The 57039-nt window shown below is 35.7% G+C and carries 75 protein-coding genes; 44 read left to right on the top strand and 31 right to left on the bottom strand.

The window, feature by feature from the left end; genetic code table 11:
- The first annotated feature begins 694 nt into the window (after nt 1–694).
- From Q0649_RS18445 to Q0649_RS18660, 44 genes are all read left to right on the top strand, one after another.
- Entirely contained in the window at nt 695–1093 is a 399-nt protein-coding gene (locus Q0649_RS18445) for a hypothetical protein (protein WP_298845459.1), read from the top strand.
- A gap of 63 nt (nt 1094–1156) precedes the next feature.
- Entirely contained in the window at nt 1157–1381 is a 225-nt protein-coding gene (locus tag Q0649_RS18450; RefSeq protein ID WP_298845460.1) for a hypothetical protein, read from the top strand.
- Nucleotides 1382–1540: 159 nt separating this feature from the next.
- Nucleotides 1541–1888: a hypothetical protein gene (locus Q0649_RS18455; protein WP_298845461.1), complete on the top strand. Its 348-nt coding sequence runs from the start codon at nt 1541–1543 to the stop codon at nt 1886–1888.
- 3 nt (nt 1889–1891) lie between these two features.
- On the top strand, nt 1892–2128 hold the full coding sequence (locus tag Q0649_RS18460; protein WP_298845462.1) for a hypothetical protein: 237 nt from the start codon (nt 1892–1894) through the stop codon (nt 2126–2128).
- A gap of 20 nt (nt 2129–2148) precedes the next feature.
- Nucleotides 2149–2592 carry a hypothetical protein gene (locus Q0649_RS18465; protein ID WP_298845463.1) on the top strand — a complete coding sequence of 148 codons (444 nt, stop codon included), beginning with the start codon at nt 2149–2151 and terminating at the stop codon, nt 2590–2592.
- Between the two features lie 2 nt (nt 2593–2594).
- Nucleotides 2595–3140, top strand: coding sequence for an HNH endonuclease (locus Q0649_RS18470; protein WP_298845464.1), 546 nt, complete (start codon nt 2595–2597; stop codon nt 3138–3140).
- 94 nt (nt 3141–3234) lie between these two features.
- Nucleotides 3235–3627 carry a hypothetical protein gene (locus Q0649_RS18475; protein ID WP_298845465.1) on the top strand — a complete coding sequence of 131 codons (393 nt, stop codon included), beginning with the start codon at nt 3235–3237 and terminating at the stop codon, nt 3625–3627.
- Between the two features lie 28 nt (nt 3628–3655).
- Nucleotides 3656–3865, top strand: coding sequence for a hypothetical protein (locus tag Q0649_RS18480; protein ID WP_298845466.1), 210 nt, complete (start codon nt 3656–3658; stop codon nt 3863–3865).
- Nucleotides 3866–3884: 19 nt separating this feature from the next.
- Nucleotides 3885–4463, top strand: a complete 579-nt coding sequence (locus tag Q0649_RS18485) for a hypothetical protein (RefSeq protein ID WP_298845468.1) — start codon at nt 3885–3887, stop codon at nt 4461–4463.
- A 121-nt stretch (nt 4464–4584) separates the two neighbouring features.
- Nucleotides 4585–4962 (top strand): hypothetical protein, encoded by a 378-nt coding sequence (locus tag Q0649_RS18490; RefSeq protein WP_298845469.1) that lies wholly within the window; start codon nt 4585–4587, stop codon nt 4960–4962.
- A 146-nt stretch (nt 4963–5108) separates the two neighbouring features.
- Nucleotides 5109–5429, top strand: a complete 321-nt coding sequence (locus Q0649_RS18495) for a helix-turn-helix domain-containing protein (protein ID WP_298845471.1) — start codon at nt 5109–5111, stop codon at nt 5427–5429.
- Nucleotides 5430–5505: 76 nt separating this feature from the next.
- On the top strand, nt 5506–6228 hold the full coding sequence (locus Q0649_RS18500) for a hypothetical protein (RefSeq protein ID WP_298845472.1): 723 nt from the start codon (nt 5506–5508) through the stop codon (nt 6226–6228).
- Nucleotides 6229–6271: 43 nt separating this feature from the next.
- Entirely contained in the window at nt 6272–6481 is a 210-nt protein-coding gene (locus Q0649_RS18505) for a hypothetical protein (protein ID WP_298845473.1), read from the top strand.
- Nucleotides 6474–7457 carry a hypothetical protein gene (locus tag Q0649_RS18510; protein ID WP_298845474.1) on the top strand — a complete coding sequence of 328 codons (984 nt, stop codon included), beginning with the start codon at nt 6474–6476 and terminating at the stop codon, nt 7455–7457. Before Q0649_RS18505 ends, Q0649_RS18510 begins: the two co-directional genes overlap by 8 nt.
- Before the next feature lie 2 nt (nt 7458–7459).
- Nucleotides 7460–7861, top strand: coding sequence for a hypothetical protein (locus Q0649_RS18515; RefSeq protein ID WP_298845475.1), 402 nt, complete (start codon nt 7460–7462; stop codon nt 7859–7861).
- Complete coding sequence (locus Q0649_RS18520; protein ID WP_298845477.1) at nt 7851–8225, top strand: hypothetical protein; 375 nt, start codon at nt 7851–7853, stop codon at nt 8223–8225. Before Q0649_RS18515 ends, Q0649_RS18520 begins: the two co-directional genes overlap by 11 nt.
- A 2-nt stretch (nt 8226–8227) precedes the next feature.
- The gene (locus Q0649_RS18525) at nt 8228–9013 is read left to right on the top strand and encodes a hypothetical protein (RefSeq protein WP_298845480.1); all 786 of its coding nucleotides are present in this window, start codon (nt 8228–8230) and stop codon (nt 9011–9013) included.
- Between the two features lie 44 nt (nt 9014–9057).
- Complete coding sequence (locus tag Q0649_RS18530) at nt 9058–9873, top strand: hypothetical protein (RefSeq protein WP_298845481.1); 816 nt, start codon at nt 9058–9060, stop codon at nt 9871–9873.
- 4 nt (nt 9874–9877) lie between these two features.
- Nucleotides 9878–10102 carry a hypothetical protein gene (locus Q0649_RS18535; RefSeq protein ID WP_298845482.1) on the top strand — a complete coding sequence of 75 codons (225 nt, stop codon included), beginning with the start codon at nt 9878–9880 and terminating at the stop codon, nt 10100–10102.
- Nucleotides 10102–10551, top strand: coding sequence for a hypothetical protein (locus Q0649_RS18540; protein WP_298845483.1), 450 nt, complete (start codon nt 10102–10104; stop codon nt 10549–10551). Before Q0649_RS18535 ends, Q0649_RS18540 begins: the two co-directional genes overlap by 1 nt.
- Nucleotides 10541–12637: a hypothetical protein gene (locus Q0649_RS18545; protein ID WP_298845484.1), complete on the top strand. Its 2097-nt coding sequence runs from the start codon at nt 10541–10543 to the stop codon at nt 12635–12637. Before Q0649_RS18540 ends, Q0649_RS18545 begins: the two co-directional genes overlap by 11 nt.
- A gap of 50 nt (nt 12638–12687) precedes the next feature.
- Entirely contained in the window at nt 12688–15105 is a 2418-nt protein-coding gene (locus Q0649_RS18550) for a hypothetical protein (RefSeq protein ID WP_298845485.1), read from the top strand.
- Nucleotides 15106–15125: 20 nt separating this feature from the next.
- Entirely contained in the window at nt 15126–16217 is a 1092-nt protein-coding gene (locus Q0649_RS18555; RefSeq protein WP_298845486.1) for a hypothetical protein, read from the top strand.
- Nucleotides 16218–16247: 30 nt separating this feature from the next.
- Nucleotides 16248–17636, top strand: coding sequence for a hypothetical protein (locus tag Q0649_RS18560; protein ID WP_298845487.1), 1389 nt, complete (start codon nt 16248–16250; stop codon nt 17634–17636).
- A 53-nt stretch (nt 17637–17689) separates the two neighbouring features.
- Nucleotides 17690–18619: a hypothetical protein gene (locus tag Q0649_RS18565; protein ID WP_298845489.1), complete on the top strand. Its 930-nt coding sequence runs from the start codon at nt 17690–17692 to the stop codon at nt 18617–18619.
- An 88-nt stretch (nt 18620–18707) separates the two neighbouring features.
- Entirely contained in the window at nt 18708–19376 is a 669-nt protein-coding gene (locus tag Q0649_RS18570) for a hypothetical protein (protein ID WP_298845491.1), read from the top strand.
- Nucleotides 19377–19498: 122 nt separating this feature from the next.
- The gene (locus Q0649_RS18575; protein WP_298845493.1) at nt 19499–20029 is read left to right on the top strand and encodes a hypothetical protein; all 531 of its coding nucleotides are present in this window, start codon (nt 19499–19501) and stop codon (nt 20027–20029) included.
- Nucleotides 20029–20760 (top strand): hypothetical protein, encoded by a 732-nt coding sequence (locus Q0649_RS18580; protein WP_298845495.1) that lies wholly within the window; start codon nt 20029–20031, stop codon nt 20758–20760. Before Q0649_RS18575 ends, Q0649_RS18580 begins: the two co-directional genes overlap by 1 nt.
- Nucleotides 20761–20770: 10 nt before the next feature.
- Nucleotides 20771–25204 (top strand): DUF5977 domain-containing protein, encoded by a 4434-nt coding sequence (locus tag Q0649_RS18585; protein ID WP_298845497.1) that lies wholly within the window; start codon nt 20771–20773, stop codon nt 25202–25204.
- 10 nt (nt 25205–25214) lie between these two features.
- Nucleotides 25215–26141, top strand: coding sequence for a hypothetical protein (locus Q0649_RS18590; protein WP_298845498.1), 927 nt, complete (start codon nt 25215–25217; stop codon nt 26139–26141).
- Between the two features lie 37 nt (nt 26142–26178).
- On the top strand, nt 26179–26817 hold the full coding sequence (locus tag Q0649_RS18595; protein ID WP_298845500.1) for a hypothetical protein: 639 nt from the start codon (nt 26179–26181) through the stop codon (nt 26815–26817).
- Between the two features lie 2 nt (nt 26818–26819).
- The gene (locus tag Q0649_RS18600) at nt 26820–28187 is read left to right on the top strand and encodes a hypothetical protein (RefSeq protein WP_298845502.1); all 1368 of its coding nucleotides are present in this window, start codon (nt 26820–26822) and stop codon (nt 28185–28187) included.
- Nucleotides 28188–28189: 2 nt separating this feature from the next.
- Nucleotides 28190–28450 carry a hypothetical protein gene (locus Q0649_RS18605; protein ID WP_298845504.1) on the top strand — a complete coding sequence of 87 codons (261 nt, stop codon included), beginning with the start codon at nt 28190–28192 and terminating at the stop codon, nt 28448–28450.
- Nucleotides 28389–34775, top strand: coding sequence for a hypothetical protein (locus Q0649_RS18610; protein ID WP_298845506.1), 6387 nt, complete (start codon nt 28389–28391; stop codon nt 34773–34775). The genes Q0649_RS18605 and Q0649_RS18610 overlap by 62 nt, the downstream gene beginning before the upstream one ends.
- 20 nt (nt 34776–34795) lie before the next feature.
- On the top strand, nt 34796–35473 hold the full coding sequence (locus tag Q0649_RS18615; RefSeq protein WP_298845507.1) for a head fiber protein: 678 nt from the start codon (nt 34796–34798) through the stop codon (nt 35471–35473).
- Between the two features lie 72 nt (nt 35474–35545).
- On the top strand, nt 35546–35794 hold the full coding sequence (locus Q0649_RS18620; protein WP_298845509.1) for a hypothetical protein: 249 nt from the start codon (nt 35546–35548) through the stop codon (nt 35792–35794).
- A gap of 20 nt (nt 35795–35814) precedes the next feature.
- Nucleotides 35815–36585 carry a PKD domain-containing protein gene (locus Q0649_RS18625; protein WP_298845511.1) on the top strand — a complete coding sequence of 257 codons (771 nt, stop codon included), beginning with the start codon at nt 35815–35817 and terminating at the stop codon, nt 36583–36585.
- A 3-nt stretch (nt 36586–36588) separates the two neighbouring features.
- Nucleotides 36589–40428 carry a hypothetical protein gene (locus Q0649_RS18630; protein WP_298845512.1) on the top strand — a complete coding sequence of 1280 codons (3840 nt, stop codon included), beginning with the start codon at nt 36589–36591 and terminating at the stop codon, nt 40426–40428.
- 131 nt (nt 40429–40559) lie between these two features.
- On the top strand, nt 40560–40928 hold the full coding sequence (locus Q0649_RS18635) for a hypothetical protein (protein WP_298845514.1): 369 nt from the start codon (nt 40560–40562) through the stop codon (nt 40926–40928).
- Nucleotides 40929–40969: 41 nt separating this feature from the next.
- A complete protein-coding gene (locus Q0649_RS18640) occupies nt 40970–41485 on the top strand; it encodes a hypothetical protein (protein WP_298845516.1) in 516 nt (171 codons plus the stop codon).
- A gap of 13 nt (nt 41486–41498) precedes the next feature.
- On the top strand, nt 41499–41801 hold the full coding sequence (locus Q0649_RS18645; protein WP_298845517.1) for a hypothetical protein: 303 nt from the start codon (nt 41499–41501) through the stop codon (nt 41799–41801).
- Nucleotides 41802–41895: 94 nt separating this feature from the next.
- Nucleotides 41896–42495, top strand: coding sequence for a glycoside hydrolase family 108 protein (locus Q0649_RS18650; RefSeq protein ID WP_298845519.1), 600 nt, complete (start codon nt 41896–41898; stop codon nt 42493–42495).
- 40 nt (nt 42496–42535) lie between these two features.
- Complete coding sequence (locus Q0649_RS18655; protein ID WP_298845521.1) at nt 42536–43054, top strand: hypothetical protein; 519 nt, start codon at nt 42536–42538, stop codon at nt 43052–43054.
- A 205-nt stretch (nt 43055–43259) separates the two neighbouring features.
- A complete protein-coding gene (locus tag Q0649_RS18660; protein WP_298845522.1) occupies nt 43260–43847 on the top strand; it encodes a hypothetical protein in 588 nt (195 codons plus the stop codon).
- Nucleotides 43848–43888: 41 nt separating this feature from the next.
- Here the strand turns inward: Q0649_RS18660 and Q0649_RS18665 are convergent, their stop codons facing one another.
- The 31 genes from Q0649_RS18665 to Q0649_RS18815 all read right to left on the bottom strand — a co-directional run bounded on the left by Q0649_RS18665 (nt 43889) and on the right by Q0649_RS18815 (nt 56822).
- Nucleotides 43889–44089, bottom strand: a complete 201-nt coding sequence (locus Q0649_RS18665) for a hypothetical protein (RefSeq protein WP_298845524.1) — start codon at nt 44087–44089, stop codon at nt 43889–43891.
- The gene (locus Q0649_RS18670; protein WP_298845526.1) at nt 44089–44265 is read right to left on the bottom strand and encodes a hypothetical protein; all 177 of its coding nucleotides are present in this window, start codon (nt 44263–44265) and stop codon (nt 44089–44091) included. The genes Q0649_RS18665 and Q0649_RS18670 overlap by 1 nt, the downstream gene beginning before the upstream one ends.
- Entirely contained in the window at nt 44262–44540 is a 279-nt protein-coding gene (locus Q0649_RS18675; protein WP_298845528.1) for a hypothetical protein, read from the bottom strand. Before Q0649_RS18675 ends, Q0649_RS18670 begins: the two co-directional genes overlap by 4 nt.
- A complete protein-coding gene (locus Q0649_RS18680) occupies nt 44519–44710 on the bottom strand; it encodes a hypothetical protein (protein ID WP_298845530.1) in 192 nt (63 codons plus the stop codon). The genes Q0649_RS18675 and Q0649_RS18680 overlap by 22 nt, the downstream gene beginning before the upstream one ends.
- A gap of 201 nt (nt 44711–44911) precedes the next feature.
- A complete protein-coding gene (locus Q0649_RS18685; RefSeq protein WP_298845531.1) occupies nt 44912–45109 on the bottom strand; it encodes a MazG nucleotide pyrophosphohydrolase domain-containing protein in 198 nt (65 codons plus the stop codon).
- A gap of 76 nt (nt 45110–45185) precedes the next feature.
- Nucleotides 45186–45440, bottom strand: a complete 255-nt coding sequence (locus tag Q0649_RS18690) for a hypothetical protein (RefSeq protein WP_298845533.1) — start codon at nt 45438–45440, stop codon at nt 45186–45188.
- A gap of 59 nt (nt 45441–45499) precedes the next feature.
- Nucleotides 45500–45862 (bottom strand): hypothetical protein, encoded by a 363-nt coding sequence (locus Q0649_RS18695; RefSeq protein ID WP_298845535.1) that lies wholly within the window; start codon nt 45860–45862, stop codon nt 45500–45502.
- Nucleotides 45863–45872: 10 nt separating this feature from the next.
- Complete coding sequence (locus Q0649_RS18700; RefSeq protein WP_298845536.1) at nt 45873–46235, bottom strand: hypothetical protein; 363 nt, start codon at nt 46233–46235, stop codon at nt 45873–45875.
- Entirely contained in the window at nt 46216–46506 is a 291-nt protein-coding gene (locus Q0649_RS18705) for a hypothetical protein (RefSeq protein WP_298845537.1), read from the bottom strand. The genes Q0649_RS18700 and Q0649_RS18705 overlap by 20 nt, the downstream gene beginning before the upstream one ends.
- 1 nt (nt 46507) lies before the next feature.
- Nucleotides 46508–47086: a recombination protein NinG gene (locus Q0649_RS18710; RefSeq protein WP_298845539.1), complete on the bottom strand. Its 579-nt coding sequence runs from the start codon at nt 47084–47086 to the stop codon at nt 46508–46510.
- On the bottom strand, nt 47073–47390 hold the full coding sequence (locus Q0649_RS18715; RefSeq protein WP_298845541.1) for a hypothetical protein: 318 nt from the start codon (nt 47388–47390) through the stop codon (nt 47073–47075). The genes Q0649_RS18710 and Q0649_RS18715 overlap by 14 nt, the downstream gene beginning before the upstream one ends.
- 202 nt (nt 47391–47592) lie before the next feature.
- Nucleotides 47593–47763: a hypothetical protein gene (locus tag Q0649_RS18720; protein ID WP_298845542.1), complete on the bottom strand. Its 171-nt coding sequence runs from the start codon at nt 47761–47763 to the stop codon at nt 47593–47595.
- Between the two features lie 48 nt (nt 47764–47811).
- Nucleotides 47812–48030: a hypothetical protein gene (locus Q0649_RS18725; RefSeq protein ID WP_298845544.1), complete on the bottom strand. Its 219-nt coding sequence runs from the start codon at nt 48028–48030 to the stop codon at nt 47812–47814.
- Between the two features lie 163 nt (nt 48031–48193).
- On the bottom strand, nt 48194–48388 hold the full coding sequence (locus Q0649_RS18730) for a hypothetical protein (RefSeq protein ID WP_298845546.1): 195 nt from the start codon (nt 48386–48388) through the stop codon (nt 48194–48196).
- Nucleotides 48385–49038, bottom strand: coding sequence for a hypothetical protein (locus tag Q0649_RS18735; protein ID WP_298845548.1), 654 nt, complete (start codon nt 49036–49038; stop codon nt 48385–48387). The genes Q0649_RS18730 and Q0649_RS18735 overlap by 4 nt, the downstream gene beginning before the upstream one ends.
- Before the next feature lies 1 nt (nt 49039).
- Nucleotides 49040–50320 (bottom strand): hypothetical protein, encoded by a 1281-nt coding sequence (locus Q0649_RS18740; RefSeq protein WP_298845549.1) that lies wholly within the window; start codon nt 50318–50320, stop codon nt 49040–49042.
- A gap of 353 nt (nt 50321–50673) precedes the next feature.
- The gene (locus tag Q0649_RS18745) at nt 50674–50847 is read right to left on the bottom strand and encodes a hypothetical protein (protein ID WP_298845551.1); all 174 of its coding nucleotides are present in this window, start codon (nt 50845–50847) and stop codon (nt 50674–50676) included.
- Nucleotides 50844–51344: a 3'-5' exonuclease gene (locus Q0649_RS18750; protein ID WP_298845553.1), complete on the bottom strand. Its 501-nt coding sequence runs from the start codon at nt 51342–51344 to the stop codon at nt 50844–50846. The genes Q0649_RS18745 and Q0649_RS18750 overlap by 4 nt, the downstream gene beginning before the upstream one ends.
- 64 nt (nt 51345–51408) lie before the next feature.
- On the bottom strand, nt 51409–51645 hold the full coding sequence (locus tag Q0649_RS18755) for a hypothetical protein (RefSeq protein WP_298845555.1): 237 nt from the start codon (nt 51643–51645) through the stop codon (nt 51409–51411).
- A 214-nt stretch (nt 51646–51859) separates the two neighbouring features.
- Complete coding sequence (locus tag Q0649_RS18760; protein WP_298845557.1) at nt 51860–53200, bottom strand: hypothetical protein; 1341 nt, start codon at nt 53198–53200, stop codon at nt 51860–51862.
- Complete coding sequence (locus tag Q0649_RS18765) at nt 53200–53388, bottom strand: hypothetical protein (RefSeq protein ID WP_298845559.1); 189 nt, start codon at nt 53386–53388, stop codon at nt 53200–53202. The genes Q0649_RS18760 and Q0649_RS18765 overlap by 1 nt, the downstream gene beginning before the upstream one ends.
- 1 nt (nt 53389) lies before the next feature.
- On the bottom strand, nt 53390–53629 hold the full coding sequence (locus tag Q0649_RS18770) for a hypothetical protein (RefSeq protein ID WP_298845561.1): 240 nt from the start codon (nt 53627–53629) through the stop codon (nt 53390–53392).
- Nucleotides 53622–54371 (bottom strand): lambda exonuclease family protein, encoded by a 750-nt coding sequence (locus Q0649_RS18775; RefSeq protein ID WP_298845563.1) that lies wholly within the window; start codon nt 54369–54371, stop codon nt 53622–53624. The genes Q0649_RS18770 and Q0649_RS18775 overlap by 8 nt, the downstream gene beginning before the upstream one ends.
- Nucleotides 54349–55200, bottom strand: coding sequence for a hypothetical protein (locus tag Q0649_RS18780; RefSeq protein ID WP_298845565.1), 852 nt, complete (start codon nt 55198–55200; stop codon nt 54349–54351). Before Q0649_RS18780 ends, Q0649_RS18775 begins: the two co-directional genes overlap by 23 nt.
- 7 nt (nt 55201–55207) lie before the next feature.
- A complete protein-coding gene (locus Q0649_RS18785) occupies nt 55208–55432 on the bottom strand; it encodes a hypothetical protein (RefSeq protein ID WP_298845567.1) in 225 nt (74 codons plus the stop codon).
- 2 nt (nt 55433–55434) lie between these two features.
- Nucleotides 55435–55587 carry a hypothetical protein gene (locus tag Q0649_RS18790; protein ID WP_298845569.1) on the bottom strand — a complete coding sequence of 51 codons (153 nt, stop codon included), beginning with the start codon at nt 55585–55587 and terminating at the stop codon, nt 55435–55437.
- Nucleotides 55588–55709: 122 nt separating this feature from the next.
- Nucleotides 55710–56069: a hypothetical protein gene (locus tag Q0649_RS18795; protein ID WP_298845571.1), complete on the bottom strand. Its 360-nt coding sequence runs from the start codon at nt 56067–56069 to the stop codon at nt 55710–55712.
- Between the two features lies 1 nt (nt 56070).
- Nucleotides 56071–56310, bottom strand: a complete 240-nt coding sequence (locus Q0649_RS18800; RefSeq protein WP_298845572.1) for a hypothetical protein — start codon at nt 56308–56310, stop codon at nt 56071–56073.
- A complete protein-coding gene (locus Q0649_RS18805) occupies nt 56303–56434 on the bottom strand; it encodes a hypothetical protein (protein ID WP_298845574.1) in 132 nt (43 codons plus the stop codon). Before Q0649_RS18805 ends, Q0649_RS18800 begins: the two co-directional genes overlap by 8 nt.
- Nucleotides 56434–56637 carry a hypothetical protein gene (locus Q0649_RS18810; RefSeq protein ID WP_298845576.1) on the bottom strand — a complete coding sequence of 68 codons (204 nt, stop codon included), beginning with the start codon at nt 56635–56637 and terminating at the stop codon, nt 56434–56436. The genes Q0649_RS18805 and Q0649_RS18810 overlap by 1 nt, the downstream gene beginning before the upstream one ends.
- 2 nt (nt 56638–56639) lie before the next feature.
- Entirely contained in the window at nt 56640–56822 is a 183-nt protein-coding gene (locus tag Q0649_RS18815; protein WP_298845578.1) for a hypothetical protein, read from the bottom strand.
- Nucleotides 56823–57039 lie beyond the last annotated feature (217 nt).

The raw sequence follows: 57039 nt of genomic DNA on the forward strand, positions 1-57039 counted from the left end.
GCTCTTCCGATCTACCATTTCTTTCAACCCCTCATACGAGTTGGTTGTGATTGGTTTGTTTATGCTGTTTACGCATGCGCTACGCCACAATTTGTGGTTATTGCGTGTTATGTATTTTGGGTTTCCCTTTCAAGTGTGTTAATTGGTTCGCCTTCCAACACACATCAATGATCCTTCCGATATTGCTAAAGCGCGTTATAGGTCAATCGCGTTTCGCAAACTATAGCACATCAACACAAGCCACCACAAAATAAAATCCCAAAGTTGGAAGGGGTACGGGTTCAAGGGTGGGGGTCTTCCCCAAACGAATCAGCATGGCCTATGGGTGGGGGATAGTCCCAAACGCGTGTATGTTTAAATTTTTAAAATATTTTTTTGGTGTGGGTTAGTAGGTATCTTTAGATGCCGGTTCTAATCACAGTTAGTTATATATACTATTAGTATAATATACATGTTACGAGAATGTTTGAAATAGTTGTTATAATCGGCCTAAATGACTTGATTGACCGGGAAAACACTTCGTATATGTAAAGTCAGGCTATTGACAATAAAAATTGTTAAAAATCAAAATATTGACTCAAAAACACTATCAATGTATTGACGATATGATAATAATATGTATATTTGGTTTATGATTAAACGAAGTAAGAAACCAGAAGAATTTGAGGTAGTCGATTTGGGATTGAATCCTTTATTGATAGGCCTGTGTATTAAGGTTGGTAGTAAGATTAGGAAGCGTAATAAGGATGAGCCTGATGTGGATATTAAGATAGAGGCTAGTCCGTACTTGAAGTTATTTGAGATTGCTGGTGCTAAGGCAAAGATGAATGATTTAAGTCCTAGGGGTAAGGAGTTGTTGTTACATGTGATGTATAGTTTGAGGTCTGGTGAGGATTTCATGTGGTTGAATCGATCAGAGTACATGAAGAGTATGGGTATGAGTTCTGTGAACACTTTTAAGGATGCTGTGAAGGATTTATCTGCTTCAGGCTATATAATGCCACACGAACGCTTAAAGGATGTTATATGGATCAATCCTCAGTACTTCTTCAAGGGGAATAGAATTAATAAGTATCCGAACAATTTAAAATAGCTCATGATAAAATTAATAGAATCAAACAGAAAAAGAGTAAAACCAAATATACTTTCTATTGCTATGGGCTTAGGATTTGAAATATGTGAAGACGATATTTTGAACTGGTTATTGAAATGTTATCGTGTAAATAGGAAGTTATCTGAAACAAGTGGTGGATGGAGATTTGAATGGTTCATTTCTCCAAGAAAGTCTACTACTAATTATAGCGGATACATGACCAAAGAAAAGTGTATGGATGCATCTATTGAATTCATATTTAAAATGATAGATAATGGCCACAGATAAGGAATATTGGCAGGTATACTTGCATACGTACGGTATAGGCTCATTGTTGATGCAGTTGGCGCATTATGAGTCGGTAAAGAATTATGAGGAGTGTGAGGTGATAAAGAGTGTGATAGACGATCACAATTTGGTAGCAACGGTTAAACTAAAGACAAAACTATGAGACTAACAAAGAAAAAAGTACCGATCTATTTTGGTAGACTAGATATCGTAATATCCAAAGATTTCAAAAAGTCAGCTGACACACTTGGCATGAAGTGGGATCAGTTTGATGTTTCATTGTATGATGCATTTACTTATCAAAGGAGGAGTAAAAAGGGTTATTCAAGATATGTAGTATTTCTGAAGCCAAACTGTACTGCTAAAGTTGTAGCACATGAGGCTACTCATATTGTGAATTATATTTTCAATGATGTGCATGTTAAAGCTGATAGCCATAATGATGAGCCATTTGCTTATCTGTTGGGCTGGGTAGTAGGAGAGATACATAAATCACTTAAAAAATAGACTATGACAACATTAGACAAACTTGAATCTGTAGCACAGGGGCTGTTACAATTTGAAGGCCATAAAATGGTTACTATTACTCTTGATAAGAATGAACTTCCTCAATTGTTTAAAGATGTACAGGATGAATACGGTTATGGTTTTATGGCTAGGTGTGGGGAAGGATGTGGTGACGGAAGCGGTAATATTTTTGCTACTGGAATACTCCATGGTATACATTTTAATATTCAGGGTGTATGAAAAAGACATCCATAGCAGACTTGGACTTGTCGGATCCAAACAACCCTAAAGTTGTTCATCTCAATATGGGCCTTGTGAAGCAGTTTTTTCAGGACTTTGGTAAGTCAGTTCGTATAACGGTAACCTATGAGACGTACAGGCGTAAAAGGACGGTGGAGCAGAATTCATTGTTCCATGTGTATTGTCTTGAAATAGCAGATGATACTGGTCAAGACTTCGATGATGTCAAATCTACATTGAAGATGTTGTATGCTAGGAAGCCATTGCTGGATAAAGATGGTAATGAGCAATTCAACGAGAAAACAGGAGAATTATTAGAATATGTTCAGGATACCTCAAAGATGGATACAGTTGAAATGGGTAAGTTGATTGATAATACAGTAATGTTTGCATTAGACTTCTTCGGTATAGTATTAGCACCGGCTGGTGAATCAAAAGAATTAAAATTCAAAAATATAAAGTAATCATGGAAGAATATAGAACTATAATTGGATTTGAAAATTATGAGGTTAGTAATTTAGGTAATGTTAGGTCAAAAGGATTTGACTATATGGGTGAAAATAATATTAGATGTGTTATTTATCCCAGAATACTTAAATTTAATAAAGTATATGGCTATAACGCTGTTGGTATTAAAAAGGATAAGATAAATCATACTATAAGAGTTCATAGGTTGGTTGGATTTGCATTTATACCCAATCCTGAGAATAAACCTCAAATAAACCATAAGAATGGTATAAGGGACGACAACCGGGTAGAGAACTTAGAGTGGAATACTGCAAAAGAGAATATAAATCACTCTTTTAAAGTTTTGAAAAGAATACCAAATATGAAAAATGTCCATAATGGATATCAATCTAAAGTTGTTTTTAAAAAATCGATCGATGGAGAAATTATATCACAGTATGTATCCGTTGCAGAAGCCGGTAGACAAAACAATATAAATCGAAGAAGTATTTATAGTTCAATTTCAAAAAACACAATGACTCATGGATATTATTGGTGTCATTAAATAGAGCGGAAAAGATCCGTTTATGGTGTAATGAGTTTCTTCATTTTGAGTTACCGTTACCAGATGCACAGAAAAGTATAAAATTTAAATAAAAATGATTCAAATAAAAGGAGGATGCACGAGGCATGTGGTTTTGATTGGCAAGTATGCAGTCAAAATACCTCGTTTAAATTATGGGTGGCAGTTGTTTTTGAAAGGGTTGCTGGGGAATATGCAAGAAGTAAAATTCAGTTCTATGAAGGATGATCGTATGTGTCCTGTACTTTTTAGTGTACCGGGTGGGTTCATGGTCGTAATGGCAAGATGTAATAGTCTTAGTGAAGATCAGTTCGCCCTTATGGATATAGATTATTTTTGGCAACAAGATTTCAACAAGATAGGTGATCATATTGTTTACTTTGGAGACTGTAAAGTACCCGTTGAACATAAGATAGACAGCTTTGGAGTCTATAAAGGAAATATAGTCGCTATTGACTATGGGAGTTAAAATTAAATAACAACTTAAATAAAACAAAATGGAAAAATCACCAATTATGATAGAAATAGACTTAAATGAGTATATTAGTTTAATGGATAAAAAACTTAAACTTAAAGCTTTTAAGATGGCACTTCAATTAAAACCAGAACCTTCATATAACCCTATGGGAAGTAAACTTCCAAGTAGTTATTCTTGTTCAGATTTTATAAAAAATGCAGAAGCTATTTTTAAATCATTAAATTCGTAAACAATTAAAAAGCAATTATATGATGAACTACAAAAAAATCGAAGTAACAGTAAAATCTAAAAAACAGTTTGTTAAAGTGGACTTTTCTAAAGTTGAAACTAATAAAGACAAGCAGTATTTCAACACAGAATGGTCAAAGAAGAGTGACCAGCCGATCAATAAAGATCTCAGCAATGCGTTTGACAAATTAATTCCTCACTTGATGTTTGGGACTACACTTGCAGACAAGAGCATTGATCTGGATGAGAATATGGATTATCAAAAATGGTTTGACGAGCATCACTATGCAGATGACGAGCGTTTTGATGGTGTGGTGGTAACTAAGGTTCACTTCTTCGGGAATAACAATGTAGAGAGTGTTAAATTATTCGGACATAAGTTGATTGAAGAGTTTGGAAAACCTTTCAAAGTTAAAATTGAGACTCCGGTATTGGCCTTGGATCGTCATGCAGAGAATAAGTACCCATTAGTGGTAGAATTAGAGGCTGTAGCGAACGATATTCAAGTTTTGACTAAGAAATGGCTTGAGAATGGTGCTACGCTTAGTAAGGCTGAGGTAGAGGCCAAGCATGAAGAGGAAGAAGGTATTCCGGCATAAATAAGATAGAGGTCAGCAGTAGCGACAATTGATATCTTGAGCCTATCAGAAATGTTAGGCTTTTTTATTTAACTTTGTTATAGCCATAAAGCAATTCCGCTTATGAGCCATACAAAACAACATGGAAAGTAAAATAACAATTCAAATCGGAGAAGATCACAAGCCTTACATTAAATTGGTGTATAAAGCCTCTGAAGATCTTAAAGATGAAGCAGTAGCTGGTATAGTTAAACAATTAAATGGGACATCTAATACATTCTGTACACCAGCATTAATTAAAATGGAAGACGGTACGGGGTATATTTTGCCTATCCTACCAATAGGAGATGAACTTACTTATTTTGGGAACATCATTGAGAAGAAGTTATTGACTAAACCTGAACTTAAAGAAGGATTGATTCATTTGGCTAATAAAATATTGTTAGCTCTTGATCTAAAAGTAGAAACAAATCCAACACTTGCACATGAGTACGTTTCGACATCAACAGCGACAGAATAAAATTAAGATATGTTAAATAGTCTGATCCCGTTGTCGTGATGATATCGGGATTTTTTTTGTTTAAAATTTAAAATAATTACAAACTTTAATTGTTCTAACAGAAATAATATATATATTTGTTTATAATTAAAAACAATATATACATTATGAATTTAGGAAAATCAATCAGAACATTAAGGAAGTCATTAACTCCAAAGGTCACTCAAGCCGAATATGCTGAAAGCATTGGTATTACACAATCTTATCTATCCTGCATAGAAAATGGAGAAAAAGAACCTAGCACAGCACTTCTAAAAACAATTGGAGAGAAACACGATACTCCTATGCCTGTATTACTTTGGATTAGCATGGATGAAAGTGATGTGCATGATAACAAAAAAGAATCGTTTAGGATATTGAAACCTGCTATGGATGCTTTATTAAATGACTTATTTTTCACTAAGATACAGGAGGTGAAAAATGGCTAGTTTAAAATTCACTAATATTCAGCATGAATTCCGCAAGAAGCACAAGTTAAGTTGTAATGAATATGTACTTGCAGATATGATTTTCTTTCTATCTAACAACATAGAATCTAAAATTAAAGGATGGTGTTATAAATCCAGACCTTCTTTAGCAGAGGATTTAGGAGTTACAAAACAGTCAATTTTGAATTTGCTCAATACTTTGGAGCAAAAAGGCTTTATACATAGAGATCCAGAGACTATGTTCATACAATCAACTCTTAAATGGAATTCAGTCTACTTTACCGGAGGTAAAGATTCTTTACCCCTTGTAGACGGTATAGAATCTTTACTACATGGGGGTAAAGAAAGTTTACCCAATAATAATACTTTAGATAATAATAATATTCTTAATATCAATGAAGAATTTAAAAATTCTTCTGATAAATCTAAAATGTCTTCTTCAGTAGAAGCAGATCTTAAAACAAAAGAAGACTCCGCGCACCACCGGATCATTTCGAAGTTCTTTGAAGAGATGCACCCGGAATTTATTTTCAGTCCGGTACATGCTAAATCTGTGAGTCTTCTTCGGAAGAATATAGAAGCAACGTTTAAAAAGAATTCCAGAGTTGCAGATGATAAGTCAGTGGGAGACTTTGGTATTCTCCTTTTGGAAAATCTTCCAAGCTATTATTTGGATAAGGATCTTGCGGTGATTAATAGTAAATTCAATGAAATCATGTTACAAATAAAATCAGGACAAAATGGACAACAAAAATTTACAACTAAAAGGGAATCAACAGCAGCTAAGTACGGTTCTTAATGAAAAGGAGACTGAGATCGCTAAAGCTGTATGGAGATTGGATATGGTTAAGGCATTCCCGTTCGATGTAAGCGAGTTAGAGAACTGGTCTAGGCATATCTATCGTTTGTGTCCTTATGTTACTCAGGAGAGGCTGTATGAGATCGTAGACAAGTATTTAACTGGTGAGTGGATCTTCGATAAGGATCAGGGAATAGCAAACATCATTTGGCATATAAATAATCCGTCAGGAGGGGTTTGGAACAATGGGTAAAGAATCCGATTCAATAAAGATAATTCAGTATAATGATATTTTTAATGACATGGATGATTATTTGGCAAAAGACGGTCATCCCGGATTGCCAACGTGTTTCAAGTGTTTGAATGATCATTATACTCATAAGCAGGGTGGAGTAACAGATTGGACAGGATGGCCAGCTTCAGGTAAGACTTATTTCGCCTTGGAGAATTTGATGAGTCAGGCGAGTAGATATGATAAAAGATATGGGTTATTCCTTCCAGACCTTGGTTCTGATAAAGAGGCAATTCAGAAAGTTGTTAAAATGCATACTGGTAAAGATTTCAATGATAGATATCAGAACAAAATTACTTCTCGTGAATTGGCAAGTTCAATGAACTGGATATTTGATCGTTTTGTGTTTTTCAAAAGAAAAGATATGAAAGCAGGAATTACCCCTCTTGCATTTTGGGAAATGATTTGTGAATATAAAGACGATGTTGGAAAACTGGACGGTGGACTTAGTGATAGTTGGAAGAATTTTGAGCATGTTTATTCTGGTAGAGAGGATTTATATTTGGATAAGGAATTGAGCATTAGGAATGCAATGGCAGAAGACTATCAGGTTCATTTGCATACTATCGCGCATGCTGTTAAGCCAACTACAACCGAAGTACTGAATAAAAATGGTCAGTCTGGTAAGAGGAAGATTCCAACAGCGAATGAGATTAAAGGTGGAGCAGCTTGGGATTCTAATGGTAAGACTATCATAACCGTTGATAGGCCAAGTAAAAACAAGACAGAGGTTGACATTTACATAAATAAAGTTAAGCCTGAAGATGTTGGTAGGCCGGGAGCTATCATTGGAAAAATAAAATTAGATCCAAGGAAAGGAAGATATTATGAGACAATTGGTACTAAAACATGTTTTGCATATGAATGGCAAGATATACCAGTTCAGGAAGAAATAGAGTTTACTAGTGATACAGGAGCATCAGAATTACCTTTTTAATTATGGGATACGATCAAGACAAATGGAGAAAAGAAAAGATGAGTCCAATTGAACTTCATTATTTGGGTTTGTCTGAGGTTTATTTGACAGAATATGAAGATCACATGTTGCCATACTCTAAAATTATGATTGCTAAAGGGATAATTACCGAAATACAGAGCGATATGGTATTTTTTCTTCAGAAGAATAAACCAAGTGATAAATCTAATCAGCAACAAGAAAGGATAGCTATATTATCTGGGGTATTAAATTATTTTGAAAAAGTTTCGTCACACAACCAGCAAATGAGATGGACTATAAGATCAAATAATGTAGAAATCATGAAACTAAAAGAGCAAATCAAGTTTTTAGAAAATGATAATAAAACAATGACGGACGTAATCAAACTATCTGATGAGTCATAGCCTGTCAAAATATGAGATAGAGATGTTTGGTAAACTTCTTACTCTGGAATACAATCATTATTATACCATTAGAAAAGACAGGCCGGATTACGATGACTTCATTGTCATGTTGAAGAAGCGAATTGATATGTATCAAGATTTCATGTTTACTAGGGATTATTCTCAGTTTACAAGGATAATTACTGTTGAAGAAATGGAAAGAGATTTTGATGTTGAATTTGAGAATGGTATAAAAATAAAGTATCATTTCTTTCAGGGCGAAAAAAGGCAAGAAATTATGGATAAGGTGGAATACAACTTACCAGATCCACAATTTAAATCGTATAATAAAAAACAATTTGATCAAGCATTAGGAAGAAAATAATTATGGAATCAACACTGAAGAACACAGAAGGTAACGGACAGCGAAAACCTTATTTAAAAATAGCTGATGAATTGATCTTAAGATCTGGTATTTACAGACACCTATGTCGTAAAATTTTTCTTATATCAATGAAGAACGGCATAAATACTCATCATAAGAACAGGTTTAAGGATATGAATGCTGAACTTACTAAAGAGTTTAAGATTTTTGAGAAGGATGCAAATAGGATCTTAAAGTATCAAGACATTCAACTGAAGAAGAAAGATGCAGAAATAGCTAGGTTAAGAGCCTCAGTCGCTCGTCAGTTAAATACTATTAAAGATAAAAAGACTTTTAATAGAAAAATTTCTATGAAAAATCAAGTAATAACAAAACAACTCTCTAAGGTGAAATCAGTAGAAGCATTTCTAACTAAGAAATTCAGGTGGATGAGAAGTAATTCAGATGCGGTTAGAGCAGAGATGTTGTTAAGGGCTATTATTGGGTATGAAGAGCTTGTAAGAAGTGGAAAGACAACATTTCATGAATTAGTTTATTTGTCTGTAGGATACCAATTAGATGCATTTTCTAGGGCAGAAGTGACGAAAAGATTCGGGGAAGAAATAACAAGACATTTTATTAGTCAAATCAAAATTTTAGTAGAGAAGGGATATATTCGTAGATTTGATAAAAGATTATACTATTTCCTTACGCCAGAAGGGGAGAAGAGGTTTGAAGATCTTCTTAAAATACCTTATGGATATCAGTATGGTCTTTACTGGAATCGCATATTCACTAACGAAGAATAACTATGTTTAAAACAATCACGGAGAACTACATTTTATCACCTATTTTGGATCACAAAGAAAAGATTGATTTAGGTGGTCAAGAAATTTTTATAGCTAAAGACTGGGAAAATAATCTCAGGACACGAAACTGCCAGCTAGGAATAGTTGAGTGCTTAACAACAAATAATCCTCTAAACTTATGTTTAGGGGATATTGTGTTTGTAAACCATTTTACTTTTCATGGGGATATTGGAGAGAATAGGTCATTCACATTAATTGATCACGTTAAGCATGATGGGAAATTACTATTCAAAGTTCCTGTAAGAAATATTTACTTCAAATACAATGAAGGGCAAATAGAGCCAATCGGAGATATGGTTATTATTGAATCAATTCTAACTGATGCTACTTCGTCAATAGGATTAGAATTGCAACAGGCGCAATATAAAGACCGTGGTAAGGTTGTTTACGCTAAAGACACATCATTAATAGGTAAAACTGTTTTAGTTGAAAAGAACGCTTTATATGGCATTGAAATTAAACAGGAGAACTTGTTTAAGGTGATGAAGGAAGAGATTGCTGGAATTATAGAGAGTTTTGAAGGAGAAGAGGAAATATTTCCAACTGCTGGAAGAGTTTTGTTAGAAGATCATGATGATGAGATAAAAAGTAGTTTTATTGATTTGTCAATGGTAAAAAGGGGCAACACAATTAAAGCTAAAGTTATTAGGTGTGGGGAACTGGATAAAGTTCAGCGACTGGATGAATGGATAAAAGATGGGGATATGGTTCTTAGGTTTAGGAGTTACGGAGTAAGGTTCAAAGATCAGGTAATTGTAGCTTTAGCTGATGATAATATTCATGGGGTAATAAATTCATAATGTCATGGGAAATTTTGAAGAAACAAGGGACTATTTCATATTAAAAGCTGGTAATTTGGGGGCTTGCCAGCCTCAGATGGTAAGGATATTGACCTCTAAGAGTTTAGAAGACTTACTTAGAATCACAAAGGATAATGAAGGTTGGGTAAGATTGATTGGTTTATTTAAAGATAGGCCTATGACTGATTTTTTTACTGAAGAACAATTGAAAGACTTTAACATCATATAATGCAAATTGATTCTACGATAAGATCAGGTAACAAGGTTACTGATGATTACATTATACAGTTGGAAGAGGAGGTTAAATCTTTCAACGCTCAAAATTCAAAGCAACTCATTAGGTCAATAGATTTAATGGCCAGTAAAATATCTAAAGATTTAGATCTTTTGTCGAGGGAACAAACTCATGATGATGGTACTGAAGTTGAACTGTCAGGTAAGTTTGTGGATACATTCTTGAAAATGGTTAAAGATGCACCGAAGATCAAAGAATTCAGTGATTTGGTAAATTCTATGTATGAAGGTAAGCCAAATGATATTGTTGAACCAGAACCTGAGATTGTTGCTGTAGTTGAAGGTAAAGAAATACCTCTTGCCAAGCCGGTTATAAAAGTAGGGCAAAATTCTTTTGAGACGGTGATGAAAAAAGTAAAAGAAGGAGTTTTAAATGGCAGTTAAACCCGGAGAATCTATAATTATTCCTTTGTATGAAGGATTGGTTTATAAAACACCACCAGTACCTGAATTAAATACAATCAAAGGTCATGATAGACCTAAGAAGCAACAGGTATGGTATCGAAACGAAGAGTATGAGAATTGGAGCTGGAATGAGAATCCAAAAGAGGGGAGTGTATGGTTCATAGATCCAGCAGAGGGGCAGATGGAATGGTATCATGCCGAAATAAAAAGGATCATAGAGGGGGAATGGATAATGATCAATGGGAAACCTGTGTTCTTCAATTCATTCTGTTATTTCTTTCATCAATGGTTTTGGGTTAAAGAAGGGGCGTATCCATATTACAAGGATACGTCTCTTTTGTTTTTCATGTTTTTTGAAATATGCGCTACTGACCCAAAGTGTAGAGGCATGAATATGATGAAGGGTAGACGTATTGGTGTTTCTACCATGAGTATGTCTATTATGCTTCAGTATTGCCTAATCAAGCAAAATACAGAGCAGGGTATTGTATCCAAGACTGGTATTGATGCTGAGAAGATTTTCAAGTTGATGCTCGTTAATGCTTTTGATAGCTTACCACCATTTTTAAAACCTCGTATCAGCGGTAATGCGACTCCGGTTAAAGTTCTCCACGTTACCAAACCAACAGAGAAAGGGAATAAAGCTTCCCAAGGAACCGCAGCAGAGAAAGGACTTAACAATAAGGTTGAATGGCGTGCTACAAGCGCAAACGTATTTGATGGGGATGGTTTGTGGATGCTTCTTATTGATGAGGCTGGTAAATGGGAGGAAACTGATATTTCAGAATATCTTCAGGTAGCATTAAAAATTATACGTGCTGGTAAGCAGACCGGTAGAATCATCATGATTACTACTGTCAATAAAGGAGATAAGGGAGGGGACAACTATAAAATTGTATGGGATCAGTCTGATCAGACAAAGTTAGATGTCTTAGGCCAGACAAAATCCAAACTATACCGCTTATTCATCGAAGGATACCGGGGAATGGATGGTTGGATTGATAGGTATGGAAATTCTGTAATCAATACTCCAACTAAAGAACAAACAGAATGGCTGAAGGAAGATCCTAATTGTTTAAACCCATACATAGGATCCAAAGAGTTCTGTGATATCCAAAGAGCCAATTTAGAGGATGATCCTGAGGCTTATATGGAAGAAGTACGTATGGTTCCGTATAATCCTAAAGAAGTATTTGAATCGGCTAATAACCAGTGTCACTTTAATCTAAAAGATCTAAATAGTCAGATACAGTTTGTTAAAGACCTTATTTCAGAACAGGGTAGAAATCCAGAGAAAGATGATAATGGGCGTAAAGGGGCATGGAGAAAATTGCCAAATAACTCGATTACTTGGGAAGATGATAAAAAAGATGGAATGTGGTATATACTGGAATTTTTAGATGAAAAAGATTCATGTAGAAAAGGCTGTAAGGATGGTATTAATTTCCCTGACAACACTTCGTATGGTGTAGCAGGACTAGATACTTATTCCCATAGTAAGAATACAGTTGAAAAAGGATCTGATTCATGTTTAATTGTTTTCAAGAGGTACAACCCTCTAAATCCTGACAATTCAGGAATGCCAGTCGCAATGTTTATTGGTAGACCTAAGACTAAGGATGATTTTCATAAGCAAGTATATATGGGACTTGAATATTATGGAATTCGAATGTTAGCTGAAAGATCCCCTACAGATTGGGAAGATTGGGCTATCAGAGAGCATTTAGCCTCTGAGAATGATGCAAAGAAAAAGGTTGGATATTTGGTTACTACAGTAAGATCAATGAATAATACTGAGGTATACGGGATGAATCCTCAAGATGCTCAGGGAAGGGAGACTCACTTAACTAAAATGGTTGAATATGCATTGAATAATATGCATAAGATATTATTTTTGAGACTACTAAAGGACATGCTTAAATTCAACGTGAAAGAACGAACTGTATTTGATGCGTGTATGGCATTTGGATACGCTCTGATCGCATTAGATGATTCATACAAGCAAATTGTACCCAAAGAAAGAAGTACACCTCTAATACGCACATTTAAGCTTAAAACAGCTTAAAATGAAATAAACAAATATTTAATATAAATTTGTAATGAAATTTTACTAGTATGTCAGAGAAAACGACTTTATATCCTAAGAATGTATTCCCTTCTCCAATACTTCCTGATGAGGAAAAGAAAACGCCGGGATATGGTTTGGCAGTGGGAACCGCCATTTATAGCACAGCAGTATTAGGGGGTAATAGTTATTATTCATCTAGGAACATCAAATTTCAAGAAAGCAGGATTTTCGCTAATGGGAAACAACCGTTTCAGGTTTATTTGGATTTAATGCAAATAGACGGTAAAAATAGCTTTACCAATTTAGATTATCACCCAAGAGCAATCGCGCCAAAATTCAGAGACATTCTTGTAAATTCTATCATGGAGAAAGTTGAACGCGTAGAATGTGTTGGACTTTCTTTAGAAATGAAGAAGAGAAAGAATGATAAAAAAGATGATGCAGCTTTTAGAATGAAAGAAGGTGAATTCATTAAGGGGGCACAACAAGAGGCCGGAATGGAGTTTGAAGATCCTAATTCATTCACACCTGATTCTGAAGATGAATTGAATATTTGGGCTGAATTGAATGATAAGGAGCGCGAAGAACTTCTGATGGAAGAAGGTATTCAGTTTGTCCTTTACAACAATGATTGGGAAAGTATTAAAAAAGACATTGCTGGTGATTTAGTAGATACTGCAATGGCATGGACTCAGAATTACTTTGATGGATGCAATAGGATCAGGATAAGAAGGGTTAAGCCAGAGTTTATGATCTACCCTAATACAAATACTCTAAACTTCAAGGGAGTCCCTTATATGGGACATATGGAGCGAATGAGTATTACTGATGTTAGGGCTATGTGGCCTAAAATACCAGAAGCCACTTTATATGACTTAGCCAAAAATAGTATAGGCTTATACGGTAATCCAAATGATTTAGTTCAATATAATACAGAATATTCAAATAACTACAATAGGCCATATGATGGTTTTATCATTGATGTTTTGTTTTTTGAATATAAAGTCACAAAATATATCAATGTACTTACGACAAAAGACCGTAATGGGAATAAAGTAGTAGAATACGTAAAAGGTACTTATGTGCCAACAGCGGAAGATAAAAAAGTAACCAAGAAACCATTAGTCACAATTTATCAGGGAGCCTATTTAATTGGTAGTGATTGCATCCCAATGTGGGAAGAACAGCCTAACCTACTTCGTAACAACGAAGATGCTGAAGATCTTAAATTCAGTTACTCTGGTTATATGCTGAACAATGACGGAACAATGTTTCCGAAATCGCCAATAGATGCTATGAAGTCATCTATTATTCAAATGGATTTGGCTATTCTGAAAATACAACAGCATTTAGCTTCTGCTGCTCCTGATGGTTCTCGTATTGATATAGATAGTGCTCTTGAATTGGATCTTGGGAAAGGAATAGGCACTGTAAGTGCTCTTAAGCTAAGAGAGATTAGACTTCAGACTGGTGATGAGTACTGGTCAAGTAAGTCTATGTCTGGGGAAGCTGGTAGACCGGCTATCGAACAGGCAATACACAATATGGGTGATAAAATTAGTCAATTCATTAATGTATATAATTTTGAGTTGGGATGTATTAGGGATTATATCGGAGTTAACGAGGTTAGGGATGGTAGTGGTGTGAACCCAAGGATAGGATTACAGGTTATGAATAATCAAATGCAGTCTTCTAATACAGCAACAGGTCACATATACGGAGGTGTAGTTAGTATTATGACAGATACGTCGAAAGGAGTTGCAATAAGACTATGGGATACACTTAAACAATCTGATGTCAATTCAATGTACATTAAGTTGCTTGGGCAAAAAAATTCAGATTTCATCAAAAGGAGAAAGGACATTACTTCCAGTAATTACGACACTATGATCACCATAGACATGTCTCAAGATGAAAAGTTATTCTTAGAAACTCAGATTAATACAGCACTACAAGCTGGAACAATTGAATTAGAAGATGCTATTTACGTTCGTAAAGTGCCTAATTTAGATTTGGCTATTAGATATTTAGCTTTTGTTAAGAAGAAAAGAGCCAAAGAACAACAGCAACAACAAATTGAGATTCAAAATAATGCTCAACAAAATCAAGCTCAAATTGTACAACAACAAGCTAAAGAAAAAGCAGACATACAAGCTTCATTAGATCAACTTGAAATTCAAAAGACTACAGTTAAAGGCCAAATTGAGCATGATTTAATGATGCAAAAACTAATTAACGATTCTCTTTTGAAGTCTATGGATATTGAAGTAAAACAAATTCCAGATTACGTTCAAGCATTAATAGACCAACAGGTAAAGGCTGAGACGGAGAAAGAACAACAGGCTGAACAAGAACAGGCCATGCAAGAACAGCAGATGTTAGAACAACAACAGATGGAAGGTGGACAACCTCAAGATCAGATGCAACAGGAAGGGATGTCAGAACAGAATATGCAACCACAATAACATATATTAAAAATAAGATTATGAATACTGAAAACAACGAGAACACACAAAATGATGAAATGATAGAAGCTTACTTCAATGAGCCGGTAGGTGAAGGTGTAGCAGTAACTATTGACGAGACTCCTAAAGGCGAAGTTGTAGAGGAATTAAAGTCACCAGTTGATGTTGTCATTACTGAAGAGGTTAAGCCTACAGTAGTTATTCCAGAAACGGTAGTTATAACTGAAGAAGTTAAACCTGAATTTACATTAGATGATAAAGGAAGGTGGGTACTTGATAAACTTTCAAAAGGAGAAGATAAAGACATTTATGATCTTCTGAAAGATAAGTTCGCTTATGAAGGCCTTAGCGAAGAAGATAAAATTTTCACATATTTAGCAGAAAAGCATCCTCATTTAACACATGAGGATTTGGTGTTTAAGGCCGGTCAGGAATTCGGCATAGGTGTTACTCATATTGACGAGGATGATATGACACCGGAGATAAGAACGTTCCTTAGAAAGCAGGAAATTGACCGTAAAGGGCTAATTAGTGAAGCGACTAACTTCTTTAAAGAAAAATCTGCCGGAGTAGAGATCCCTAGTCTACCAAACGTATTAGATTTGGATGCTGGTTATAAGGAATATATGTCCTTTAGAGCTAATCAAGAGCAAATTAAAGCTGACCAATTAGTAGAACAAGAAAAAAACACTAGATTTGAAGAAGAAACAACATTACAAATAAATAATACAGCCAAAGAAATTGAGACATTATCATTTGATTTGAAGATTGATTTAGACCAAGGCGAGTTTGACTTGAAATCAGAATTTAAATTAGATGAAGCAAAAAGAAAAGAGTTAGCTGATTATGCTATTGAGCACGTTCCAACACAGAGTGAGCTTAAAGCATTCCAAAACCAAAATGGCGAGTTAGACATGAAGGGTTACATGACATCATTAGCGACAAAACTATTTTCTAATCAAATTCAGAAGGCTATGATTAAACAGGCCATTGCTAAAGACAGAGAAGAATTCAATGAACGCGAACTGAAGAATTCTACTTTGAGAAATTCAACTACAATGATTCAATCAGATGTAGCCTTTGATTTCCACAGTGCAGCAATGGGAGATTAAAAAGATTAACCCACTTTAAAACACACAAAAATGGCAGGTACACCGTCGCATGTAAGGATAAGTCCTTTTGCAAATCGTCAAATTCTAACTGATTTAGGCCTATTGGTTCCTAGATCATTCCCGAAGTTTATTAAAAAATATCCTTCTCTAGCTTCAAAAAACTATATTGTTTTACGTGAAGCTCAAAATAGCGCAAGTAAAGGTGCTGCTGGTATGTATACCAAAAATAAGGAGTTCTATCAATGGCAACAAAAAGGTAAAAATGCTCCGTCTTGGAAAGTAGCTACAACAGTTACCGGTTCAGGTGCAGGAGCTAATATTACTGTAACTGTTGGTACTGGATACTACCAAACTTCAGGTGGTGTCGCAGGAGTTTTATCTCCACCAGCACCGGGGCATTACTATTTCAATGATACTACTGGTCAATTGTATCAGGTAGTTTCGGTGAATACGACTACTCCTTCAGCACACACAGTTGTTTTAAGACCAACTAAAGCAGCGGTAACGGCATCAGTAGCAACAACAGACTTGTTGGTATTTAGACCTACAATCGTTGGTGAAGGGTCGGGATCACAAGAAACAATTGTACAGTTAGATGAACGCGTAGCTAATTTTTGTGCTACTATTAAATCTACCAAATCATTTTCTGATTGGAATTTATTTGAGACAATTGACATCCCTAATGATCCGTCTGGATTTGATCATTACAAACCACGCCAAATGTGGAATGAATATGATTTATTCCTAGCTCAACAAGAATATCTATTGATGTTTGGAGAGCCATTTGATAACATTGCTGGTATCCAAAATCAGCATACTGGATTAATTCCTAATGTTATTGCAAATGGACAAACAGATACGACTTCTACAGTTGTAAATGCAGCTTTCATTCAGAACATCCGTAGATTAGTAGATGCCGAAGGATATTCAATGAATTTTGACTATCTATTGAACCTTGAGCTTCGTATGAAGATAGAAGATTTCATTGCATCTACTTACAATGCAGGTGCTATTGTTTATGCTAACAAAGATGCATTTGAGGGTGAAGGAGCTGAGATTAACAGGAACTTTAAAGCATATGATGTTCATGGTATCCAGTTAAATTTCAAAACATACGATTACTTCAGTTCAGCGAATATCAATGGTGCCCCTATTAATACCGGGTTCTATAACAACGCAGGGTTATTAATACCTCGTGGAGATGGAGTTAATCCAGAAGATGGTACAAACGTTCCTCGTTTCAATATCAGATGGCAAGGACAAAGCGAGCAAGATACTCCTATTCGTGTAAGAGCGACAGGTGGTTTGGCTCCTACTCCTACTGATGATACTGAGAAATTAGTTATTTCACATGTAACAACAAAAGGGTTACAAGCCTTTGGACTAAATGGTTACATTTGGACTAAACTAGGTTCTTAATCAATAAATAGGGAATGGCATGGTGTCATTCCCTTTATCATTTCAATACAATTATGGATAACGAACAAGAAACACCAAAATTAACAGGCATTAAAGCTTACCATGAGAAGAAAAGGCTTGAGAAAGAACAAAAGAGTAGCTTGAGAAAGCAACTTGAAAGCATCAAAGAAACTTCTTACCAAACAGAAACTATCGAAGAAATAGATTTTGGTATAGACATTAACAAAACTTACGTGTTTGAAGTACTAGAGAAATCTACAAATTCAAGACACCAGATATTAAGTGCTACGTGTAAGATATTTGATGGTGAACAAGGCCGTATGCGTACGATTAAATATATTCCTATTGCTGATACAATTTTTGTAGATGAAATGGGAGAAAGGTATGATGGATATCCTGATCAAGTCCTTAGTTTACATAACAATCAATTAACAGCGGAGGGATCAGATGTGAGATTAGTTGAGTATTTGCTTTCTCATGATGAGTATGATGGGAATCCTAATCGAATATCAAAAAGACCACCTCTTTATACTTTGGTCAATAAACATGACTTAGAGAAAAGAAAAGAGGCTATATTTGGCGCCAAGTTGAAAGCGTTAAATATTATAAATGAAAACGCGATTGAAGAGCTAATGCCTATAGCTAGAGTTGTATTTAACATTATGGATACTGATGAACTTATTGTTAAGAATAAGCTTAGAGCATATGCCGAAACTGAAAATAATGGGTCAATTAATATTATCAATAACTTTGGCAGTCCTAAGACTAAACGTGCTTATGTAGTTCAAGCATCTTTAGATCAAGGAATCATTGAAGTAGATGTTAAGAATCACTCTCTAGTTTGGGCAGAGACAAAAATTCAAATTACAGAGGTTAGAGCTGTGAAGGATTTAGAAGCCCAATTATCAGAGATTACAGATTTCACTTTCACTCCAATCGGAGAAAAAGTTTATGATGTTTTAAAAGCAAGAGTTACTTTTTGAGTTCTTCGTTAGTTTCATAGTTGCGGGTCTGTACTTTAAAAGGTACAGGCCTTTTTTATTTATATTTGTTTTTAAGGTATATTTGTTTATGATATCAATCAACGAGATATACGAAACAGTACAGAATTTGGCTCAAAAGGCACAACATGGGGCAATTACTGTGACTGAGTTCAATAAGTATGCTAACATGGCATCTATTGACCTATTCAATGAGAAATTAGGTTCTCCGAGGGATTATTACAAGCTTCAAAAGGCAATTAGTAAAACAAGTTCTAGTATGAATAAGGAGATTGATCAATCGTTAAGGCCTTTTTTGAAAAGGGATGTCCCCATAACTATAACTTCTAATAAGGGCACTATACCTACAGATAACGAATATGTAGATGTAATTACCTATAATACTAAATCGGTCAAATGGGTTCCTAATAATAAAATTTCAAGTTATCTTAATAGTACCATTGATGTACCTACGGTGTTATATCCAATTTATACTGATTTAGAGACTCAGATTGAAGTTTATCCGTCTATGATAGCTACAGTTTTGATGACCTATTACGGGACACCTAAAACTGTTAAGTGGAACTATACTATAGTATCAGGAAGGCCGGTATATGCATCTACTGGATCTGTTGACTATGAGTGGTATCAAACACAGAAATTGGATTTAATTAATAGGATACTTGCATATGTGGGTATTACGATCAGAGATGTTGAAATGGTTCAGTACGCAACAAATGAAGAAAATACTATCGCATGATACAGACAAAAATAGAAGTAGTTCAGGAGATACTTTACGAAGTATACGGGGGCATTACCTCAAGTGATGTAAGGCTTAGTGAAAGATTTGTACTTGGGAAAGTCAACAATAAAATAGCTTCGTTGGCTGTTGTTAACGCGTACCAGTTAACGAATGTTGAAGGAATAACATATGCTGATGATTTTTTCTATATCACATTTGAAGATATACCTGTGCTTTATAGTAACAATACAGGGTTTTATTATTTTAAATTACCAGCACAACCAATAGGACTCCCAAGAGAAAGGTCATTCAATTTGTATCCTTCAAAAACTAGTGGATGTACCGGTATGGATTCAACGCTGTTTAAGATGATGCCAAGACACGAAGTCCAGAGGCGTAGGTCGCTTCCAAACATGAATAAGGTGTACTGCTTCATTCAAGACTTTAAAATGCATATGCTGGTTCCGGATAGTATGCCTGTGTTTAATGTGAAAACAATAAACTTAGTGATTGCCAGTGCAGACGGAGGACTGGATTCTCAATTGAATCTGCCACAGGATATGATAGATACGTTAAAGAAATCTGTAGTTGCTGAATTAAGAGCAATCATACTTGGGGTTCCTCAAGACATTAAAAATGATGGAGTTGAAATTTTAGAACCTAAAGCATAATGGAGACAAATATAAGTTTAGATGAGGTTATCAACTATTATCTATCAGCATGGGAATTACCAGACAGCCAGTATGGACGTATATCTGATTTAGGTATCAGAGGGTACAGACAGATTTATATGCATGCTACAGCAACTCCAATTGAGATTCCGATTGAAGTATTGGCAAATAAAACATCATTGCTTCCTTGTGACTGCCTGAGTAAGATCAGGATTGGTGTTTTAAATGGCCAAGGTGAAGTATCTCCATTAACAGAAGATGGATCTATTGGTTTTGCAGGAAACAGTTCACCTTCGCGTACTTCTCAACAGAGTGTGCCAATTTTGTTGAATAATGATGCTAATATTTATTATGATCCAAATGGGAATTACGTAGCCCCATTTATATTTGGTCAGTTTGGATCAGGAGCTAAGAGTGATCTTGGCTTTTATAATATAGATTGGGGTTCAAGGATTATTACATATGACTTTAATTTCCCGTACAGTGAGGTTTACATCAAGTATATGCCAGTATTTAGCAATAATGGTGAGTATCCTGTCAATCCATTCTTTTTGGAAGCTATTATGGCCTTTATTGAATGGAATGATAAGCGAAGAAGTACAGTAGATCGAAATTCAGCAGAAAAGAGATATTATAATGAATTTAGAGTCGGGAAAAGAAGTATTGTTTCTTTCGATCTAGAACAGGCAATTTTGCAATACAACAGGACTACTAGAATCGCACGTTTTTAAATAAAATAGGATGGCAAAAATAATAGGCGAAGGAAAGAAGTTTAAGGGTGGAGGAATGGACACCGATAGTGCAGAAGACTTCGTAAGTCCTATCGATTACTTAGAGAGCTTTAATATACAAAATAATGGTAATGTAGAGCAGGAAGAAGGTATTATCACCAACATAGCCTCTACTGTTGAAGTATTGGGGTATTCATTGCCAGCCGGACTTAACAAGTGCATGGGTGCTGATAAGTTTGAAGATGTAAGGAAAGCTTACTATTTCAACTATAATTCATTTGGATATCACCAATTAGGAGAATATGATATTGATAGTAATATTAAAACACTACTATTTACTAATTTAACAGATAGTGGTGGAATAGATATCTTACCATTGACTCCAACTAACTATGTCCGCAGTATTAAGCTTGTTAACGGGACTTCCCTTTATTTTAGTGATGGGAACATAGAAATAGGTAATATTAGCATACCAAGGCTTAAAAGCGGTGGATATGGTGTTGTTACTGCTGATGATTTTAGATTGATTAAGGCGCAACCAATTAAAATACCAACTTCAGTATATAATGATGATAAAGGCCGGGTTGTTAATTTATTGAAGGAAAAGTTATTCCAATTCAGAAGTCAGTATATTTATTTGGATGATGAGCCAAGTACATATTCTTCATTTTCCAAAAGGCCAGTTCCAATTAAGGAGTCTACAACAGGAGTTGGGGAAGATGTGACCAAGAATAATAATTTAATAGTTACAATCCCATTGGGGACTAATAGGGTTAAGGAATATGATATTGTAGCTAGATATTCAAAGTACAATTGGTTTAATGTAAAGTCAGTTACAAGGGATTATGTGCTTGCTATTCCATTTACGTCTGTGGATATATCTCAGGAAAGATATGAGGCATATGATCCTACCACAAATACATATTCATTTATATTCTATAATGATGGATCATATGTAAATATAGATCCTGTAGAAACTGATTCAGAATATGACAGAGTACCTCAGAAGGCCGAAACATTAGAAATAATAAATGGTAACATAGTTGGGGTTGGTGGCATTACAGAAGGATATGCAAGACCTGTAGTAGATGTTAATATCACGGTGTCAAATTATGATCCTAACTTAGAAATTGGACATGTAGATCCTGATCCATTACGTATAATAGATGCCGGTTCTAATACTAAAAAGGCCTCACACGCAAGAGATATTACAGTAAAAGTAGGAGGTATTGCAAAAACAGGGGACACCCTTAGATTTATAACTGCTGATATCAGGGACTGGAATAATGCTTTAAGAGTTTACACCTATGTGGTTGAGCCGGCATATAATAATAACACTTTAGGTGCATTACGAAGAATGGCATCTGGGTATATGCCGGGGGTAGGAGTTATCGCTTTTAATGAACATGATTATTATGTAATTACATGGGTTGATTTTCAATATTATGACATTAAATCTGCTGTAGTAGAATTATCTAGTGTAGGAACTGGTCAGTTCAGTTCAATTCACGCTCTGAAGTTAAACTCAGCTTATCAGGCAGCACTTCAATATTACGATAGGTATGGCAGGACATTTCCATTAATAACTGGGAACAATTTTATTTTTAAGACTAATTCGTATGCTCAAAGCAGAGGATTAACGCCTAGATTCTCATGGACGATAAATAATCCAGCTCCAGTAGGTGCTGTTAGTTATCAATGGTTACTGTCAGAGAATACAACACACCAGAATACGCTATATATGGATTGCAAATACCTACGGGTAGATGGGAACTATTTAGTGGTGAGTTTAAATCCTTTGAAGATTTTCAACAAGAGAAACAGCTCGTCAATCTTAAATTATCAGTATAGTGCCGGAGATAGAGCTACCTTCAATTATTATGATAATGCTGGTACAAAAGTATGGTTTGATAATCCATACATAGATGTTCAGGTAGTTGGATTTGAGATCGTAACTGATACTTCAACTACCCCTGTAACTGAAAAATATGAATTAAAGATGAGACTTAATTCTTCTTTAGATTTAGCTGCTATTGATGGTAAAAATGTTTATATAGAAATTTACACTCCTAAAAAACGTGTTGTAGTTAGCGGAACAACCACAACATATTTAACAAATTTATTTTATGAAGTGGGGGAACAGTTTAATATTGTTAATGGGGTTCACGAGGTTACTACATCTAACATAACAGATGGTGATGTATATTTCAAGACACGTGATTTAGTGAGTGCTGTTGACGAAACTACTTACAATACATACTTAGCTGAGGATTTTAATTTTAGTGACTTATACGAGAGCAAATACACTTCATATGGAAGGGGATTTTTGTACAATGACAGAGACGGTATTAAAATAAGGAAAGCATCTATACGTTATTCCGGTCAATTTGTAATTGATTCAAGAGTAAATATGTTGAATAGGTTTTACTCAGATCGATTATTTGGAGAGGGTGATGGAGAAACGTCAAGTAATTATGGTTGGATACGAAAATTAAGACAACGCGGTAATTACATAGTTTGCATACAAGATGTAAATGTTTGTCATATCCCCGTATTCAGTACGATCGTTGAAGATCAGTCTTCACAAAATCAAGCCTTCTTATCAGATAAATTATTAAACAAGGTAAGATATGGTGTAGCTGGTAATTATGGCTGTGGAAATGCTTTTGAGTGTTACTGTGAGTCGCCCAATGGAACAATATACTTTGTAGATGCTAATAACTCAGTTCCTCTGAGGGAGGGATATGATGGTCTACGCGACATCTCTATGAAGATGAGTAAGTTCTTTAAAAAGACTATTCACAAGAATAAGGAGGATGGGAGAGACATTATAGCATATTGGGACAATTATACTCGTCAGGCTGTATTTTCAACTCAGGTGCTTGCAGATGGGGTCACTAAGGTAATAATTGATAGTGCATCATTTATATTGGATGATCCTTATGTTATATCTCAATCGGATGTCACTATCGTTACACCACCAGCGAAGGGGACTGTTGTATTAGTAGGAGGCAATTGGATATATACGCCAAATCATGATCAAACAGGGACAGATTCATTCTCATTCAGTTTTGTGGTTGATGGTAACACAATAACTAAAAATCAATGTGGTTTTATTACTCCGGGGGTTACTACCATTAATCCTTTCATATTCGTAGATCTGGTAGATCAAGAATTAAGTACTTTACTAGTTTCTAATATTGTACTTATTACCGGGAACAATATTGGTGTTCCAATTAGCATCACAGGAGGTGAATATCAAATCAATGGTGGTTCTTGGACTTCATTTGCTGGTACTGTGTTCAATGGTGATACAGTAACAGTAAGACAAACAAGCTCAGCTTCAAATTCAACAACTACACATGCTGTATTAACCGTTAGTTCGTATAGTGATAGTTTTGATGTGACAACCAAATCAGATATTGTGCCAGATCCATTTACATTTACTCCAGTTACTAATGCTACTCTAAGTACTTTGTATGCATCTAATACTATAACTGTATCAGGTATTGATGCACCGTCTCCTATTTCAATAGTTGATGGCTCATATCAAATCAACGGAGGTACTTGGGGAACTACATCTGGTGTAATCAGTAATGGAAATACTGTAGCTGTGAGAAGGATTTCATCTCCTTCAAATAACACATTAGTATCTACTACTTTGACTATTGGCGGAGTATCAGGTACGTTTAATATTACAACTGTAAATTCTGTTGGGAATCAATTGAGATCTCAAGAGTTTAGAAGAAACGATTGCCCTACTGGATCTACTGGTACTCTTGTCACTTATACGGTTAATCCTGATACATATTTTGCTGCTGACCAAGCTTCAGCAAATGCACTAGCAGATGCTGATATAGCAGCTAATGGCCAAGCTTATGCTAATGATCCAAGTAGAGGTTTCTGTATTGTAGATTCTGTAAGTAGTATTATCGTTGTAGACTTGCAAACTGATACAACTTTGGATGTCTGTGGGTATATTAATACTGTTGGCATATCTCAATCTAATAATATAGCAGCTAGGAATGGTCTTAACTTTTATGAGTTAACAGATCCTGCATCTCAAGCATTCATACTAGCTTCAGATAACATGACTGCTGCTACAACTCGCAGATTTGAGTTCAATGTTGGAAAGTTAATAGGGATGTATCCAGATGCAACTGCAATCCCTAAATTTAAGTTTGAGATCAGAGGAAGGAAGTTTTCAGCAGGGTTGGTATCGGCATATTATACGCTTAAATTCCCTAATCAGAAGATGATAATGCAAGGATCACCGGGGTCATATGTACCTTCAATTGATCCTCCGGGTGGCCCTGCTTTAGTGCATTTTTCAAGTAATGTTGTTGGAGGTGGAGACGGGTCTATCGGTATAGGAATAGGATCAGTAATTGTTATTGTTACTTATGATAGAGCGACTAATGCTGTTTCACTAACTACATTTTAAATTATAGAATATGAGTTTTAATACACTACAAAATACACCAATCATATTGGATCTAGCTCAACAGGCTAGGTCTAATGGATGGAGTATTGTATCAGGGGTTGCCATACATGAATCGTGTAATGCTGGTTATATTGAATTACGACCTAATGTCTTGGCCGTAGAAACAGGCAAGAGTTATACTGTGAGTTATCAAGTCGCGAATAGGACTAGTGGTATGATTAAGTTATCAATTGGAAATACTTTAGGTAATGTTGAAACTACCAATGGCAATAAGACGGAAACGTTAGTTGCTACAGGTTTAAATCCAAAGATAAGATTCTACTCAGATGGGAATTTAAATCTTAAAACATTTGATGTAAGGACTAATACAGAAGCTACAACAACAAATCAGACCAATACGATTGTATTTAGTGAAATTACGAACAAATACACTACGTTCTTATCTTTTACATCTGATTATGGATTTAGCTTGTTTAAAGATTTATTCACATTTAAATCGGGTAGATTATATAAACACAATCAGGATAGTTCAACTAGGGACATGGTTTATGGTGTTCAATATGATTCTATATTTAAATTTATCGCAAATGCTAATGTAGGTCAGGTAAAGACGTTTGAGAGTTTATCTTATGAATCTAATAATCTACTGATTACTACAACAGATGGGATTGTTACTTCTTTAGGTCAAATATCTGAATTAATTGCTGATGACTTTCTTCGTGAGACATTGATTGATGGAGCTACAGAGATCAGGATTTATGATATCGAGGGTATTTTTGCAACATCATTTATGAGAGATAAAAATGATGATATCGTGAATGGGAATCCATTAAAGGGGACTTATATTACAGTTGAATTAATTACTACAAATAATAAAATATTGAAACTTAGGAATGTGATGGTAAATAGTGTTCCAAGTCCAATAGGGGTGAGATAAAATAAAAGAGATATATTTGTTTATTAAATTAAATATTATGGCATTTGGATTAGCATTAGCCGGATTAGGCGCACTTGGGAAGCTGGGTACTGGAATATTCCAAGGGATTAAAGCAAATAGCTTAGATAAGGCTAGTATTAGGCCTCAGCAAGTTGTTCAGAACGAATATTATCAAAACGTAAATGATGCTGATCAGATGGCGCGTAGAGGCCTTCCACAAGAGCAATATAACTTGGCTCAACAAAACCTTCAGCGTAATCAGGCATCTAGTTTAAACGCATTATCAAGAAGTTCTAATCCGGGTGCTGGATTAGCTGGTATGCTGAGGGCAAGTAATGATGCATCTTTAGGATTAGATGTACAGAATGCTCAGGCAAGGCAACAAGGGATCAAATATCTTGCACAACAAAGAGGTGCGTTAGCCCAACAAAAAAATAATGCTTTTGATTGGAATAACAAGTCTAAGTATTTGGCTGAACAAGCGCGTATACAAGCTTTACGTGGAGCCGGGGCACAGAATATGACAGGGGCATTTGGAGATGTTGCACAAGCTGGAATGTTAAGTCAAATGGGAGGTGGTAGTTCGACTGGTGGTGCAAATATGTTATCTCAATTGGGAAACACTCCTTCGGTAGCTGGTAATTATAGTGGATCAATGGGACTTCAAAGATATTAATCATGGCAATAGATACTACGGAGGCAAATTTATACGGTACGGGGAAAGGTGAGGCATTTGTATGGGGTCAAAATAGGGCACTTGGGATGCTTCAACAACAATACCAACAGGATCAATTACGTAGGCAGAAAGAAGATGCTGAGATAGCTGATCAGGTAGGTAAGATTAATTATGATGCAGCTCGTCAAGAGGATTTACCTGAACTGATGAAACGTTATTCAGACATTAAGAATACATTTTCTAAATATAGAGGCACTCAGGATGCAATGGATAGAATTAGACTTCAGGCTGATATGAATCAAAAGAAAGCTGATTTTAGTCGAGCTGTAAATTTATCCAAACAAGCCGGCCAACAATTAGGTGAACTGGGTAAATTAAGGTTAAGTAAGCCTGATGAGATATCTGATAATTTTGGCACAAATTATAAAAATTTGGCTGGTCTATCTGTTTTTGATCCACGTTTTAAAGAGTTGGCTGATCAAACTTCAAATACTGCTTTGGCTCCTAAGTTAGATGAAATAGGTATTGCTAAGAAGATTGCAGATGCTTCAGTAAATGTTCTGCCTCAAGGTCAGGTCAAGGTTCAAAATTTACCTGATGGTGGCAAGTCATATTATACGGAGAAAGGTAAAGAACTTAGTTTAGATGCTATCAAACAAAATGCTATAGCAGAAGCTCAGAGTAATAGACCACTTCAGAGATATTTAGCTAAGACATTTCCGGGTAAAACTATGGCCGAATCCATAGATCAATATTCTCAAGGGATATATGATGGGATGAAAGGTAAATACAATCAGAGAGAACGTGTTGGGGCTTCTGTTATTAAACCTGATAATTGGAAAGAAAAAGCAAACTATCAAGATGCATTAATCAGAGCTAGAAAAGAAGATGGTGTTACTGGATCTAATAAAAATCAGAATACATTTTGGCAAGAAGTGACTAACAGGGTTATTGATAATGAGCCGGGATCTGGGGAATTTATTACGGATGCAATTAAAGCAAACGTAGCAAAGAATAATCAAAGTTTAAGTGGTAGGATAAAGGTAGAAGACGATAGAAACAAAGGAGTTAGGGTTATAACAATACCAGCGATCACTAGACAAAGGGTAAAAGTAATTCCCGGTAAGGAAACGCAGACTTCAGTAGAGAATGTTAAGCCAGAGCAAAAGTTTATTATTGATCCAAATGATCGTGCTGGATCAGCTAGAAAGATTACAGACATGATAAACATATACACAGCAGAGAAAGAGCCTTACAGGAAGCAATTCACGGAATCAGGTAAAGGTAAAGTATCAACTGGTAAGGGAGCTGAAGGGCTAAGAGGAACCCCGCCACAATCAACAGGAAAAAGAATTATTAAAGGATTTTAATTATGCCAGATAACGACAAAGTAAAACTACTGTATGATGCAGTTTCTCAGAACTATGATGTAGGTAGTTATGATGACTTTAATAAAAAACTTCAAGATCCAACTAAAAGGAAAGCTTTTTATGATGGGGTAGGGAAGGAATATAACCTTGGAGATTACTCTACTTTTGAAACAAAGGTTGGAGGAAAAAAAAAATCTAGAAGTGCCAACTGGTGGATCAGCTTCAAAAAATGGGTATCAGAATTTCCAGTATACCAAACCTAATTCTTTATTAAAGCAAGATACATCTTCATTTGATTTTAGTAAGTCTGAAAAACCTAAATCAAGTGGAGATGATGGATTTAGACAGGCTTCTATTGCTCCTGTCAAGCAACAACCTCAACAGATAGATATCAACGATCAAGTTGACTATGGTAATCGTACTGCAAAGAAACAAGCCGAAATAGAGGCCGGTGCAAGCTACAAGAACTTAATTCCACATATGCTTCAAGAAATACCTAAAAGTGTCTACAAAACACTAGGGGATGCATTGAAGACAGATATAAACAAACTAACTACAAGTGGCAAGTCAAAAGATGAGATTCCAGATACTAAAAGCAGTTTGGCCAAACAGTATTTGACTAAAGTTTTCGGGCTTGATAAGGATGTAAATGCTTCAGATGTTTTAGAAACTATAAATCCAACAACTGCATTTAATCATCTTGTCGAAAAGGTTACTCAATCTTCCATTCCTAAAGAATCAAAAGAACATGCTATAAAAGAGCTTGGTAAAGCTTCTCAATGGTTGGAGGGTAGAACTCAAATGATGAATGAGTATCAAAAGAACAATCCTGTACCTGATAATTTAGTAACTTCAACAGCTAAGGGAATAGCCGGTATGTTGCCAGATTTGACATTAGCTGGACTAGGTGGTGCTGGTAAAGAGGCTACAGTTGGAAAGTATGTTTCTGAATTGACTCAAAAGGCTCCTCAAGTTATCGCTAAGTACGCTCCTAAAGCTGCTGAGTTATTAGAAAGATCTCTTACTGCTCCATTCACTAAGGTCATGGCAGCTAAGGGTGCTGTAGAGGGTGGTGCTGAGAATAAAGAGAATCCAACATTAGGTTTTGTAGAAGGAGGATTAAAAGGGGCTGGTGAAGGAGTTTACATGCACATACTTGGGGAAGGAGCTAGTAAAGCTGCTCCTTACATTTCTTCTTTGATTGGTAAATCTGGTGCAACGAGTGAAATATCTACAGCCATAGCGAATCCTTTATCCAATGCGGGAGTGTTTATGGCCGGGAAGACAGCGCGAACTTTAGCTACTGAAGGAAGATTGCCTACACAAGAAGAATTAGCTCATGAAGGAGCTATGGGGCTTGGATTCAGCTTACTTCATGCGGGGAGCTTATATCGAAACCATGCAGAGGCTAATAAGTTCTATGACTCAATTTTGAAGACTGATCCTAAAGTATCATTAGGCCGGGTTCTGAATGATAACATAGAAAATGTAAAAGAGAATTACAATCCTGATATTGATGTTAAAAAATTAGAAGAAGCAAGAGATGAGATTAAAGATGCTATCATCAAGAATCCTGACATGGAGAATAAAAAGGAGTTGGGGTTTGAAGCAATTAAAATTCAGAATCAGTTAGATGCTAAGAATGCTATTGATGGTATTGTATCTAGTAAAGATGGTATTGTCGATATGATCAATAAGCTTCCTGAACTAAGTGATGCTCAAAAGTCAGAGTATATCAAAAAGGTCGATGAGATACATCGAGAATTTGATCCGGTAGAGAAAACAAAAACTGAATTAGCAGATTATATTACACAGTCTGATGATATAGTCAAACAACATACTGATTATGCTAAACAAGCAACAGATCCAATTGCAAAGGTAGAATCAGAGATTTTAGCTAAAAAAACTCAAGAAGTAAGCGATAAGGCTAAAAAAGAACTCTCAAGGATCATTGAAGGGCAAATGATTCCAGAGGAAGTTAAACCAGAAAAACAAACAGAAAATGAAAAAACAACCAAAATTGGGGAGCGGGGAACGCTTCAAGGCAGTGGAAGCATCGGCGAAGAAATCAGGGGCGAAGAACCCAGAAGCAGTAGCAGCAGCGGGAATGAAGAAGTACGGAAAGGCGAAAATGGAGAAAATGGCGCAAGCGGGGAAAAAGCGAGTAGCCAAAGCGAAGAAGTAACTCCTAAACAAACAATACAAGAAGGTATTGGAGAAAAAGGGTTGCACACATACAACGGAGAGAAAGGAGAGTTAAAACTCGATGGTCAAACCGTTGTATTTGAAACAAAAAACAAAATATATGAATTAGGGAATAAAGATGAAATTTCAAACAAGGATATATCAGAATTAGGAGTTGAAAGAGACATCCCTTTTAAAATTAAAGTAAATACCGATAATAGTATTGAAATTGATGGTAAAAAATACTTTAATCCTAAGGCTGAAAAATCCATAAATTATGATGAAAATGGGGATGTAAAAAGTATTTCAGTTGAAGCTGAAAGTGGTCAAAAAAGGACTATTAGAGGTAATAAAGCCGAAGAAATAGCATATCAATATAAATTAAAACAATTAGAAGAAAATGGGACAGAAGAACAAATTGACAGAGCCATTAAACAAACAGAAAAAGTTATCCGAACTGAAGGAGAAGTTAAACCAACTGAATCCAAAGAAAAGATTAGAAATATTGAAAAATCTAAAATAGAATCAAATGAAAAAAATGACAATGAAGGAATGGGAGAAAAGCCCCATGGACAAGAAACAGGACAAAAAGGACAAGTTGAAGGAGGGATCGAAAAAGGAACAGGCAATCGACAAGAAGGATCTGGCAAAGTACAACAAGAAGGTAGCACCAAAGAAAAAGTAAAGGAGGAAGAAAATGCCATACAAAAGCAAATCACAGGAGAAGTTCTTCAACGTGAATCGGAAGAAGCTGGAAAGTCAGGGAGTGAACGTGAACGAGTGGAATCAGGAGAGCAAGGGAAAGAAACTGCCAAACAAAATAAAACCGAAGAAAAAGAATTAGCTGAGGATAGTTTAGAGAAGTTGTCTTCATATATCCCTAACGGTGGAGAGATTAAAAAGTACTTGAGTGGTGATACTATTGAGAAGTATGAAGGGTCAGCTCCTACAAATGAACAAGAGTATGTGAAACAGGAGTTGATGCCAGCATTACAACATGGTGTTAAGATAATCAATGCTGCCAAGGAAAAATATGGGGATGACTTTGTTGGGAAAACATTAGACTTTATCGAATCGAATAAAGGTGATATTGAAAGTAAAGCCTTAATGTATGTGAGTTTGGAGAATGAACTAGCAAAGCAAAAAATAGAAGATCCAAGCAGAGATTTAGAGATTTCTAAGTTACAGGACTTGGTGCGTTCAAAGTCTCAGGCTTATTTACGCAAGAATGCTATTGAGATTAATATGGGAAGGCTTCGTAAAATTGCTGAGGCTGGTTATGATGTTAATAAGGTTACATCTAACTTCTTCTCTTCAGAGCAATCAAGGAGTAAAAAAACAATTGAAAAATCTATTCAAGCAGATGGAGAGACAATCAATAAAGAAGCTGATTTTTTTAACAAACAATCTGGTGAATTTATCTCTGATGATTTGGAATCGGTTATTTCAAAAGGTGTAGATAAGCAGGTTAATGAAATTTATAAAAAATTACCTACGGCTAGAAGAGAAAGAGCAGATAAGGCTATAGCAGCTTTAGACAGGATTCAAAAGAAACTTAGAAGTCGTACTTATGATGCGAGTATAGGTGTTCCGGTAGCTATCATTGATGCTGGTATAACGACCATTAAGGCTGCTATTAAAGCCGGAGTAAACATTGCTGATGCAATTGAGCTAGGGATTGCCAAGATCAAAGAAAAGCATGGTAAATGGGCTAAGGAAGAGCAGTTCAGGAAAGATATGCTAGATGGATTCAAGGAGGAACAAATTGATACCAAAGAAGGATCTAAAGTTAAGATGAGAACTCCTGCTGAAAAATTAGCTGATGCTAAAGAAAGGATAAAATCTCGTATTGATGATATTAGGCAACAGATAATAGATAAAAAGAGGGAGACTGAATCTTTAGGTAAGAAAGTACGCCCAGATGTTGAATTGACTCGTTTACAAGCCGAAGAGAAAGCTATCTCAGAATTGAGAGACAAATACCTCCCTAAAGACACAAATCTATTTACGGATGAGAAGAAGCAGGAAACAGTTGCTAAGAAATTAATGGCTGATATTGAGTCAATCAATGACCAAATAAATAAGGGGGAAAAGAATGACCGGGAGCAAAAGAAAGATCCATATGAGAATGAGAAGATCAATAAATTAAGAGCTGAGAAGAAAGCTAGATTAGACTTATTGGAGCAAATAGATCCTACTCCTAAAGATTTTATTGAAAGTGCTTTAATCGATAAAGGTTTTGGTAGAGAGATCAAAATTAATGGTGAAGTAAGAGAGGTATTGGATTGGCGCAAATTAGCTGGGGAAGAAGGTAGTGTGGATAGGATTCAACGAAATGTAGAAGAGTCTTTAAAAAGTAAAGGATTTAGTGAAGGGGAGATATTAAGGATGCAAAATTCATTCGTGGAAGAATACAATAATCTTCGTGCCTCTGTTATTGAAAAATCATTGAAAGAAGTTGAATCTAGGAATACACCTAAAGAGGCCATTGATCTAAAGACAAGTGCTAAAAGGTTAGCTGAACTATATAATTATGGATTGTTTGAGAAAGAAAGTGACACTTACGACTATTTGATGAATAAATCTTTGGGAATGAGTGTAACTGGTCAGAAAACATTCTTTGAAGCTAAAGAGTTGGCTAAGGCACTCTCAGATTTATATAATCAAAAGCCACAAGGAGAAACTTTGAGTGAAATGGCTATCCAGCCGGCTGTGAATAATATCAATCATAAGATCACTCAATTGTTGAATAGGATTGCTTGGACTGAATCTAATTGGAAGTTTAAAGCTGCTACTGTGGCTAAAGAGTACATGGGGCTATCTCAACGTGCTTTATTAGCTTCGATGAAACAATTGGAAGAGAACGTTTTTAGTGGATATGTGGAACGCGCTTTTAATAAGCTTACTTATATGAAGGAAGGTTCGGATACGAAGGCCTTACAACAACAAAGAGCAGAAGCAGCTAGGAATATCATCAAAGATGTTACTTTAAATGCTGGTATGGATTATGGTAATGTGAATAGTCCTTTCTTGAGTAGAAGTATGACTGAAGATTTGATTAATGGAAAGTCTAAGAGTAAGGCTTATCATGCTGCATTTACTTATATGATGGGGCGTGTATATTTAGAGGGGGCAGATAGTATGCATAAAACTGTTCTTACTGAGAAGTTATTCGTAAGACAACTTATTAAGGTGCTAACAGATCCAAACAATCCTAGCCATTTTAAGGACAAGCAAGAGGCTATTAACTATGTGTCTGATAAACTAACAGGTCAGAGTTTTGAAGATGCTCTTACGTCAGCTAAAGAGGTCATTTCAAATGTTAATAAGAAAGCAGGGAAGACTGTATTGCCTGATAATAAAGAATCCGTTTATAGGTTAGCTCAAGGAATAGTTAAAGATGCTTTAGTGAAAGGCGAACGACTGACAACTAAAGAGGTTGAAGCTTCTTTTAATTCAGCCTATAAGGTTGCTGGATATGGCATGGGGCACGAAGCGAATAACCCTATATCAAGAGGCGTAGGAATGCTTAATTCACATGTAGAAGGAATGCTTAAGGAAGCCATTAAAGAGAAGAAATGGGATAGTGCTGCAAGGTTAACATTTGAGTCTATTATTACGAAGAATATTTTGAATCCATTTGTTGGAGGTGGAACGAATTGGGTTACGCTTACTCTTCAAAAAGCGGGAGTAGATTGGTATAGTGTATTTGCAGACAGGAACAATAAGCGCGACAATCCTATTGATGTGACTTCTGCCGAAGGGATTAAAAATTTAGAGAAGGCATTGACTTATGATGCTAAAGCTAAGAGCACACAAGGCCGTGTATTTATTGGGGCAGCAGCTGGGCTACTTACTTATGCTGCGTTGAAAGCATCTGGTCAAGAAGATAATATAAATAGCTGGTTAAAGAAAAACGAATGGGCTAAGAAATATTTTAATGTGATAAGTCCTCAAGCTCTTGTATTTTTGTTGTCAATGAAAGATAAGGAAATGGGTAAGTATTTCACCGGGTTACTGAATATCAAAACAGATAACTTTAGTGAAGGGAAGAAACTTACAGAAGGATCTTCATCATTGATAGAAGGATTGTCTGAGAATGATCAAGCTAAGAAAAATAAAGGTCTTGGAAAATTAGGGGATGTAATAGGGGGCAAGATGTCTTTACCTATATTGCCATATAAATTTACTAGAGATGTACAGAATATATATCGAGGTATTACAGGTCAAACACAAATTAAATCTGATTATAAAACTAGTGGATTCGCTAATGGGTTTTATAAGAATGGATTTGTAGATTTCTTAGGGTTACGTCCGGGAGCTTCGGTAGTCGCTCCGCCAACACAAAAAGAGATAGACAAGGCTATAGCAGATGCAATGAAAGAATTAAATAAAAAAAGATAAACCCTTTAAAAGAAATCAAAATGGCACTAATTAAAGTAAATTCATGGAGCGTATTATCTGCTCAAGGAGGTTTTCATTCATCTCCAAAAGATATATCGATTAATACCAATGAGATTATTGGGATAGAGACTCGGACGACTCCGTATCAGACTACTGGTGTCACTAATATTCTGTACAATTATCAGGACAACAATATGTCATCAACTATACTGGTAATTGTAACGGATAGTTTAGCGAGTCTTACAACTGCCGTAGGCACATCATTAATGGCTGTTACATCTTGGGATGATATTATTAATCAAAATGTTTTTGCAACAGCTACCTCAATTTTGTTGAATCCTAAATTTGTTAATGCAGTTAGAACGTTGACAAATCCTTTCAACACAACTGGGATAACTGACATTGTTTATAGCCTTAAAAATAATAATGACACCAAAAGGTACAGTTTAAGGGTTACTGAAACACTTGATGCAGTCGTTACTGCTGGTGCAGGAAGTGGTGGGGCTACAGTAACTTGGACTACTCTAACCGGTAAGCCAGCTACTTTCCCACCCCCAAATGCGACAACTTCAGTAAGAGGTGGTATTTTGCAAACTCCTGCACAAGTCAATTCAGTAGCTACGGATGTTGCTGGGTTAGTCACGGATTTCAATGCTCTTTTAACGAAACTAAGAACATCCGGGGTCATTACTCCTTAATCATTAGAAAGGCAGTCTTAACAGATTGCCTTTTTTTATTTGCAATACTTATCTTTGATTAAAAAAAAAGATATGTCACTATTCCCAAAGTATAATTTTAACGATCCGAATTTAGACTATTCGGCAGTTGAGACAACTGTAAAACAAATGTATGCCTCTATAAGATTTAATGGTGGTAGATGCTGTATCACAACTATTATTAGAGATGCATTAAGTGATGCAGATACATTTTTACAATGTATTGTTATAGATACATTTGATATCGTCAGGTATCAGGCAAGTGTTCAAAGTGCTTACGAAATTTTATATATTCTTACATAATGGCTTTTCCTCAGAATGTCTTGGACGACATGGTACGCGGAAAGCTGTACTTATCGAGCCTAAATGTTGATTTTATTTCAGAGTTGAGAAATGGATGTCAAATTACTGGGAGTACGGATATAATAGATCTAAAGCAAATATTAAGAGCATTAGACTTTAAAGTACAATTAAATGAATATGATAATGTGGCAATTGGACTTCATAAATGTTTAGTTGTAATTATAGGTAATTATGTGCCACAAATAGCACCAAAGGTAAATGCCGGAGTAGATAAGATAATTCAATTCCCAGCATCAACTACTTTTACTGCGGTTATTACTCCGGGAAGTGCATCTATTGTCTCTATTTTATGGACTCAGGTATTGGGAGGAAATACGGCTACATTGACTAACTCAAATACAGCCACTATAACGGTGTCAAATACAATTGTTAGTGATTATATGTTCAGAGTTGAAGTAACTGATTCTAACGGCTTAAAAGGCTTTGATACGGTTATACTATCGGTTGTAGCTTTGATTGGTTCTTCTGATGTGAGAACTTCAGCATTGTATAATACGGTTACTAATAGAGTGACAATAAATTCTGTTATTATACCTGAGTTAATTGGATGTGACCTCACCTATTTTGAAGCTCATAGAGGTGTTGGAACAGGATTAAAAGGATTACTGTCATCACCAACTGAAAATTCTGTACAGGTGAATACCACAACAGGTCAAGTAACATTCTTCCAAGACTTCACAAGCTTCCAAGAGGACTTATGGTTTGATTATAAAATGAATATTAATATATAATATATGGCAACTACACCACAGCCGAATAGCACCAATACGAATTTTGTAAATGGGCTAGAGTCTTCTAAATTCCTGAACATACCAAACTTGGCTATTCCAGATATTGCAGGATTGAAGCAGGGGGCATTAAACTATTTTACTAGTGTTTCCAAGTTGGCAACATGGAATGGTACGACTTGGGTTTATCTTCAGAGTGAGGCTAATGCAGATGGTAAATTTGTTCCATTGACTCGTAATTTTACAATCAATGGAGTTACTCATGACTTGAGTGTGGACAGAACATTCACTATACCAACTGTAACTGTAGATGCTGTCCCAACATTTGGGTCTTTAAATGCTGTCCAGTCAGGAGGAACTTATAATGCTTTACAAACAAAAGCTAACTTAAATGGGGGAAATACTTTTAATGGTTTTCAGAGTGTTAATGGGGGGATTTCAGCTATTGATATCAATGCTAGTAATACTCTTTCTATAAGTAAGTTTGGGCTTATTCAGGCATCTTTAAATTTATTTTCAAATGCTTCCTTTGTTAAAGGGGGGTTATTTGTAAATAGAGCTAATGGAGCTGGTGTTCATCAGGGTGGGGTTACAATTTTGCCTCAAGATGATTTAGTGGGGAATGTTACTTTATTTACGCCTAGGTTATCTGGTACGATAGCAAGATTAGAAGATATACCGGTTATTACAATTGATGCCAATCCTACAAGTGGATCTAGTAACGCGGTAAGCTCTGGTGGTGTATTTACAGCATTACAAGGGAAGCAGAATAACTTGTCACTTACTACAACTGGTACAAATGGAACAGCTACATTTGTAGGTTCCGTATTAAATATCCCTGTTGTAGATCTAAGTGGATATCAATTATTATCTCAAAAAGGAGTTGCAAATGGTTATGCGAGTTTGGGTATCGACGGAAGGGTTCCGGCTGCTCAGCTACCCGTAGGAGCGCAAGTATACAAAGGTACATGGAACGCATCTACAAATACGCCAACATTAGCTGATGGGACTGGAACTGCTGGATGGACTTATAGGGTTGTTGTCGGTGGTACTCAAAATTTAGGATCAGGCAGTATTACATTCGTAGCAGGAGATGATGTGATATATAATGGTACTGTATGGCAACGTAATCCGGCTTCCATGGCTGTATCTAGTGTGAATGGGATGACTGGTGCAGTTGTCTTAAATCTAAGCATATATGAGTTGCTATCCAATAAACAATCTGATTTAACACCAAGTACAACTAAGTATCCGACTGCTAATGCTGTGAATACTGGTCTTGGATTGAAAGCGAATTTAAATGGCGGTAATACCTTTACTGGTGGAGACCAATTAATTCCGTCAGATTCGATTAAGGCTAATGGAGTGTATTTCAATTATAATAGCTTAGATTATATAGGGTTAACTACGATAGTAACTAGAGGGGGAGGATATTTACAGGAAAGCGGGGGTATTCAGATTTATTCACGTTTAATAACTGATAGAACTATTTTTAAAAAAGCCACAATTGCTTCTAGTTGTGATCAAACCTCTGACATTGGCTTGTTTTTGCCTACTTTAAGTGGAACTTTAGCGCGAATAGAAGATATTCCAAATCTAAGTGGCTATGCTGTTTTAGCTAACAACAATACATTTACCGCGCAGAATACTTTCACGGGAGGAATGATAACAAATCAATTCTCTTATCGTGGCGTTTCGAATGCAAGAGAATATATAAATATGACTACAGTCGTATCTAGCTCAACTTATGTTTCAGGTAAATTAAATTTAATTACTGATAGGGTTGATGGGACTGGATCTAGATATACAACTGATATAACTCAATCTGTCACTATAGGTTCTAATGTAAGCTTAAGGTTACCTAATTCAAGTGGCACCTTAGCCTTGTTAACAGACATCCCTTCGTTGGCTGGATACGAACTATTATCTAATAAGCAGAATAGTTTAGCTACTGATGTTACTAATACTAAATATCCTACAGTTAGTTCTGTTAATTTAAGGGCGCCATTTGTTACCCCGGAAGAGTATGGAGCTGTGGGGAATGGTACGACAGATGATAAAACAGCTCTTCAGAATGCGATTAATACAGGTCTTCCTGTTCGGTTAGCAAGGAAAAAATATTACATCAGTGGCAGTATAACCATTCCCGGAGGGACAAACATAACCGGAGCGGGAGCTGGTGGCGCGTCAAATATTTACATTAATTCTAATAACCCTATTTTTATTATTGCAGGACATGATATAATCATAGATAAAGTTTCATTTACTGGGTCGGACTTAACGCCTAGTTCTACTCCCACTTATCCCAATCAAAACGGGATAAGTGTTCTTGGATCGAGTAGCCTCTTAAATGATTGGCACAGGATAGTAATTAACAATTGTTCTTTTTATGGCCTTAATGGGGCAGGAATTTATATTGGATATAATGGTACTTGGACAGAATTCGATGGTGTACAAATAGCAAATAGCTATGCCAAAAAATGTACATATGGCTTTTTTTGTGATGTGCGCGGAGAATATAATACATTTACTGGATGTAAATCATATGCGTGTTATATGGGATTTAGAGATGCTGGGGGTAATAATATATTTAGTAGTGGCTTATTATCCGGTAACAGTATCGGAGCATATCTTACAGGAGGGGAGAACAATGCTCATTCTATAATTGGGAACACATTAATTAATCATAATTCTATTTATGGTGTACAGACATCGGGTGTTACTTTAGGGTGGAACTTAACGAGCTGTGAAATATATTCAAATGACATATACATTGACACTTCAATTGGAATAAAATTCACTGTTTGTGATATATCAGTGCCTAATATTTACTTTAAGAATTCTAGTAGTATAGAGTTGATAGACATTAAATTTACCACTACTCCTAATATTTATCTTAGTTGGAATGGCACTGATAATACAGGAACACCAAGTGATGTTGTATTTTTTAATCCTAAGTTTTGGGCTAGTTTGCCGGGAGGAATTATCTATAATCAACTTATTAACGGATTAACGATTTCAAGTGGATCACTTAGTCTTCCAAGTGGTAATATATCAATGAATGGTGGAATATCAATGAACGGTAATACCGGAACAACTATTCAAATGATGGCTAATGGAAGTAGTGCTGTTTTGATGTCTCCTACTTATAACATCATAGGCTCAGGAAATGTTGCTGATTTTAACACTTACATCTATGGTAATAATCCCTATGCAATCTGGACAAATGGTGTTAAAAGATTTCATGTTGATGGAGGTGGAAATGTAGGTATAGGAACAAATAGTCCGCAACAGAGTTTTGTTGTATCAAGTAACGGAGGTACTGGAATTGAGTTTGCAATAAATCAATTATCAGGCTTGAATATAATTCAAAGCTATGATAGATCTGCATCAGTATATAAAGATTTAGAGTTAGTAGGAAGTAATGTCAATGTGCCAACCCCTGTGAATTCTAAGAATGCTACAACTAAGGCTTATGTAGATGGAAAAACAGAATCTGGGGTATATACACCTACTGTGACTATATCGAGCGGTGCTTCTACAGCTACAGCAAATACACATCATTATTCTAGAGTAGAAAATCAGGTTACTGTTACAGGATCTCAAAATATAACTACATCTTCTGCTATTACTGTAGATTTATTAATCACGTTGCCTATTGCATCCTCATTCACTAGTACATATGATTTAGTAGGTTCTGGAACTATGAATGTACCTTTTAACACTATTTCAGGTAATTTAAGAGTAGTAGGAAATCTTGGGTCACCTAGAAAAGCTGATATTCTATTTCAGGGTGCTAATGGAAGTTTTACCATATTCTACACGTTCATGTATACAGTAGTATAGCGTTATAATAATAAATAGTTTTTACCTTTATTGGATCAAACACGAAATAATATGAGAAATTACAACATGCCAGACCCGCCAGTAGAGCGACCGAATGTACCACCATTAGCTGAACCAGAAGAGTAAAGCTTATGAAAAAGAATTGGATTGTCATTTCTTTAGCACTATACTATATCAGTATAGTGCTTTTCATCCTACAGGACAGTAGTCCTTTTTGGACGGCCTATTATTGGATCATACATGCTTATTTAGTTATAATGTGTCTATCGTTTAACTTCAAGGTTATAAAAACTCAATTAGAGTTATCAGTTATATTTTTTACCCTATTATTCAGAGGATCTTTATTAGCGTGGTATGTGTTTAAACTAGGCTTGAAAATTGATGCAACTTTATCTGTAAATAATTGGGTATTTTGGACATCACTAGGTTTATCCGGGATATCAGCTTTGATGTATTATAAATATAGAAAATCAATATCATGGAAGATCATAAAGAGATAAGTTATATGAGACCAGCATTTTCAGCTTTCGCTATAGCCCTATTGTTCTCTGCCTTTATACAGTCGTGTGGAGCATCAAGAGCCGGAATAAGCAATCAGCTTGCAATAGCAGATGTAAGTGGGGTAGTTGTAGTCAAGGATACGGAGACTCCCTCTACAGAGCTTAAAAAGTATCTTAATGTAGAGCAGGGGTATGTTCCTAAAGATAGTTCTATTACGATAGCTAAAATAACACCTCGTTTGGATACTATAATCACTAGGCCTGTTGTTTTGGATCCTTACAACATCAGTCTAAATAACCAGAGAAAGATCATAGATTTGCTGATCAATAAAGACAATGAGGTAAAGCATTTAAGAAAGCAGGTTGATAAGTTGTCTGCTAAGACTACTGTCACGACTAACCAGAAGAACGATGCATTAAGTATGGAAACTGTTTGGGGAATGGGGCAATATATTTTGGGATTTGGTGGGATTGTAATTGTTCTCATGATTATTCAAATTGTAATCTTATTGAAGAAGCATAAAGCAATATTACATAGTTACATCCAAACCATTTGATCCTTACACTACCATGGAAGAAGTAAATGAAAAATTAAAGCCACCTGTAACGCTAAGGGAGGTAGTAACAGATTGGGCTATAAATTCCTTCTTCGGTTTTTATATGGTTTATTGGTGGCTTGGAACAGAGTCTAGTAAATTGGATATCACTACAGCATTTGGGATTAAATTCTTTGCAATAACCAAAGCTATGATTTTGTTGATCTCAATGGGATGTGCAATATTAGGTGGCTACCGGTTATTCAAGATCCTGATCAGGTTAAAGAAATCAGTTAAGTTCATAGATATTGGAGATGATGTCGGAAAGATTAGCTAAATGCTTTAACAAGTGTTATTGAGCTGTGTATTAGGTTACATGGCTTTTTTTTATGCAGAATAGTTACCTTTGAATAAACTAAAGCAAAATTATCATGGCAATTTTTAAACCAGAAGTCCTTAAATCAATTAGAGCAATAGAAGGCGGTTGGGTAAACGATCCTGATGACAGCGGTCAAGAAACATTTTTGGGTATTGCAAGAGCTAAAGATCCGAATCCTGCTGTATGGGCTATTGTGGATGATATCAAGAAGCGTAATCCTATATTCACTAAACAGGCTCAGGACGGAAATCCAAAGAACCTGAATAGTCTTTTATATGCGAACAAAGAATTAAATGACTTAATTGATAATATATATCAAAGGTCTTATTGGGATGTAAATAGATTAGGTGAAATTAACGATCAACAATTAGCTGCTAATGTCTGTGATTGTGGAGTTAACTGTGGCACTAAGACTTCTGCAATAATGCTTCAAAAGGCCTACAACTTAACAACAGATAAAGGTAAGATATCAGAAGACGGTGCAATAGGTGGTAAGACGTTGGGTGCTATTAATGATTCAGATGCTGAAGTCATTTATAATAAGTATAATGAATTAAGAGTTGCTTATTATGAGAACATTATTGCAAGAAAGCCTTCTCAAGCGAAGTTTCGTAAATCTTGGATGAGTCGAGTTAAACCTTATGTAAATTGATATGGAGAAGCAAACTAATAACCCTGTAGGGTGGATGATATTGGGATACATTGCGCTAATGATTGCAATAATACTTATAGTGTTAATGAGTGGATGTGGCGCAAGGAAGGTTGAAACGTCTATTAACAAGACGACTGATAAGTATTCTGATAAGATGACTAGTGAAGGAGTAGTAAGCAAAACTAATAGTTCTGTGGACAGCTCTTCATTGGTATCAAAGATTAATAAAGGGGATGAGTCAAAGGAAAGCCGGGTGACTGAACTATTCAATGAGAATGGAACGCTAAAACAGCGCATTACAGAGCTTTTAAATCGTAAGTCGTTTGATACTTCACAATTCGTACAAAAGTCTGTCAAAACTCTTTATATCAATACAGATTCGACGTTTAACAATACGCATTACATTACAAGAGATATTAACCATTACATTAAGGACAAGAAAAGTGATGCTAACAACAACTCTTTATATCTTATGCTGTTTGGTTTGGGAGTCTTTGCTATTGTTGCGGTATTCGTTTACAGATATGTTACCAGAGTTAAAGTACCTAAAGCTGAATAATATGCCAGATGATAAAAACCCCAAGATAGTAACCAAAGGTGCAAGTCCAATGGTTAGTGATTTGCTCCCTGAAATTAGGAGTCAATTCCAATTTGTTAAGGATTATGCTAGTTCGCCAAAGTATAAAGAACGCTTGAGTAAAATGGTGAATGCTGAACGTAATTTACAGCAACCTTTATCTGCACAACCGTTTGTTAATGAAGTGATGTCCGGATCCAGAACAGATGCGCCTACTGATGTTGTGGTTAGTGACATCATGAATAACAACGGTCAGAGATTGAATGCTCTTAGTCAGGGTAAAATTAGTATTAGTGATACTGATTTAGGAAGGAATACAGCTGGGGGATATGATAGTTCTTATAAAGATGTAAGGCTGAATGAAGACCTTACAAGAGCTAATCCAACTGTGCCGGCTCATGAGTTCTCACATGCTATCAATAATGGCCAACAACCTTATTCACCAGCATTTGACGAGAAGTATTTGAAGAAGATATTTATTCCACCTACGAATAGCAGGTTTGAGGGGGAGGTTCAGAAGCCAACAGAAGTGAAGGCTCGTTTAGATGCGATTAGATATTTAGGCGCGAAGAAAGGAATATTTGATGCCGGTAAGACTGACTTCACTCCCCAAGATTTTAGGAAGTTAATGAAGGATAAAGAAATTAGTAATGATTACAACTTCAAACAGATATTAGACCAATTGCCAAAGGATAGGCAGGAGAAAGGTTTTGTTTGGTTGATGAATGAAATTGCTAGTAATAACCAGCCGAGCGCCAATGAGGATTTGGTGTAAATGTAAAAGCCCTATGACAAATCGCATAGGGCTTATTTGTTTTAGCTTACTTTATCGGGGACTTCAAGAAAGTCAAATAGTTCATTTCTTAGTTCATCAATACCCATTGTAGTAGCAGTACTATGACCATAAGCCGGATGACCTAAATTCTGAGTGGCCTGTAAAAGTTTAGATTCTGTTTCTTTTAAAATGTCCAACAATTCTTCTCTTGTTAGTTTTTCTGAATTTTCACTCTTCGCCATTACTTTTTGTTTTTAAGATCCGTTATTTCATTCCTTGCTTCTTGAGCTAAAAATTTAATACTCTGTAGGCCTTTTCTGAGACGACTACCTGCTGCTGAATTACCAGCCCCATAGAATTTGTTTGCATCAGTCTCTAAGTCTGCTACAAGTGCTTTAATTGATTCGAATTTGTTCATGTTGTTTTTAAATTAGATTGTTTATTTCTGTTTGTTAATACTTTATTGTCTTCCCGGAGATCATTGATTAATAGTTCAAGTGCTTTAATTTGAGACTTTTTGATTTCAAGTTCCCTGAGTAGGTTTACTGAAGGGCAGATCTTTAATGCTTTAGTGAATAGCATCAAGCACATGTCGAACCCTTTTTTATTCTCATCATAATCAGGGAGACGTTCTGAAACTAAAGTAAGTCGTCTGTGAAGTTGAATGATATTTATTTCGTTGATGTCTGACATTGTTCTTCGATTTTAGTTATACACTCGTCATTACAAATTTCAGTATCAGGGAAGCCGGGCACTTTCATTAATGCAGTATACCTTATCCCTCTACTAGTTGCGTATGATTCAACAAGAGTTTCATCTTCTATCCAGTAGTGTAAGTGTGCTTCATGGCGGGGAAGGCGCATGTATTCTCTTCTTCTTTTGAGGCCTTTCCTGATCTCCATAATGATATGATATAATGCAAACAGGCCAACACATATTGATACTATAATTAATTCTCTGAGGGGGATGTAGTAAGGAGCCATTGTTTCTTCTTTTTAGTTTGATATTCTTTCCAGCTCATATATATAACTACTAAGCTGGACTTAGTTTTGTAGGTATACATGCTATTCATCTTGAATCTTATCTTTTAAAGTGTTAACTTTTAAGTTGATGATACGTTGTATTTCAATCTGATTAAATACTAATCTCATTTGAGTCATCATAATGAATACATCGGCCATTTCCTCTTCAACATTGTGTTGTCTCCCTCTTTTGTATTTGCAAAGAGCTTGGATCAATTCGGAACATTCCTCGATACACATATCAATTTGGTTATTGACACCGTTCTTAACCAATGTCTCTTTAAGAATTAGCTCTTGTTTTAGACTAAGATTCATATTATTCAAATATTTGTTCAATCCTGAAGTTAAGGTGATCTTCTACTGTGGAATAAATCTCTTGCCATTTCTCAATCTCATCATCTATGCAAGATTCAAGAGAGATAGCCAGTAGCATTTGTGCTTGGTCTTGTATGGCCTTTATGTCGGCTATGGACAGCGAACTTAATTTATCAAGTATCTTATCCATTTGTGAAGGTTCAGTAGCTTGTGTAGCTTTATTTTCGATCTTGTCGAATTCAAATTTTATTCCCATGATTTTTAAGGTTAAGCACCCTACCGGATGATAGAGTGCTGGTGAATAATTTAGTTACATCAGAAGGGGAGGTCACTTTCTGGTTCAATTACTGGTGCTGATGCTTCCTCTCTTCCAGCCCATGCAATTGCATTACCAATAATAGGTATAGCTTTCTTTTGTTCCTCTGTCAATGAAGAAAATTCTTCTTTGCTATACTGTTGTTTTACAATGTGAGTGTCAAGACTACCTGCTATTCGTTTAGCTGGATCAGTAGGCCAAGCATTAAGATCTAAATATACTCCACCTTTATCACCTTTAAACAGCCTGTTTAATTCAATAGGTATGATCAAGCAATCTATCATATCACCTGCTTTATTCTTTTGTTTTTGAATGGCGCATTTTAGAACGGCCAAGTTCAATTTTACTGAGAAACTATCCATATTTATGTTATTATTTGTTTAATTGTTCTGCTATAAATTCTGTTGGGGGGTGTTCTTTGTCAAATGTCTCAAACGCATCCATCATGTCAGACATTTGTGCTGTGTCCATTGTGGAAAAGTATTTGAATACCCGGTGCATTTGTGTAGCGTGATCATATTTAGAATGCTCATAGTCCAATGATTTAACCATACTTGCCAAAGATAGGTGTACTTGTGTAATACTTTCTTTAATGCGCCTGATATGATTGTTGACAATAGGATTTTTGAAGCGTGCATCAACCAAATCTGATTGAACCTCTATATCTGCCACATCCATGAGTACAGCTATTGTTTGACAATGCCGTAATATTCGTTTAACTTTTTCTTCGTTCATATTCTTCTTGAGTTTTCAAAAATGATTCGTATGCTTCTTTAGATAACATAACCGGGTTAGGTTTCCCATTCGTCTCAATATATTTCTTAAATTCATCAATAATCCTATTCCTATCATTGTAAATTTGTTCCATTACTTTAAATGGACTTACACCGTCAGCAAGCCAAATCACAGCCATTTTAGCTAAAGGATCAGTTTGATGTTTTTCTCTAAATTCAGGAGAAAATATCTTTAATATTTCTTCATGTTTTATTTCATCTTGATATCTCATATCATTTATATTTTTCTATTAAAAGTTCCAATTCATAACGATCCCACTTGAAAGGTTTATTGTGTAATTCTTTAAGCTTTTTCATGCGTTCTAAGCCTATCTTTTCAAGTAGCCTTAGTTTGTATCCAATGAGGTGATTTGAGTCCATACGGTTGCATTGAACACACTCTCCATGATTATTATCTTCATTGAATCTTGTCATTGCAAATGTCTTCGGATAGAAATGGCCACAGTCCATTTCCTTATTGCTTTTATACTGACCGCAACTGATGCAAATGAAAGTCCTATCAGGAAGTGTATCCCTCTTTCTAATCCAAGCATTAAAGACCTTCTCTGCTTGTTGTAAAATAAATTTTAGTTGAATCTTACCAGTTTTAGTTTTAGGCCTTATAACGGTCAGTATAGTAGGTGCATTATTAAAGTGACCTTTCCCTATAGCTTGATCTAATTCTTCAGTTGGGGTTGTTTCTTTTGGTTGAGAATCGAAGCATTGTTTGCACATTTGTGGCCGATCTCTTGTCTTAGACTTCCAAATGACCTTCTGTTTCAAGCATACGCCACACTCCTTAGTCTTTCCCATCGTTATTTTTCAAGTATAAATTCATATTAAAACTGTTACGGATTATTTCCATTTCCTGATCAAGCCGTTCAATATAATATTCGTATATTCTATTGGCCACTGGTAAAGGTTTAAAATCAATATTAATAATGCTTATTCCTGTACCATAGTTCCCTAAAATGTCCTTATATACAAGTGGGTAAGCTTTACATTTGCTAATCCATTCTTTCATTGGGTTCCAGCCCATGAAGACTTTAAGTGGTGGAATTACGATATTCGTTTCTCCATAATTTACGTTTAAGATTTTGTTTTCTTGATTCTTCATGTGTTTTTTGTTTGAATAGTTGATCTTTAGATAAAAAGTCAGCTTTAGAAAGTAACCTCATATTTGAAGGAGATGAGAATCTTTTACGTTGTTGATATTTAAATCTAAGCCAATACAAATACTCTTTGAATTTAATAATTGTCATGATTTCAAATGTAATGCCTACCCACAGAATGGATTCCCGGTTAGGGGTAGGACTTGGTTATTTTAGTTGGTTAACTATTTCGTCCCTCAATTCTTCCGGTGGCTCTTCGTCTAATGAATGTCGAACGACTATACAATCTTCTTCAGATATAACTTCGAACCAAAATGGCATAAACATAAAATTCTTATTTGTTTTAGCATTGCTCACTATAGTACTGTTTGCTTTCAAGAAGTCAAATTCTTCTTTTTTGATTTTTTCTAAATAGCTACTCATGATTTATATTTCTATGATTATTCTAACAAACTCTTTTTCATTTGGATGTCTATACCGGCTCTCTCTGTCACGATAGCTTATAGCCTCAGCTATTGCTATATTTTGATCGAAAGGTTCCCCAAATCGTGAGGGCTGACCTTCTTCGAAGCCAGCAACATGTTTCCAGTTAGTGTGATCAATACTTCTTTCGAGTGTATATCTCTTAGCTCTTTGATGTGCCATTTTTAAAACGTTTAGAGTAAAATGATTCTGATTTGTCTGGTTTGCATATGTAAGACATATATGCATCCAATGTACAGGCTTTAATTCTTTCCTGCTGTTTGGCTATCTGCTTTGCGAGTTGGGCGGTCATTGGCCTGTCGTGAGGTCTGTATGTCATAGTACCTTATTCTGTTTCTAAAAATTTAATTATTTTTGTTTTTCCAGTCAGTTTTGAATGTTCTAATTCTAACTGAGCGGATTTCAACATTGCATTTGATGTAGCCACAAGAGTTTTGCCTTGCCCTACCTCGATAGTACCATCTTTTACTCCTATGAATACTTTTACTAACTCGTCTCTTAGTTCTTTTGCGTTTCTCATCTTATTGATCTTTTAAGTAATAATAAATATTTGTGTGCTTCTATCAGATATGGATGGGGCGTGAAGTCACGTATCGTTAAATTTGATTGGTGCTTATTTAAGCCTGATCTGATACATTGTAAAACCTCTCTAGTAGTTATATCTAATTCTTTATCCTGTATAGCTTCACATTCTTTGCATATATAATGTCTTTTATCTGGAAAAATTAAATAACCTTGAAATTCAATTACATGTTTGTCTTTTCCACATCCTAAACACTTCTTAGTTCCATTTTTGCCTTCTCGTCTATACCTAGCCTCTTTTTCTTTTGCTCTTACTTTTGGCTGTCTACAGTACTCAATATGGTAAGGCATTCTCTTTTTCCGTTGTTCACGGTATTTATCAGGATTTTCTGCGTAACTTTTCTTGAAGGCTTCTTTCTTTTTCTGTTTAATACGTTTTTGGTTATTTTTTCTATACTCATCATCATACTTAGCCTTTTCTGCTTTAAGTTGCTCATGAGTCTTATTTAGCCTCCTCCCTAACCCTGCACATATCTTCCCACAATATTGTGGGGCATCCCTTTTAATAGATTGATTGTAGTATGCCATATGCTTCTCATATTGTTTTTTGCATACAGGACAAACTAATGATATAGTGCTTTCAGCCATATTATCTATGTTTTGATTTGCAATAAGAAGCTATTAGCATCCCATCACAATCAGGGTGTAGAATTAATTTGGTATTTGGAAATAATCTATTGCCAACACTTTTAGATGCTGTCTTCAAGTCGTCTCCTGTTATGCCTACTGGAAGCAAAGCCTTTTGCCATGCTTTAGAGTCTTCAACTTGATATGGCAAGCCTAACGTCTCAAGTATAGTAATAGTTGCCTCAAAGCAGCGTATCGCACTCATAGAAGCATTGAATCGAGTAGAGTTAATCATTGGTCGTTCAATCATCACCATAGAGCCTTCTCCGACAAATTTAAACAGTTCTGCAAGTTCTAAAGGTTGTACACGATTGATCATCTTCTTGGCCTTCGTATAGTCCTGTTCTTTTTTAACCGGAGTAATAAAGAACTCATATGTGCCATCTTCGTATATGATTCCTACAGATCCGCTGACTCCATTGTCTATTCCAACAAAACTCCTTTGAACAGTAGTTTGAGTTCTTTCAGGAGTTGGGAAGTCTTTCTTGAATACTCTAGCCTTTTTTTCTTTTGGAATTGGTTCATCCAATTTGTTGAATAATTCAAGTCCATGATCTTTAATCCCGTTGCGTTCCTGAGCCTCTTTCATGCCTTGGGGCATTGAATCATAATTTATTTGAGGGCAATTACCCCTGATTTCAGTATCAAGTATAGAATGATCCTTAGTAGGTATTTTGTCGAACTGTTCTTTAACAATATCGATTCGATCTTGATAAGCTCCGGAATCAAAATATAAATCAACATCGTCATCTGTTGGAATTGGGTCATTCATTACTTCTTTGAAAAATTGTTCAGTAGAACGGCTGTTTTTGAGTTTAGCGTGTTCATCAGTGACATCTATTCCGTATTTATCCTTCAGATCTTCTGTAGTCAGTTTCTCTGAGTGATAACCAACTCCTTGTTCTTTAGCCTTCTCTTTATTTTCTAATATAATTTGTTCTTCAGAAGGGGGAGAGATAAAATCTATAGATACTTTTTGCTTATCAACCTGTCTCCGTTGCTTCTTGTCAAATTCGCTCATTGTTTTAAGCTCTTCAACGGTGGCTTCTCTTGCCTCAAGCATCTTGAAGTCTCGTAATGATAAATAGTCTGGTATAGCCTTTCTATATGCCTCATAGCGATCCAACTGAGATCCTTCTAATTCTTTTGCCGGCTCTGGTGTTGCCTCTGGAATAACCGGCTCTTCTTTTTTAAACTGTGAGGCGAATTTGCTGAATAAGTCCATATTACTTAATTTTTTCAATTACTTTAAGGAATCCAATAGCTATCAGAAAAGCCCATATCAAGGCAGGGAATATGTAACATCCCATAATATCTCCGACTGTTATTCTGTTAGCTCCTATTTTATGGATTAGAATACTAATGTAGTAGCCTGAAAAGCCACTTAATGTTACCCAAATTACAAGGGCTAATATAAATATGATGTTCTTTTTCATAATGCTAGTTATTAGAATGGGAATACAAAACTTACTACCCACAAGTGTTTATCAAATTCTGTTAGAATTACATATCTTCTTTTGAATATCGCTGTTGGCATTTTGCCGGATATGTAAACACACCTGCGACAAAACCAGTACCTTTTGAATAGTATCATAACTATATGATTGGATATTTTCCTTTTAATTGTTCAATTAACCTTTTTACTGTTGCTTTGGTGTAACCGACGGAAACCCAAGGTTCACGTTCAGATTCCAATTTTTCTCTCAAAGTTTCCAGATTGCCTAGTATTATTTCCACATCTTCCTTTTTTATTCCTTTTATTTTGCTCATAATTCTTGAGGTAAAGTGATAACACCACGTTTGATTAGTTCGAATAGGCAATCTCCACAGGCAACCACATCAGCAAGGGCTTCGTGATTTCCTTCAAATCCTTTATTAAATAAAATCTGATGTAACTCAACTAATGAAGCCCATTTAAAGCTCCCATATCTCCCCGGCAGCTGACAAAAATCAACTGAACTTAGCATGGTGCATATCCAAGTGTAGGCTTTCTTTTCAGGAGCCATTTTATAGCGTATTAGCTCTGCTCCAAGCACGTTCTTGTCAAATGCAGTATTATGACATACAATAACTGAACATGTGCTAAAATCGGCTAAAAATAGTCTGAATACTGATTCAATAGGAAATCCGTCTGTTTCACATCTTTCAGTAGACATGTTATTTTCAATAAAGAACTCTTCTACTGGAATAGTCCAACCATCAGGTTTAATTAAGGATTGGTTTTCTTTGATAAGAGTGCTATCACGCGCATATACTCTCCATGCCAATTGGGTTATCCTAGGCCAATTGTTAAGGTCTGTCATGGGTGCTTTAAAGTTTAAAGCCTTTCCATTACTTTCTACGTCGTATACTAAAATGTTGTTCATTCCATATTGGTTTTGGGTAAATTTTAAAATAAGATTCTCTTAATTTTTCAAGCTGTATTTCAAGTTGAACTATTCTTCTTTTCACACTTCCATGAGGGTCTTCAAACTTTTTAAGGTATATCTGACATTCTTCTAGTTTTCCTTGGAGTGGTTGTATTTCTCTTGACAGCTCACGAAGCTGTTGTTTAGCTTGCTTGGTCATGATTATTAGTTTAGTTGGTGGGGAAGGACTCGAACCTTCATGAGTTACCGATATTATATAGCCCCAGCTGAACATCTGTGCGCATTCAGGGTCGGATCTATTTACTGGTTGTTTTTATGGCCGGGTCTTTAAGCAGCTATATGCCCATGTTTTCAAACAGTATTAAACTCTTAGTCTTTAACGTCTCCTTTTCCGTCACCCACCAACCGTATTTTTAAGATACGGCAATAAGTACAAATTTCAATTTCTCAAAAGTCACTTCGATATCTCCCTGAGTTACGATTTCTTGATTAGATGCCATCTCATGAGCATAGTCTTCAAAATCAGGATGATATATTCTCTGAATGAATCCTACACCCATTGGAAATTCAATGAATGGATCCAAAGCATCAAATTGTAGCACTACGGTTGTAAGGCCATTATCAGTTACTATGTTGCTTATTTGTTCTTCAGCCTCTAAATCGCTAAAATCAGAAGTTGTTTCTAATTTAGGTTCATCAAAGAAAGGCAGATCTTCATTATTGTCTGCTTGGTAGTCTATGGCTGGGATAACTGATTTTGGGGTAGCTGAAGGGAATGGTAAAGGATGTTCTTTTTGGGCTGGAATTGCAGGAGCAGATATAAAATCTATAATACCATCTATAGTGCTAATATCTGGTACATCTAAACCTAGAATGTCCTTATACTCATCTGCTGAATATTGAAATGAGAGAAGCATTTCGTCCCATTCTTCCTCAGCAGAATTATCAATCATAATAGTACATACAGAATTCCCATTTGAATCTTCATATTTGTCTCCGTCAGGTTCTAAAATGTTAAACCCAGCAAGAGTCAATTCTTTTACACGCAACTTACGTTGTTTCTCAGCCAGTTCTTTTTCTTTGGCCGTGTTTTGTTCGGCTAACTGTGTTTCAAGTAATTTCTGATCAGCTAAACGTTTCTGTTCGTAATCATAAGCATCCTGTATCTCTTGTAAAGCGTTCTTCCACTTCTTGTCATCAAGATCTTTCAACGAAGCAATGCTAACAAATAAGGTGATATCATAATCAAACAAGTAACGTACTCCATCACTTTTGCCCCCAAGGTTAACAATCGTTTCGATACGTTCGGCCATAGCTTTAACCTTCTTGGCCTCTATTGCATCCTTTTCTTTTTGTTTATCATTGTCGATTTTAGTCTTCTTTGCTTTCAAAGCTTCCTCTTTTGATTTGAAGTCATTTATGATAGTAGATATATCATTTTTAACTGACTCGTACCACTCTTTAGCTGGGGCAAGCATATTTTGGTCAACTGACTTATCCCAAGCTAACCTAGAGTCTCTAAGCTCCTTAATACCGGCTACTACTAACTTGTAGTTGTCCTTATCGTTTGTACCCTTGATTTCAATGTCCGCGTACTTAGCGTATGCTATACTGATTTTGTCCAAGCAATCTTGCTTATCCAATATCGTAGGTAATGTTGGTTTCTTTAAGTCGCTTGAGAGGACTGGTGTATTCACAGATATAGTTTCTTCAACCACTACCGCTTCTTCTATTTCTTCTTTTTTCTTTGCCATTATAATAATTCTATATCGTTTACATCCTCTAATTCATCATCTTGATAAGATCCAACTGCTGTATATTTCTTGCCATCTTCCCCATCTCCATCTATTCTCCATTCTTCATCTCCTGAGTCATTTTTATCTATCAAATGAACTTGTTGCCAATCAATATTTATTTCTTCTCCACTAATTAAATGATTCATATTAAGCTTGTTTATAAAAAATGTGATTCGGGTTAAATATTCGCTCCATTGCACCGGAGTCAAAGTGGACATCATAGAACCAGCGGTCGCCTTCTCCCACGGCTGGATGTTCCCGAATTTCAGTTACTGTGCCTTTCTTTTTGTATGATTTGCCAACTTCAAAAGTATAATAGTCTTCTCCTTGGTTATTGCCATCATTATAGTTAAACCAGTTGTAGTTGATTTTTATAATATTACTCATCTTCTTGGAATTTTTCTAAAATTGTTTCTCCTTCTTTTATTGCAAATTTTATTTTAATAGCCAAAAGTCGGATATCTTCTTGCACATCTTCGTATTTTAATCTCACAAATGCCATTTGAAGGTGGCCGGGAAATTTTGGTGAATAACTCATAAAGTCCCAATATGCCCGACCAGTGATTAACATCCCACTAACACATTGCCAATAATAGATTGGCCTCAATTTTTTAAGGTCTTCCCAAGTTTTCATTCTCAGGTTTTTCAGATGATGAACACTGTTGTAAGGACATTTAACCTCAAGCCCACCATTATCCTCTATTAAACCATCAGGAGATCCAGACACAAACTTAGGATAAGGCTTGTATGGTAGGCTTCCTGTTTCAGTAACATGCACTTTCATTACAGTGGAATAAAGCTGTATTGCTTCTGGTTCATGTAAAATACCCCACTCCATCTCTTTGGTAGTCACAGTAGAATCACAAGACTCGCCTGTGAGTATTTCTGTGACCATCTCTTCAATGTAAGTAATTGCTCCTTCTGATAGTAAGGTCGGATCTATAATTGTCTTAGCCGTACTCTTTGGTGGCCTATTCGCTAGTTCTTCGGGAGTCATATCCCTTTTACAATCTGCTACTAATTTGTAGTGATTACTGGAAGTTAGCTTCCCTATCCGATCCCGATTCCATTGGGCAGTACGCTGGGCAATGTATTCCAGTTCTTCTTTATTTATTTCCGTCGTTTCCATTTTTAGTTTCCTCAGCTTTCTTTTGTAAAATTAAAATGTCTATTTCTGCATGACGTTTTTTAACAAGATCTCTGAACTCTTCGAATTGATGTAGCTCCTCGTGATCTGCATAAATTTCATTGACCACCTTTTTGCTTGGAGCTGTACTCATTTCTTCAACTATATCGACTGGAATATTTGAAGTGTCAACTTTTGCCTCTGAAGCTTCAGCCATTGTTCTCTCTCCATTGTTGTAACCCATTGTGAAAGCGATTGCGTCAGCTCTGTTTAGATCTTTGCCAAATAACTTTCCTATTTTTTCTGCTGCATCTTTGATTGCATATGTCTCAGCGGCCGGCAATCCTTTCTGAATTGCTCCCGGTATAATGAATTCTAAATTGGTAGCAGACTTTCCTTTAGCAGTTTGTACGTCTACAGCACCCGTTCCGTCATGATGTAGCATTTCTCCTGTAATTGGATCTTTATAGCTCAATCTGACTGTACAGTATATTGAATTGAACATGGTGCCTTCACGAAGTATATCTACTGTCCATACTTGAAATATTCTGGTAAGAAGTAGCTCCACTTTTTCAATGGGAAGATAGTCTATAGGAACTTTGATCTTTTCGCCTGTATCTGGTCTAATGATCTCTTTTTTAGCCATTGGGTGTTGTTTAATCCATTTGGCAGGGGGGACTTGATTCAGCATCCAGTTCAGGGTATCTCTCTCGAAAACTTCTTCTTCTCTGTCTTCCTTAATTAGATCAGTGAACTTTGGTATTTTCTTTACTACTGGTGTTATAGGCTCTGTTACCGCAACACCAGTTTCAGGTTCTTTATTCTCTTCCATGATTTTTTTATAAAATTCTATTTAATTCGATTTCTTTTAATCTATATTCAGTATGACCTGCGTCTCTAACTTTTAATCCCTCTAGTAAGTCTTCTATCCATTTTCCTTCTGCAAGACCGAATATATATCGTATTTGCTTAAAAGTTGGTTTGGTTAACCAGACACATTCTAAGTTATTATCGGGCTGATCATATTCATTTGCTATACTAAATAAGCACCATATTGTTTCCATGATTATATATTTTTAAGGTCGTCAATCGCGTTTTCTAATTCAGCCATAGTCTGTTTCAGTGATTCTATTTGTGTTTCCTGATCTTCTATTGTTGTAACTAAAGAATCTACAGTTGTACTGATACTTTCAGTATCTCTTTTTAATGATCTGTCCATTATTTTAATTATTGTAGTAGCGATCTTGCCACTGTGGTTTAACTTCTGTTTCTTTTGGGAGGTATTTGGTTATGTTCGCGCTGTGAATCCATTTACCGGTTAGTGTATTAATAAACCACTTGCTATTCTTCTTCCGAATGTGAAGAGGGAGTTTGGATAGAATATTGACTTTCTTTTTCATGATCCTTTAACTTATTGGAGTAACAAAATATTTCAAATTCTGCTGTAGCCTGTACAAATCCTGAAAACTCTTGAAGGATTGATAAGTAACAAGAGTATCTGAAGTCTTTAATTTCAGGATGTCTACTCTTGTAAAATCCAACTTCAAGTTGTGATCCGTCTCTTTTGCCAAAGCTAACAGAGAACTTATCGCCTTCAGTTTGTTCTTTAAGATGAATGCCACTTACTGAAAATATAAAGGCATCGATCTTGTCTTCTATGCCGTCTAAATGATTGGCTGATATGATTTCTATTTGTCCCATGTTATATTTCTTTAAAGGCAGCTAAGTAGCCACCGTAGTGATCAATGATAAACTCTTTTGTTCCTGACACTTCAAACTTCTTTGAGGTCGGGTAGTAATGGTCTTCTATCATGACATCCGCATTGATAGGCTCATTACTGAAATTCTTTAGCGGAGTATTTCTCCTGTGATTTTCGTAGAAGTTCCCATCCAGATATTCCATCCGGGGAAACTCTTTCTTCAGGTCTTCTAATTCACTCATCGTCTTGATCTTTATAGTTATTACATATAATTGTCGTTATCATTCCTGCTAGATACATGATGCCTAGCCAAATACCAATAGATACAGCCCAATGCTTCCCTATTGCAGTTAAAAATTGTTCCATTATTCTTCGTTTGAAAGTGCATATCTAATTGCCAATAAAAAGGCAAACAAAATTCCAATTACAGGTATCATTAGTATTAAGTATTTTTTAATAGTTATTGATCCGTTACTTATTTTAGACAGACAACGCCAATATGTGCCTGTACCTACTTGAAATATAAAATATAGCATTATATATGCTCCATATGTATTAAGAAATTCCATATCTATTTTTGTTTTACATCTAATGTGAAAGTCTCTATTTCTTTTGACATGGTTAAACCATCGTCTAAGCCACTTAAAAATTGTAATGATAGTTTCTTATGCTCTTTGGTAGATAGCACTTGATGTGTGTTCCCATCGTTAAATTCAACGACTACAAGGATTGTTTTTATATCATCAAACTCCATAATTGTGTGGTTTAAAATATTTTAATATATCCATCCATCCCATATAGTCAGAGAGAGACAGCAACGTTATGATAGCAATGATTACTAATACAATCTGTACAACTGGTACAGGCTCTATACGATAGTTATGTGGTTCCATGATAGTTTAGTTAGGACAAGTGAAATGAGGGTTACTATGAGGCTTACAATCACAATTATCACTCCATGTGACTAATTG

The sequence above is a fragment of the uncultured Clostridium sp. genome (genome assembly GCF_937920395.1).
Lineage (GTDB): Bacteria > Bacillota > Clostridia > Clostridiales > Clostridiaceae > Clostridium_AD.

Coding starts and splice junctions, on each gene's coding strand:
- Q0649_RS18450 (WP_298845460.1), top strand. CDS start 1,157: ATGGGCTTAGGATTTGAAATATGTGAAGACGATATTTTGAACTGGTTA.
- Q0649_RS18455 (WP_298845461.1), top strand. CDS start 1,541: ATGAGACTAACAAAGAAAAAAGTACCGATCTATTTTGGTAGACTAGAT.
- Q0649_RS18460 (WP_298845462.1), top strand. CDS start 1,892: ATGACAACATTAGACAAACTTGAATCTGTAGCACAGGGGCTGTTACAA.
- Q0649_RS18470 (WP_298845464.1), top strand. CDS start 2,595: ATGGAAGAATATAGAACTATAATTGGATTTGAAAATTATGAGGTTAGT.
- Q0649_RS18475 (WP_298845465.1), top strand. CDS start 3,235: ATGATTCAAATAAAAGGAGGATGCACGAGGCATGTGGTTTTGATTGGC.
- Q0649_RS18480 (WP_298845466.1), top strand. CDS start 3,656: ATGGAAAAATCACCAATTATGATAGAAATAGACTTAAATGAGTATATT.
- Q0649_RS18485 (WP_298845468.1), top strand. CDS start 3,885: ATGATGAACTACAAAAAAATCGAAGTAACAGTAAAATCTAAAAAACAG.
- Q0649_RS18490 (WP_298845469.1), top strand. CDS start 4,585: ATGGAAAGTAAAATAACAATTCAAATCGGAGAAGATCACAAGCCTTAC.
- Q0649_RS18495 (WP_298845471.1), top strand. CDS start 5,109: ATGAATTTAGGAAAATCAATCAGAACATTAAGGAAGTCATTAACTCCA.
- Q0649_RS18500 (WP_298845472.1), top strand. CDS start 5,506: ATGATTTTCTTTCTATCTAACAACATAGAATCTAAAATTAAAGGATGG.
- Q0649_RS18505 (WP_298845473.1), top strand. CDS start 6,272: ATGGTTAAGGCATTCCCGTTCGATGTAAGCGAGTTAGAGAACTGGTCT.
- Q0649_RS18510 (WP_298845474.1), top strand. CDS start 6,474: ATGGGTAAAGAATCCGATTCAATAAAGATAATTCAGTATAATGATATT.
- Q0649_RS18515 (WP_298845475.1), top strand. CDS start 7,460: ATGGGATACGATCAAGACAAATGGAGAAAAGAAAAGATGAGTCCAATT.
- Q0649_RS18520 (WP_298845477.1), top strand. CDS start 7,851: ATGAGTCATAGCCTGTCAAAATATGAGATAGAGATGTTTGGTAAACTT.
- Q0649_RS18525 (WP_298845480.1), top strand. CDS start 8,228: ATGGAATCAACACTGAAGAACACAGAAGGTAACGGACAGCGAAAACCT.
- Q0649_RS18535 (WP_298845482.1), top strand. CDS start 9,878: ATGGGAAATTTTGAAGAAACAAGGGACTATTTCATATTAAAAGCTGGT.
- Q0649_RS18540 (WP_298845483.1), top strand. CDS start 10,102: ATGCAAATTGATTCTACGATAAGATCAGGTAACAAGGTTACTGATGAT.
- Q0649_RS18545 (WP_298845484.1), top strand. CDS start 10,541: ATGGCAGTTAAACCCGGAGAATCTATAATTATTCCTTTGTATGAAGGA.
- Q0649_RS18550 (WP_298845485.1), top strand. CDS start 12,688: ATGTCAGAGAAAACGACTTTATATCCTAAGAATGTATTCCCTTCTCCA.
- Q0649_RS18555 (WP_298845486.1), top strand. CDS start 15,126: ATGAATACTGAAAACAACGAGAACACACAAAATGATGAAATGATAGAA.
- Q0649_RS18560 (WP_298845487.1), top strand. CDS start 16,248: ATGGCAGGTACACCGTCGCATGTAAGGATAAGTCCTTTTGCAAATCGT.
- Q0649_RS18565 (WP_298845489.1), top strand. CDS start 17,690: ATGGATAACGAACAAGAAACACCAAAATTAACAGGCATTAAAGCTTAC.
- Q0649_RS18570 (WP_298845491.1), top strand. CDS start 18,708: ATGATATCAATCAACGAGATATACGAAACAGTACAGAATTTGGCTCAA.
- Q0649_RS18580 (WP_298845495.1), top strand. CDS start 20,029: ATGGAGACAAATATAAGTTTAGATGAGGTTATCAACTATTATCTATCA.
- Q0649_RS18585 (WP_298845497.1), top strand. CDS start 20,771: ATGGCAAAAATAATAGGCGAAGGAAAGAAGTTTAAGGGTGGAGGAATG.
- Q0649_RS18590 (WP_298845498.1), top strand. CDS start 25,215: ATGAGTTTTAATACACTACAAAATACACCAATCATATTGGATCTAGCT.
- Q0649_RS18595 (WP_298845500.1), top strand. CDS start 26,179: ATGGCATTTGGATTAGCATTAGCCGGATTAGGCGCACTTGGGAAGCTG.
- Q0649_RS18600 (WP_298845502.1), top strand. CDS start 26,820: ATGGCAATAGATACTACGGAGGCAAATTTATACGGTACGGGGAAAGGT.
- Q0649_RS18605 (WP_298845504.1), top strand. CDS start 28,190: ATGCCAGATAACGACAAAGTAAAACTACTGTATGATGCAGTTTCTCAG.
- Q0649_RS18615 (WP_298845507.1), top strand. CDS start 34,796: ATGGCACTAATTAAAGTAAATTCATGGAGCGTATTATCTGCTCAAGGA.
- Q0649_RS18620 (WP_298845509.1), top strand. CDS start 35,546: ATGTCACTATTCCCAAAGTATAATTTTAACGATCCGAATTTAGACTAT.
- Q0649_RS18630 (WP_298845512.1), top strand. CDS start 36,589: ATGGCAACTACACCACAGCCGAATAGCACCAATACGAATTTTGTAAAT.
- Q0649_RS18635 (WP_298845514.1), top strand. CDS start 40,560: ATGAAAAAGAATTGGATTGTCATTTCTTTAGCACTATACTATATCAGT.
- Q0649_RS18645 (WP_298845517.1), top strand. CDS start 41,499: ATGGAAGAAGTAAATGAAAAATTAAAGCCACCTGTAACGCTAAGGGAG.
- Q0649_RS18650 (WP_298845519.1), top strand. CDS start 41,896: ATGGCAATTTTTAAACCAGAAGTCCTTAAATCAATTAGAGCAATAGAA.
- Q0649_RS18660 (WP_298845522.1), top strand. CDS start 43,260: ATGTCCGGATCCAGAACAGATGCGCCTACTGATGTTGTGGTTAGTGAC.
- Q0649_RS18665 (WP_298845524.1), bottom strand. CDS start 44,089: ATGGCGAAGAGTGAAAATTCAGAAAAACTAACAAGAGAAGAATTGTTG.
- Q0649_RS18670 (WP_298845526.1), bottom strand. CDS start 44,265: ATGAACAAATTCGAATCAATTAAAGCACTTGTAGCAGACTTAGAGACT.
- Q0649_RS18675 (WP_298845528.1), bottom strand. CDS start 44,540: ATGTCAGACATCAACGAAATAAATATCATTCAACTTCACAGACGACTT.
- Q0649_RS18680 (WP_298845530.1), bottom strand. CDS start 44,710: ATGCGCCTTCCCCGCCATGAAGCACACTTACACTACTGGATAGAAGAT.
- Q0649_RS18685 (WP_298845531.1), bottom strand. CDS start 45,109: ATGTGTATCGAGGAATGTTCCGAATTGATCCAAGCTCTTTGCAAATAC.
- Q0649_RS18690 (WP_298845533.1), bottom strand. CDS start 45,440: ATGGGAATAAAATTTGAATTCGACAAGATCGAAAATAAAGCTACACAA.
- Q0649_RS18695 (WP_298845535.1), bottom strand. CDS start 45,862: ATGGATAGTTTCTCAGTAAAATTGAACTTGGCCGTTCTAAAATGCGCC.
- Q0649_RS18700 (WP_298845536.1), bottom strand. CDS start 46,235: ATGAACGAAGAAAAAGTTAAACGAATATTACGGCATTGTCAAACAATA.
- Q0649_RS18705 (WP_298845537.1), bottom strand. CDS start 46,506: ATGAGATATCAAGATGAAATAAAACATGAAGAAATATTAAAGATATTT.
- Q0649_RS18710 (WP_298845539.1), bottom strand. CDS start 47,086: ATGGGAAAGACTAAGGAGTGTGGCGTATGCTTGAAACAGAAGGTCATT.
- Q0649_RS18715 (WP_298845541.1), bottom strand. CDS start 47,390: ATGAAGAATCAAGAAAACAAAATCTTAAACGTAAATTATGGAGAAACG.
- Q0649_RS18725 (WP_298845544.1), bottom strand. CDS start 48,030: ATGGCACATCAAAGAGCTAAGAGATATACACTCGAAAGAAGTATTGAT.
- Q0649_RS18730 (WP_298845546.1), bottom strand. CDS start 48,388: ATGAGAAACGCAAAAGAACTAAGAGACGAGTTAGTAAAAGTATTCATA.
- Q0649_RS18735 (WP_298845548.1), bottom strand. CDS start 49,038: ATGGCTGAAAGCACTATATCATTAGTTTGTCCTGTATGCAAAAAACAA.
- Q0649_RS18745 (WP_298845551.1), bottom strand. CDS start 50,847: ATGAGCAAAATAAAAGGAATAAAAAAGGAAGATGTGGAAATAATACTA.
- Q0649_RS18755 (WP_298845555.1), bottom strand. CDS start 51,645: ATGACCAAGCAAGCTAAACAACAGCTTCGTGAGCTGTCAAGAGAAATA.
- Q0649_RS18760 (WP_298845557.1), bottom strand. CDS start 53,200: ATGGCAAAGAAAAAAGAAGAAATAGAAGAAGCGGTAGTGGTTGAAGAA.
- Q0649_RS18765 (WP_298845559.1), bottom strand. CDS start 53,388: ATGAATCATTTAATTAGTGGAGAAGAAATAAATATTGATTGGCAACAA.
- Q0649_RS18770 (WP_298845561.1), bottom strand. CDS start 53,629: ATGAGTAATATTATAAAAATCAACTACAACTGGTTTAACTATAATGAT.
- Q0649_RS18775 (WP_298845563.1), bottom strand. CDS start 54,371: ATGGAAACGACGGAAATAAATAAAGAAGAACTGGAATACATTGCCCAG.
- Q0649_RS18780 (WP_298845565.1), bottom strand. CDS start 55,200: ATGGAAGAGAATAAAGAACCTGAAACTGGTGTTGCGGTAACAGAGCCT.
- Q0649_RS18785 (WP_298845567.1), bottom strand. CDS start 55,432: ATGGAAACAATATGGTGCTTATTTAGTATAGCAAATGAATATGATCAG.
- Q0649_RS18790 (WP_298845569.1), bottom strand. CDS start 55,587: ATGGACAGATCATTAAAAAGAGATACTGAAAGTATCAGTACAACTGTA.
- Q0649_RS18795 (WP_298845571.1), bottom strand. CDS start 56,069: ATGGGACAAATAGAAATCATATCAGCCAATCATTTAGACGGCATAGAA.
- Q0649_RS18800 (WP_298845572.1), bottom strand. CDS start 56,310: ATGAGTGAATTAGAAGACCTGAAGAAAGAGTTTCCCCGGATGGAATAT.
- Q0649_RS18805 (WP_298845574.1), bottom strand. CDS start 56,434: ATGGAACAATTTTTAACTGCAATAGGGAAGCATTGGGCTGTATCTATT.
- Q0649_RS18810 (WP_298845576.1), bottom strand. CDS start 56,637: ATGGAATTTCTTAATACATATGGAGCATATATAATGCTATATTTTATA.
- Q0649_RS18815 (WP_298845578.1), bottom strand. CDS start 56,822: ATGGAGTTTGATGATATAAAAACAATCCTTGTAGTCGTTGAATTTAAC.